Here is a 57,671-nt window from a genome sequence, read left to right as displayed (position 1 = left end):
AATGTACTCTTCATACAGCACATTATGAATAAACCCGGTATAGCCGGTCCAATTGTCTTCCGGCAGTGGATCCGATAACGCAACATGCCATTCGAAGTTATCGTTTTCCTTCGCCAGCATATCGAAATCTTCAACGTAGAACATTTCACGTTTACTACGTGCACCATACCAGAACGTCATCTTACGTTTAGACTTCAGCCGTCGTAACTGGTCAAAAATATGAGACCGCATGGGCGCCATACCGGCTCCACCGCCAACAAAGACCATCTCATTATCGGTATCGCGGGCAAAAAACTCACCATAAGGACCTGATACCACAGCCTTATCACCCGGTTTAAGACTAAAAATATAGGATGACATTTTTCCTGGTGGCACATCATCCGGTGCACCTGGCGGCGGTGTTGCAATACGCACGTTGAGCATAATATCTTTTTCTTCTGGGTAAGAAGCCATTGAATACGCTCTCAATACCGGCTCATCGACTTTGGAAACATAACGCCATAAGTCATATTTATCCCAGTCTTCACGATATTCTTCTTCAATATCAAAGTCTTTGAAACTCACCTCATAAGGTGGACATTCAATTTGAATATAGCCCCCGGCACGATAGTTAATTTCTTCACCTTCAGGCAGTTCAAGCACCAATTCTTTAATAAATGTCGCAACATTATGATTAGACTTGACAGTACATTCCCATTTCTTGACGCCAAAAACGCTTTCTTCAACTTCAATGTCCATATCATGCTTAACAGCAACCTGACATGCCAATCTTTCGCCTTCAGCCGCTTCACGCTTGGTAATATGAGACATTTCTGTGGGTAATATCTCACCACCGCCTTTAAGGACTTTTACACGACATTGACCACATGTCCCCCCACCACCACACGCAGAAGGTATAAAAAGTTGATTTTCAGCTAAGGCTGTCAATAATTTAGAGCCTACCGGCACATGTAATTTTTTCTCATGGTTGACCACAAGCTCAACATCACCTGAAGGCACCAATTTATTTTTGGCTCCGATAATAATAAATACCAGCGCTATCACGATAACCGTGAATAAAACTACGCCTAATGCAATTTCAAGCATTACTTATCCTTCCTACAGTTGAATTCCAGAAAAAGCCATGAAGCCCAAAGACATCAGGCCAGCGCTAATGAAAGTGATCCCTAAGCCTTGTAATCCAGCCGGTATATCACTGTATTTAAGTTTTTCGCGAACCCCAGCCATAACCGTAATCGCTAAAGCCCAACCAAAACCACTACCGACACCATAGATAACACTTTCGGTGAAATCATAATCACGTTCGATCATAAACAAGCTACCACCCAAGATCGCACAGTTTACGGTAATGAGAGGTAAAAACACGCCTAAGGCATGGAATAATGCTGGAAAGTATTTATCCAGAACCATTTCCAGAATTTGTACCAAAGCCGCAATCATACCGATACAACTCAGCAATGATAAAAAGCTCAGGTCAACACCGGTAATGCCCATCCATGACAAGGCATCTTCTTTAAGCAGTGTATGGTAGATGACATTATTAACCGGTACGGTAATTGTCTGTACCACCATCACCGCAATCCCTAACCCTATAGCCGTAGAAATCTTCTTCGATACCGCCAGAAATGTACACATCCCCAGGAAGAAGGCTAATGCCAGGTTTTCAACGAAAACAGCTTTAATAAATAAACTGATATAAGCTTCCATTAGTGATGTCCTCCTTCACCGTGTGCAATATCCAGAATTTTAAAGTCTGGCTCTTCCTGTTGCTCAGGTTTCCATTCTCTAAACACCCAAATAATTATGCCGATAATAAAAAAGGCACTGGGAGGCAACAACATCAGACCATTTGGAACATACCAGCCACCATCTTGCTGTAGCGGTAAAATATCGATACCCAATAATTTACCCGAACCAAATAATTCTCGGAAAAATGCCACAATAATCAAAATCAAACTATAACCCGCCCCATTACCGATACCATCAAGAAAGCTGGCTAAGGGTGGATTTTTCATGGCATAGGCTTCAGCCCGCCCCATGACAATACAGTTGGTAATGATCAATCCAACAAAAACCGAAAGCTGTTTACTGATTTCATAGGCAAACGCTTTCAGAATTTGATCGACCACAATAACCAAAGAAGCAATAATGGTCATCTGTACAATAATCCGGATACTGCCCGGAATATGGTTTCTGATGGAACTGATTGCCGCACTCGAACACGCCGTCACCGAAGTCAATGCCAAGGCCATAATCAATGAGGTAGACATTTGCGAGGTAACCGCCAATGCCGAACAAATCCCCAACACCTGAAGTGTGATCGGGTTATTGTTGACTAACGGGTCAATCAATACTTTTTTAGTTTCTTTATCTATAACAGCACTCATGATTATCCCCTAACCATTACTTCTGATTTTGTCCAGAAAAGGCTTAAATCCATCTTCGCCTAACCAGAACTTGATTAAATTACTGACACCATTACTGGTCAATGTAGCGCCCGCCAATGCATCAACTTTATAGACGGCATCCGGTCTCGATGGATCGACATTACCCTTGACCAGTGTCAAGGCTACATTTCCATTTTCATCATAGACTTTTTTACCTTTCCACAATGCTCGCCATTTAGGGTTAACGACTTCACCGCCCAACCCAGGTGTTTCCGCCTGGTCATAAAAGTTAATACTTTTAACCGTCTGACCATCGGCTTCTAATGCCAAGAAACCATACATGGTTGACCACAAGCCATAACCATGGACCGGTAAAATGATAGAATCAATCTTATCGCCTTTTTTGACCAGATAGATTTTTGCAATTTTTGCCTTGCGCCGGATATGGGCAATATCTTTTTCAGGCGGAATAGCGACACTCAGCTTTGGATCTTTAGCCGCTTTACGCTGATCATATGATGCCGGATCCATATCTTCGACATAGTCACCCGTTTCAAGATTCACCAGCTTTTCCTCAACCAACTCAGCAAAAGCTTGATGGATATCGGTATCATCGGTCAACAACCCCGCTACATCCAAGATATTCCGTTTCATATCCATCGCTTTGTTTTCAATTTGCAATGGTTTTAATGCAACCGCCGAAAATGAAACCAAAATAGCGCATACAAAACTTAATGAAAGAGCAACAGCAATCGTTTTTTCAAGACTGTCATTGCTCATGGCTAATATTTTATCTGCATAAGCCTTGAACTTTTGGAAGTGCTCGCAGCTTTCCAGACGTTGTTTTAAATTTCCGTTAGACATTGCGTTTCATCCTTCTCTTAATATTTGCCTGAACGACAACATAATCAATAACAGGTGCAAACATATTGGCAAACAAAATGGATAACATCATGCCTTCTGGGAATGCAGGATTCACAACTCTGACCAGCACCACCATAACACCGATTAGTGCGCCAAAAACCCAACGTCCAGTATTTGTCATCGCAGCGCTCACAGGATCGGTTGCCATATAGACCATACCAAAAGCAAAACCGCCCACAGTCAGATGCCAATACCAAGGAAAATCAAACATTGGATTTGTATCGCTACCAATGACATTAAACAATACGGTCGTCGCAATCATGCCCAGCAGCACACCCGCCATAATGCGATATGATGCGATGCGCGTGTAAAGCAAAAAGGCTGCGCCAATCATAATAGCCAGCGTAGATGTTTCACCAATTGAACCTGGCATGAACCCAAGAAATGATTGAAACCAGCTATAGCCTGCTTCTGTCACTGCATCCATACCGCCTTGAGCTGCCAATCCTAATGGCGTTGCCATCGTGTAACCATCGACACCAACCCAAACCGAATCGCCTGACATTGAGGCCGGATAAGCAAAAAACAAAAAGGCACGACCTGTCAAAGCAGGATTCAGAAAGTTTTTGCCGGTACCGCCAAAGACTTCTTTACCAATCACGATACCAAACGAAATCCCTAAGGCAACCTGCCATAACGGAATGTCTGGCGGTAAAATCAGGGTATAGAGCATGGATGACACTAAAAAGCCTTCGTTGACCTCATGCCCTCTTACGGTTGCAAACAATACTTCCCAGATACCACCGACAGCCAATGTTACGATATAAATTGGCAGAAAAAATAATGCACCATGAACGAAGTTAGAAACCGGATTCATCGGATTATAACCAAACACCGACATGATAATGCCGCGCCAGCTATCCGCTTTTTCGAGCCCCATAGCCTGCATGGCTAAGTTTGCCTGATAGCCTGAGTTATACATTGCCATCAGAATACAAAAGAATGTAGCAATCACTACAAAAGTCATCGTCCGCTTCAGATCATTACCATCACGAACATGAGTTTTACCGCGCGTTACATCGGCAGGGGTATAAATGAAAGTATCCACCATCTCATAGAGACCGTAATACTTCTCAAACCGCCCACCTTTTGTAAAATGCGGCTCTAACTTATCTAAAAAGTCTCTAGCCGACATTACCCTTCCTTCTCGATTTTAGTTAAATTTACCCGTAAAACTGGACCGAAATCATGCTTTCCTGGATCGACAAACGTCATCAGACTCAAATCCTCCTCAACCAATTCCAGGCAGCCTAATTGCTGCGCCTGGTCGGTATCGGCAACAACGATAGCTTTTAATAAAGGTGTTGCCAGAATATCAAGTGGCATAACTTGCTCATAAACACCCACAGGTACGATCGCACGATTACTGCCATTCTTGTCCGTCGTAAATGGAAATAATTGACTCCGATCACGACTGCTGACATAAACATTCAATGCTGAAAATTTATTCTTGCCCGGCACGATCCATCCAAACAGCTCCCGTTTACGTCCTTCTTCCAATGCAGAAACTTGCAGGCTGTAACAGCCTAAAAATGCCAATACATCAGAGGCTTTGTGACCATACAACACCGAGCCGGAAACAACACGGTTTTCAACGCTGTCATCCAGTTCCCCTTTGACTAAATCATCAAGCGAAGCGCCCACCCGTGTTTTGACTAGCCGTGGTTTTTTAACGGTAGGTCCAGCCAAAGAAACGACTCTTTCAACGTCAATCTGCCCGGTACGAAATAATGCACCAATTGCAATGACAGCTTGATAATCAATGTGCCAAACGCTTTTATCGATATTAACCGGATCGATCAAATGAATATGTGTACTCGGCAAACCGGCTGGATGTGGGCCTGAAAATTCTGCGGTAATACAAGCATCATGATCAGCAATTTCAGCACCTGTCGCCTTACACAAATAGGTTTTTCCTGTGGTCAATTGCGATACGATAGTCAAACCGTTAACGAAATCCTTTTCCCGTTGCTTAATGATAACGACAGGATCTGCTGCCAGCGGACGAGTATCGATAGCTGTAACAAAAATCGAATGTGGCTTTGCATCAACACTCGGAATCTTTCCATAAGGCCGCGTCAGAAACGAAGTCCATAACCCGGACGCTAACAGGTTTTGTTTGATTTTGTCGGCGCCTAACGAGCCTAATTCGGAATCGCTATACTTTGAAAATGTTTCCTTTTCGTCGCCCTCCAATTCAATAACAACCGACTGCAACGCGCGGCGCGCACCTCGATTGATTGCTTTGACAACACCTGAACCCGGCGATGTAAAATTCACCCCCGGATTTTTCTTGTCCGTAAAGAGGATTTGGCCCAATTTGACCTTATCCCCTTCACTTACCATCATTTTCGGCTTAAGACCTTCGTATTCCGTGCCTAAAACAGCCACGGAAGCGACCTTATTGCCGTCTCCAATTTTCTGTTCGGGAACTCCGGTTATCGGAAGATCCAAACCTTTATTAATCGTAAATTGCATAGTGAATAAGCCTGCTCTCCAGACAAGTTGCAGCCAACAATCCTCCCGTTCAAAACCACAAAAACAAGAGGCGCTTCAAGACATAAAACCCAAATATTAGACCATATCTGCTATCTATTCTCAATGGAAAAATCTTTGCTCTTTCCCGCCTTCATTTATTTTGCGCATTACCATTTAAACATCAACACATTGATTTACATCAAAACTTGACACCAGCTTACGACTGTAATAGCCCCGCGGATTGCTGAGTATCTGCGTTCCAGCAATTCGGTAATTACCTGTATTATGAACATGCCCATGAAACCAGACTAAAATCGCATATTCATGAAAAAATGCCTTCAAGTCATTACAGTAAGCCAACTTCTTCAATGCTTGTGGTGATTTGTACCAGCTCCATTCAGTTGGTGCATGATGGGTAACGACAATGGTATCCCCCTCGAATGGTTCCGCCAGTTTCTGCGCCAACCATTGCCTTGATTTGGTATAAAGCCCGGAAAAAGCATGCTGATCAAAATCGCTTTGCCGAAATTTTATTTTGCGAAAATCATTTAAGGTCTTGCCCAAAGCATCTGCCTTATCCTCGCCCTCAACAAACAAATCCGCCCACAAGGTACACCCCAAAAAGCGTATCCCTTGATAAACATACTCTTCATTTTCTAGAAAAGTCACTTGACTACCTACACACGCTTCACGAATCCTGTCCTGAATTTCATGATATTCATTACCATAAAATTCATGATTTCCCGCAACATAAATCACTTTCTTATTCAGAGACTTCAGCCACTCAACCCCCTGCACATTGACCCCAATATCACCGGCAGCAACAATCAAGTCAGCATCATTTTCCGGTTTGCTCTGATCGCCAAACTCCAAATGAATATCCGAAAAATAATTTATTCTCACAATCCGTTTCGGCTTTGTTGCATAAATCATAAGGATCCCCATATTATAGGGCATGGACAAGAAAAAGAAACAACGCTACAAACTAAAGAATTGGTCGAATTACAATCAAGCCTTGATCAATCGAGGTTCATTAACGCTATGGTTCGAAGAATCCATGATCAAGCAATGGCATCAGCCTGAAAAGACAGGCTATAGAGGAAGCCCGATGACGTATTCTGATACTGCTATTCAATGCGCATTGACCCTGAGAGAACTCTTTAAGCTGCCGTTGAGAGCGACACAGGGATGTTTGTTGTCGTTAGTCCAGTTATTAAAGCTGTCTATCCAGATTCCTCATTACAGTACATTAAGTCGCCGCCAGCAAACTCTGGAGGTTCGGCTGCCTCGTTCAAGCAGTCGAACGCCAAGACACTTAGTCGTCGATTCGACCGGCTTAAAAGTCTACGGTGAAGGCGAGTGGAAAGTTCGCAAACATGGTGCCAGCAAGCGCAGAACCTGGCGTAAACTCCATATCATGGTTGATGCACAAACGCAGGAAGTCGTGGCAGTTGAGATGACGGCTAATTTTGTTGGTGATTCCGAAGTCTTGCCGGATTTATTAGAGCAGCTGGATGAACACGACCAAGTTGCCAGTGTGGCGGCGGATGGCGCTTATGATACGATCCAGTGTCATCAGGCGATTCGTAACAAAGGCGCCGATGCATTGATACCGCCGCGGGAAGGGGCGGTGGAATGGCCGAGTGATGAAGATGGGAGAACTCATCCAAGAACAGCGATTGTTCAACGTTGCGCTGAAATCGGGAGAAAGGCATGGAAACAAGAAAGTGGTTATCATCAACGCAGCCTGGCTGAAACGGCTATGTTTCGCATCAAAACGCTCTTTAGTGGCCAATTAAAAAACCGGACCTTTGCGGCTCAGATGGTTGAGGCGTATCTCCGCGTCGGCGCAATGAATAAAATGACAGGCCTGGGTATGCCTGAAAGTTATTCTGTTTCATGAATAAAGACTGGAATTTAAGAAAAGAGTACGCTGTGGATTATTTATGCAACAAAGCCATCCGTTTCTGTCCTTTTTTCTCAATAGGGTATAATTTGCCAATTGATTATAGCCAAGTTCAGTTAATATTTTAGATTTTCGGATAGTTACCCATGACAATAAGTCCACGCAAGAAAACCCAACAAGTTCTAGTCGGCAATATTAAAGTCGGTGGAGGTGCGCCAATCGTCGTCCAATCGATGACAAACACCGACACTGCCGACATCGCCGGCACCGTCCAACAAATAATGGAATTATCCCAGGCCGGCTCTGAACTGGTCAGAATTACCGTTAATACTGAAGAAGCCGCTAAAGCCGTTCCCGATATTAAAAATCAGCTTTTGCAAAAAGGGTTTGATACGCCTATCGTTGGCGATTTTCATTTTAATGGCCACAAATTGCTGGAAAAATATTCCGATTGTGCTCAAGCGCTGGACAAATTTCGCATTAACCCTGGCAACGTAGGCCGTGGCAAAAATCGTGATCCGCAATTTCAGCATATGATTGAATTAGCCTGTCGTTATGACAAACCTGTGCGCATCGGAGTCAACGGCGGCAGTCTGGACCAGTCAGTCTTGACCCGATTATTAGATGAAAATCGTAAAAAAGCCCAGCCGGATGAATTGAATGTTGTCACCCGTGAGGCCATTGTTTTATCCGCCCTTGAAAGTGCAGCAAAAGCGCAGGAATATGGGCTGGGCAAAGATAAAATAATCCTGTCTTGTAAAATCAGCAATGTACAAGAACTCATCAATATTTATGAAGACCTTTCCAAACGCTGCGATTATGCCTTGCATTTAGGCCTGACCGAAGCGGGCATGGGCTCTAAAGGTATAGTCTCTTCATCTGCGGCATTGGCTGTTTTAATGCAACAGGGTATTGGTGATACCATCCGAATCTCATTAACGCCGGAGCCAGGCGCTGCCAGAACCAAAGAAGTCATTGTGGCTCAAGAGTTATTGCAATCTATGGGGTTCCGCTCGTTCACCCCTATGGTTATCGCCTGTCCAGGCTGTGGCCGGACAACCAGTGATTACTTTCAGAAACTGGCCCAAGAAATTCAGGCATTCTTACGCCAACAAATGCCTATCTGGAAAACCAAATACAAAGGCGTTGAAGAAATGGAGGTTGCCGTTATGGGCTGCGTGGTCAATGGCCCTGGCGAAAGTAAAAACGCCAATATTGGTATCAGCCTGCCCGGCACCGGTGAATCCCCCGTTGCTCCGGTTTACGAAGATGGTGTAAAAACCGTGACCTTAAAAGGCGACCATATTGCCGAAGAATTTCACGAATTAGTGAAAAAGTATGTCGACTCACATTACAGCGCACACTAACCACACTGAACTTCAGCAACCTCTAATCTTTTACACCTAATTAGAGCAAGCGGTTTATTTTTAATGTGAAGTTGAACACATAATATTTTATGCTATACCTAATGACAGACATAATAATAAATCTTAGGTGAAAGGAATGCATGGAAATATAGGCATTGTTGGCCTTGGCCGCGTAGGTCGCTCGATCCTACGCACCAATTTTTTACAACGAAAACAAGGCCGTTTCTGCATTAAAGCCTTGTGTGATGTCATGCCAATTTCGCAAGTGGCATACTTACTTGCACATGACAGCAGCTATGGTTCACCACCTTATACAATTAACATCGATGACGACCATTTAATCATTGATGGACACCCTATTCGCTATATTCAAGTCGACAGGCGACAAACCCACAAGGCAGAAGAATATTTAAGTACCCTAAAAAACCTTTCCCTTGATCTTCTGATTAACGCTACTGGAACCGCAGTCGTTGAAGATTTACGCCATCTTATTACCCTAGATATCTGTAAAAAAGTGCTTTGCAGCTGGAATATAAGCGGTGGAGATGCGAGCCTGGTTTATGGCGTCAATCACCAACATTACGACCCTGACAAACACCACATCATCTCTGCCAGCACCTGCACTGGAAATGCCTTCGCCCCCATCGCGATGATCTTACAGCGCCATATTGGTATCGAATTCGCCCGTATCGTTACCATTCACCCCGCACTCTCTGACCAACATATACTGGATGGCTATCACAAACACCCCCATCTTGGCAGAACCACGGCGGCTTCTGTCATTCCAACGGCAACCAATGTGGCCGACTCCACTGCCTTGGTTATCCCCGAACTCAAAGGCAAACTGGATTCTTTTTCCTATCGTGTACCGACAGAAATCGTCTCGCTCATGGATATTACCATCACATTGAGCCAAGACAGTGACCTAGAGCAGATTCAACAATTATTTTTACATTATGCCGAAAATGAACTCAACGGCATTTTACATTGTGATAACGGTTGCTGGGGGCATCATCGGGTCAGTATCGATTTTATCGGCACGCCGTATTCCAGCATTATCATGATGGAACATTTACACCTGACCGATAAACGGCATCTGGGAATTTGTTTAATGCACGATAATGAACACGGTTATTGCTGTCGTGCCCTGGATATCATTGGGACCGTGTTACAGACAATGCACTAAATGACTTTGGAAAATTGCTGCGTTTTTTGTGCCAGATATTTATCAAATACCATACAAATATTGCGAATCAGCAGCCGCCCCGGTGACAATACCTTAATCTGTTGTTGCTCTAGACTTAACAAACCATCATCCGCCATCGGTACGAGTTGTTGCAACTCGCTGGAAAAATACTCCTCAAAATTGATAGCGAAGCGATTTTCTATATCTGAAAAACTCAGTTGAAAATGACAAATCAGCTGGGTAATGACCGCCCGCCGCAGTTTATCATCCTCATCCAATGCAACCCCTTTAAAAATGGGTAACTTATTATGTTGCAATGCCGCATTATAGGCGGCCAAATCTTTCAAATTCTGTACATAAGCATCAGCAATTCGGCCAATAGATGTCATACCCAAACCAATAAGGTCGCAATCTGAATGCGTTGAATAGCCCTGAAAATTTCGATACAACTTCCCTTCCCGCTGCGCAACGGCCAATTCATCATCCGGCAAGGCGAAATGATCCATGCCAATATAAACATAGCCCGCATCGGTCAACTTTTTACCAACATGCTGTAATATTTCTAACTTGACATCAGCCCGCGGTAAATCAACATTTCGAATCTGACGCTGGGTTTTAAATCGACTGGGCAAATGCGCATAATTAAAAATTGAAAAACGCTCTGGCCGATACGCTAGCACCTGCTCCAGGGTTTGATCAAAACTCTCCACCGTCTGTAAAGGTAAGCCATAAATCAAATCGACATTAGTCGATCTGAAACCTTCCTGCCGCGCCGCCTCTAATACCTCGAAGGTTTGCTCAGGACTTTGAATTCGATTGACCGCCTTTTGTACGGCGGGATCGAAATCCTGCACTCCCAGACTGATTCGGTTGAAACCCAACTTTCTTAGACAGGCAATGGTTTCATCATCGGTTTCCCTGGGGTCGACTTCAATCGAATACTCCCCCTGATCGTCATCACGCAGATTAAAATACTGTCTTGTAACAGTCATTAACTGTTCCATTTGGACAGAACTTAAAAATGTGGGCGTTCCCCCACCCCAATGCAGTTGATTGACCACCCGGTTCCGATCGAATAACGCGCCCTGCAATGCGACTTCCCGACAAAGGTTTTCCAGATAAGGGACGGCATGTTTACGATTATTGGTGATAATTTTATTACAGGCGCAATAAAAACAAACGGTATCGCAAAAAGGAATATGGAAATACAGTGATAACGGGCCACCCTGGGTATTAGATTTTTCAATCTGCGCCCGATACTCAGCCGCGCCAAAGCCCTCATGCAATTCTAATGCCGTCGGATAAGAGGTATATCGCGGCCCGGATTTGTCGTAACGGTGGATTAAATCCAGGTCAAACTGAATCGATTGGTCCATCAGTTCACCACTCCGTCAATGATTACACTCAGGGTTTGTTTTGCCTGTACTTTTTTCAAGTCCTGTTTACCGATTAAGTCGCCGGGATGCACCATCGCATTACCGCTTTTAGACACACGCGCCACGACTTCCAGTTGTTTGAATGTCGATAATTTCATCGTCGGCATCATTGCCATACTGTCATTCAAATTCACCGTTATCGGCAAATCCTTAACCTGTTTACGTACAATGGCCAATGGCATTTTAGGCCCATTCAAAGCCCGTGCATAAATAAAAACCGTATCATCAGGATTAACCCGATTTTTAAAGGCTTCAGACAAATCAACCTGCACCTGAATATTGACACCCGTAGCGTTAGCGACAGGAACAGGTTTCGAGGAATCGTTTTCAGCCAGTTTTTGCTGCAAGGCTTGAATCAATGCTGAAAGCTTCGAATAAGACGGTGACTTTTTATCGGTCAACGCGGCTAACTTCTGCCATGTTTCCAACGCCTGTCGCAATTGACCGGCTTCGACGCTGGCCAGGCCTGACATCCACAGTGCGGTTTGATTATCAGGCTGTAATCGCAAAGCCTGTTCAATCAATTGTGCCGGCTTTCCGGATAATTTCCCATCATGCGCGGCCGCTAATGCATCGGCATACTGCAAAACAACCGCAACATTTTCAGGTTGTAGACGATAGGCTTGCGCAAATGCATCGGCAGCGGCCTGATACCGCTTCATATAGAGAAATGAACGCCCTAACATCATCCAGCCTTCCAAATCATCTGGATTTTTTTGTAGGCGCTGTGCCAAACTGCTTACCATACGTTCAATATCCGCCTGTGCCTGCTGCTGTTTTTGCATCATTTGTTGCTGCTCAGCCTGCTTCGCAATGGCATCAGGGTCGCCTAATACAAAATAAAGCAAGACACTCAATACAGGAACAAACAGCAGCAATAAAAAAGCCACCCAGCGACCTTGCGTTGCCGATTGCCGTTTTTCTACGGCTTCCAGATCGTTTTTCAGAGCTAACTCAAGCTCAACAAACTGCTCATTATACTGTTGCTGTGTTAATGCTCCCGCTTCGAGTTGTCGCTTCAACTCGGCCAGTTTCTCCCGCGCAATCTGGATATTGCGCTGCTCAACCTCAACATCGGAATCTGCCCATTCTTTTTTCCTGACCAACGGCAGAATCAAGATCAACAACGCCACTGTAATCAGTGTGGTTACGACCGCCCAAAACATCATATTCACGCATCATCCTCTTGTTCAAGTAATTGGCGGATTCGTTTTTCTTCGTGTTCGGTTAATGCAACCGACTGTGCTCCAGCCGCCTTTTTGCGGCTGATAATCACCAGAACAACCAGCCCAATAACAATAAACACCGCAGGCCCAACCCATAAAATAATCGTTTTCGGCTTCAAAGGTGGTCGATACATGACAAAATCGCCATAACGTTGGGTCATAAAATCAACGATTTCCTGCTGACTCTTACCTTGTTGCAGCATTTCGTATACCTGCCGGCGCAAGTCTTTGGCTAAATCTGCATTAGAATCGGCTATCGTCTGGTTTTGACACACCAGGCAACGGAGTTCGTTCGTCAAATTTTGATACGCCTGCTCCTGCTGTGGGCTATCAAACTTGCGGTATTCCACAGCCGCTATGACTGTGACAGAAACAACACATAAAAAAGTGAATATTAACGTTTTCATGGCGCCTCAGCCTGTAGTTGTTGAAGTAGCGGAATAAAGGTTTCATTCACCGCTTTCATCGAAACCGGGCCGGTAAATTTAAACCGAATCAGGCCTTTTTTGTCGATGACAAAGGTTTCTGGTACCCCATAGACACCATAATCGATCCCCACGCGGCCATCCTGATCCATAACGCTCAAAAAATAAGGATTTCCCAATTCAGCCAGCCATTGCTGTCCTGCCCGTGCATCATCCTTATAATTTAAACCAACAATAATAACATCATGCGTGCGGCTGAATTCGTTCAACACCGGATGCTCTGAACGACAAGATACACACCAAGAAGCCCAGACATTAAGCAACCAGACTTTGCCTTTAAGTTGATCCGGAGAAAACGTTTGTTCAGGTTTACCCAAAACCGGTAACGAAAAAACCGGCGCCGGTTTATTGATGAGTGGCGAAGGAATTTCGCGCGGATTGAGCTTCAGTCCCAACGCCAAAAACACCGCCAGTACCACAAACAGCAACAATGGAATAATATATTTAAGCATGACTTCTCAGCGCTTTTGCATTAATCCGGTAACGCCGGTCAAAACACGCGACAATACCGCCTAATCCCATAAAAACACCCCCCATCCAGATCCAGCGAATAAAGGCCTTGTAATAAATGCGCAAACTCCAGGCACCTTTTGCATCAAGTGGTTCGCCAATCGCGACAAACAAATCCCGAAATACGCCGGCATCGATAGCCGCTTCCGTCATCGGCATAGTGCGCACCCGGTAAATTCGTTTCTGTGGCGCTAACCTTGCGACTTCCTTACCCTCATAACGGACCGTCAAAAACCCCTCCTGTGCGGTATAATTAGGGCCTTCGGTCTGCTTGACGCCGTGAAATTCAAACACATACCCAGCCATATCGAGTGTATCACCCGGTGCCATCCGAACATCTTTTTCGATGCTGTAAACCGATGTGTACGTAATACCGATGACAAAAACAGCAATGCCAAGGTGTGCAATCGACATACCATAAAACCCAGCTGGTATTTGCCTTATGCGAGCCAGACTGAATCCGTGTTGCCCTAAGCGATCTTTAAATGCCAAGACGGTAGTCGCTGCGCTCCATAAAGCTAAGATAGAGCCTAATGCAGCAGCCCAAGAGTAATGTGGCATCAATAAAGGCAACATCAACCCCACAACCAGGCAGCTCATAAAAATGGGTGACAATCGTTTTAATAACTGTCCTAATGCATCCCGCTTCCAGCGTAATAACACACCAAAGCCAACAGCAACTGACAATGGTGCCATCAGCGGAATGAATACCGCATTAAAATATGGCGGACCGACTGAAATCTTACCCAACCCCAAGGCATCAATAAACAATGGATATAAAGTACCCAGTAAAATACTAGCAGCGGTTACTACCAGCAATACATTATTAATCAATAATGCCGATTCTCGTGACACCAGTTCAAAACTGGCACTGCTTTTAACTTGTGGCGCACGAATGGCATACAACAACAATGAGCCTCCCACGACCACAGCTAGAAAAATCAAAATAAACAATCCCCGTGCAGGGTCGCTGGCAAACGCATGAACCGAAGTCAATACACCGGAACGTACCAGGAATGTACCTAACAAACTCAACGAAAAAGCAAAAATCGCCAGCAACACCGTCCAGGTTTTAAACACTCCTCTTTTTTCACTAGCCGCCAAAGAATGAATCAATGCCGTCCCCACTAGCCACGGCATAAACGAGGCATTTTCGACCGGATCCCAAAACCACCAGCCACCCCAGCCTAATTCATAGTAAGCCCACCAACTGCCTAAAACGATACCAAAAGTTAAAAATACCCAGGCCGCATTTGTCCATGGCCGCGACCAACGCGCCCAGGCCGAATCCAACCGCCCTTCAAGCAATGCTGCAATAGAAAAGGCAAAAGCGACGGAAAAGCCGACATAACCCATATAAAGCATGGGTGGGTGAATAGCCAAGCCTGGGTCTTGCAATAAAGGATTCAGGTCACGGCCTTCCTGCGGAAACGGAAATAGTCGCGTAAATGGATTTGAGGTCAATAATAAAAACAGAATAAAACCAATGCTGACAAGCCCCATCACCCCAAGTACACGCGCCATCGTAAGCTGTGGAATAGAACCACTGAGTGATGCAACCAACCCGGTCCAGATCGATAAAGTCAGCGCCCATAATAACAATGAACCTTCATGCGCGCCCCACACACCGGAAATCAAATACAAGGTCGGTAACGCCGTATTCGAATTCTGGGCGACATATGCGACTGAAAAATCATGCACTAAAAAAGCATAGGTTAAACAGGCATAAGCGATACCCATAAACAATAATTGTCCATAGGCGGCAGGCCGTGCCAAATTAACCCAACCGACAATCCGTCTTGATGCCCCAATCAAAGGTAAAAAAGCCTGCACAATGGCCATGCACAGGGCCAAAATCAAGGCAAAATGTCCGATTTCAGGAATCATTTTTCCATCCTTGTCGGCGTAGTTTTCTGTTTTTTCAAACTATCGGCTACTTCAGGCGGCATATAGTTTTCATCGTGTTTAGCCAGAACTTCCTCTGCCACAAAAACCCCGCGTTTATCCAAGCGACCTTTCGCCACGATGCCTTGCCCTTCACGGAATAAATCCGGCAAAATACCGGTATATTCGACACTGACTTCTTTATTAAAATCGGTCAGTTTGAAATGCACGGTCATGCCGTCACCCGGTCTTTTTACACTACCCTTCACAACCATGCCGCCCAACCGGATCAAAGTATTTTCAGGCGCCTTTCCCTCAACCACCTCGGTGGTGGAGAAAAAATACATCAAATTTTCATTGAACGCTTTCAGCGCAAATGTAACTGCCAGCGCAACCCCCGCCAGCATCAGCAGAATCAGCCCTAAGCGTTGTTTTCGGATCGGTTTCATGATTGTATTCTCTTTTGTTTCAAGGCCAATTGTCGCAGCAAACGCTTACGTTGCCGAACGGGATAGGCGATTAACAGGATTAAAACCACAGCACATAATCCATACGAAACCCAAACATAAAAGCCATAGCCACCCATGGCAAAAAATTCTTGCCAGTTCATGAATTTCCCTCTATCAATTTTTTAACCCATTGCGTATTTTGTTCACGTTTTAAAATTTCGACTTTCGCCGCCTGCAACACGGCGATGGCATAATGCAATTTAAACGCTGTCGCCATCAATAACAGCGGAATCAACATACTGATATGAATAGATGGCTTACCCGCTTTTGCAACGGTAGGCCCTTGATGCAACGTATTCCACCATTGTACCGAGTAATGAATAATCGGAATATTGACGACACCGACAATGACTAAAATGGCGACCGCACGCGATGCCGTGCGCCTGTCTTCAATCGCACCATACAAACTAATGGCGCCTAGATACAAAAACAGCAAAATCAATTCCGAGGTCAAACGTGCATCCCAAACCCACCAGGTACCCCACATCGGCTTGCCCCATAACGATCCTGTCACCAGTGCAATAAAGGTAAATCCGGCACCGATCGGTGCACTGCTCACCATCATCACCTCGGCCAACTTCATCCGCCAAATCAGGGCAATGCCGCCACATATCGCCATCAATACATAAATAAACAACGACATCCAGGCGGCCGGCACATGAATATAAATGATCCGGTAGCTGTCGCCTTGTTGATAATCAGCAGGCGCGACAAACAACCCTAGATATAAACCTGCGCCGGTCAAACCGATAAAAATCAGGCTTAACCACGGGATTAATTTGTCAGCAAACGCATAAAAAATGGGCGGAGACGCCATACGATGAAAAAAACGACTGACAGGTGCGGGAATAATTGACATAAATAATTCGTAATTTCTTGATGAACACTTAATTTACGGTGTGTGGATTAACACAATAGGAAGGAATCCAGCTTCGTGCCACCATTTCAGCCGGCAGTTCATTAAAATCAAAATTTCTGCCATCTTCGATCATTTTTGGCACATCGAATAGCAACGCGACTTCAGGAATATCGGCAAAAAACATCGTATAAAACGGCTTGACCAAAGCTTTGGAGACCTTCATGCCAATGGGGCCGATAAAATTACGCCGCTGCCCCACATGCGCTACCTCATCGATGGTAATTTCATCTAACAAGGCCTTCAACCTAGCCTTGACCTCCGGCTCATCGGCTAAAACCTCATCAAAAACATCATACAGGTGACAATAAAACGTTACCCCCATCAATTCGGTGACGAATGCCGGCACATCCATAAAAAACCCGGGAAATTTGGGAAACTGCTCGTAAACCTTCTCTTTAAAAGGCGTCAATGGCACCCATTCCACCTTATCCAGGCCACAGGTTTTCAACATTTCATCAAACAAGCGGACATGACAAAATTCTTCAGCTAAATGTACCCGGCTGATTTTATCTTCAATGGTATGCGCATTTGCCATATCGGGCACAGCATCCCAGGCCCCTTTAATCCCCACCCATTCATGGCGGGCAAATTTATAAATAGCAGTCAGCATCAGGGTCATTTTATCCAGCGTTTCTGGCGCATCCTGCATTTCAACATAATTGCGATAAAACGCATCGGGATCGGCTAACGGTTGACGCAATTTAACCGGGTTATCCTGAAAATTTTTCAACTTAGCCCGTTTTTTTGCCAAGTCCTTATCCTCTTCAAACAATTCACCACCATGCTGTTGGGTGAATTCCCAGTAATCTTTAAAATTTTCCTCTCTTTCTTGCCGGGTAGCCGAACTAAAAATAGACCGGTAGTTTTTTTGTTGATTCATTATTTTCCTTAAATTTCAAGGGTGATCATTGTATGTATGAATAGTGATAAACCTTAGTTCATAGTATGTATGAATAGAGATAAACCCTAGTTTACACTCATTTTTAATGCCGCCGCTGCCGGCAAAGGCGCCAACACCAACGCCAGGAACAATATTGCCATTAAAATATTAATCTGCGCTGAAACAGGTAAACCCATCGCTGCCATATCGACCGCATTACTGGCAAAAATCAGTACCGGAATATACAAAGGCAACACCAATAACGATAAAATCATGCCGCCTCGACGCAAGCCCACGGTCAAAGCCACACCAATCGCACCAATCAAACTCAGCACAGGCGTACCTAAGACCAGAGTTTTAACTAAAGTTCCCATTGCCGCATCCGGCAAGCCCAAAAAAACGGCTAACAAAGGCGCAATCAAAATCAAGGGTAAGCCGGTCACCAGCCAATGGGCCACGATTTTACCCAACACTAAAACCGCAACAGGATAAGGACTCAGCAGCATTTGTTCTAACGAACCATCATCGAAATCGGACCTAAACAAACTGTCCAGAGACAACATCGCGGCCAGCAAGGCGGACACCCAAATGACTCCAGGCGCCATCGCCTGCAACAATTTGGCCTGAGCACCAATGCCTAAAGGAAACAATGTCACGACAATAATAAAAAAGAATAACGGGTTGACAATTTCCGCACGACGGCGAACCGCCAAAATCAAGTCGCGCCGAATAATGGCGACAAATGCTTTAATTAATGACATGACGATAAGTTGATCCGTTGTACATCGACTGCAGGCAGGCTTAAATCATGATGTGAGGTTAAAACAATCATACCCTGATGACTGACAACATGTTCAACCATAATTGATTCAACCAAATCCATCCCTTCCTTATCTAATGAAGTCAAGGGTTCATCCAGAATCCATAATACGGCATCAGTAATCAATAACCGAGCCAATGACAAGCGCCGCTTTTGACCTGCAGACAGTGCCTGAACGAGTGTGTCATCATAACCTTGCAAATGGACCTTAGTGAGCGCCTGATCAATGGTCATTTTGCCCGGAAAGCCTAAGGCCTGCCCCATTTTAAGGTTCTCGACCACGGTCAGTTCTTTTTTCAGGCCTTCCAAATGACCGACATAAGCCATATGGCGATAAAATTCACTGCGATTGATCGCGACACTATCCCATAGAACCTCGCCTTCATCAGGCTCCCTAAAACCACATAAAATGCGTAATAATGATGTTTTTCCGCTACCGTTTTTACCTTCTAGCAGCAAAATTTGTTTTGGGTGCAACGAAAACGTCACCCCCTCAAACAACACCCGATCATCCCGGACACACGCCAGATTATTGACCTGCAAACAATATTGTTGACTTTCCATGCCAGCCTAACACTCAAAAAATTCGTTTATCATATCAACAACCGGCCTTTTCCCCAATATTTATACACATTACTTGCACTATAACAAACATAAAATAGTTGAAATCTTCCTGTCATAACTTTTTTTTGTACTAGGGGCTGTTGCCATTTCACATAGGTAACCATAAAAAGGCGCAAGCCAGAGCGATAGAGCCTTCAAAATTTCGTTTGAGTTTGTCATATCGCGTGGCGATCGCTCTGAAATGCTTAAGTCTTGCAAACACATTTTCAACGAGATGGCGATATTTGTAGAGACACCAATCCATTTCATCATTTCCCCGAGTTGAATTCTTTTTCTTGGGTCACCTTTTGGGAGCTCTGCAACTAATTTCGGTGCTTCTTTACAGTCATGAACTTCGCCGCCTGTCACTGAGAAATGAATAGGAAGACCACAGGCATCAACGGCCATATGAATTTTACTGGTGTTCCCGGCGACAGATTTCCCTATCGCTGTTTCTTGTTCACAGGCCGCACCACTACTATGCTGATGTGCTTTCACAATACTCCCATCAATAAATTCCCATTCCAGGTCTGGATCAACAACCAAGGCGTTAAAAATACCCATCAGTTTTTCTTTACGAGACCAGTCATTGAATCGTTTATATACCGCATTCCAATTACCAAAAGCCGTGGGTAAATCTCTCCAGGGACAACCTACTCGCAAGCGATAAAAAATACCTTCGACTGTTTTTCGAAGACAAGGTTTGTCATAAATTCCCATTTTCAACATAATTATCTTCAGTTTCTCCCAAAGTTCATCCGTAAGCATTTGTCGGGGCATAGTTTGCTTGTTTTTGAGTCAAAATAAACAATCTATGTGGCGGAGTTATTGAATTTCAAGGGGGATTTTCAAAACGGCAACAGCCCCTAAACTTGTTTTTATCGAATCATGACTTGAATTTACTCTGCGGAGACCAAAATGCGCTTGATGAATATCCATTCTGTTGGCACAAAAGTTGTTGCCATTACTATGGGAGTGTTAACACTACTCGGTATCGGTGTCGTTGTTTTATACGCCAATATGCAAAAACAGCAAATGCTTGATCACAAATTTGACTCGGCCAAACAATTGCTTATGGTTTCCGAGTCAATTCGGGATAAAGTGGTCGACAATTGGGATAAAGGCATTTTTTCTGTTGAACTACTTAAACAACTAACTCATAACAAAAGTCATAAAGAAGCCGCGCAAATTGTTTTCGCTTCGGTCCCCGTCGCAAACGCATGGTCTGTTGTTCAACAAAAGGCTAAAGAAGGCGGATTTCGTTTTAAAGCACCTCGAGTAAACGCCCGCAATCCAAAAACGAAGCCGATGAATTAGAAAAAAAAGTACTAGCTTATTTCAAACAAAACCCTGCGGCCTCGGAATATCGTTATATCGATAAAGAAAAACAGGAAATACGCTATTTCAGACCAGTCACTCTGCAAAAACAATGTGAGATTTGTCATGGTGACCCGTCCACATCGCAAGCCATCTGGGGTAATAACCGGGGCCTGGATTTATTAGGTTATAAAATGGAAAATAACCGAGCCGGCCAACTGCATGGCGCATTTGAAATCATTACGCCTTATACTGTCGATGCTGAAGTTCTCAATCACAAAATATTGAGTGCCGTTGGCTTTTTAGCGCTGGCTCTGTTCATTATCGGCGGCACCGGTTATTTTGTGATGAATAAAATCATCATTGCTCCTTTGACCGATCTAGCCATAAACCTACAAAATATTGCCGGTAGCGAAGGCAATCTCCGCGCCCGCCTTAAAGTAGAAGGAAAATCCGAATTTGCCTGGGTTGCTGCCAGCTTTAATTCATTCGTCAAAAAGATTGCCAAAACGGTTGATGAAATCATGTTTACCAGCGAAAAAGTTGCCCAAGCCTCACATGAATTGGCCGATATTTCGCAAAATACAGGACAAGGCGTTACCCGTCAGCAAGAAGAAACCACACAGGTCGCCACCGCAATGGAAGAAATGACGGCAACGGTACAGGAAGTCGCCAGAAATGCAGTTCAGGCCTCTGAAACAGCCTCAATTGCCGACCAGGAAGCCTCCACGGGTAAGGAAATCGTCAACAAGGCAGTACAAGGGATTAACAACCTTGCCAACGAAGTTGAAAATGCGGCCAATGTCATTCATGAACTGGAAAACGACAGTAATAGCATTGGCGAAGTGTTGGAGGTCATTCAGGGGATTGCCGAGCAAACCAACTTGCTAGCACTTAATGCGGCGATCGAGGCGGCACGGGCCGGTGAACAAGGCCGTGGTTTTGCCGTCGTTGCCGATGAAGTCAGGACATTGGCCCCGCACACAAAACTCCACCCAAGAAATTCAACAAACCATCGACCGCTTGCAACAACGCGCCAAACAGGCCGTATCGGTGATGGAAAATGGCCAGAAGCAGGCTAAAATCAGTGTCGAAGAAGCCGACTCAGCCGGCGAATCCATCAGCCGTATCAGCGAACGAATTGATACCATCAGCGACATGAATAACCAAATTGCCGAAGCGGCAGAAGAACAAACTGCCGTGGCTGAGGAAATCAACCATAATATCAATAATATCAATCAGGTTTCCAACCAAACGGCTGAAGGTGCCAAGCATATGACGGAGGCCTGCCAAAACCTGCAAGCCCTTGCCGACCAGCTTCGTGACGCCGTCAGCAATTTTAAAACCTGATTTTTTCTTTAACCTCTATAAAAAGCCCGGTAGATCCGGGCTTTTTATATCTGATTTTTTTGGCCTCTTCGATCGCTAACTCAAGCTCTAGACGTTGTTTCTCCAACACCGCAAGTTTAGCTTCTGTTTTCAATGCCTCGGTTCGTTGTTTAGATAAATCTTCCCCGATAAATTTATCGAGTTTCTGAAATGGCATCACTAAATGCTTTTCTTGCTCTTCCTTTTGCAATCGTTTAAATTCAGCTTCGACTTCCGCTTCTATTTCCTTTTCTTTCTGCTTTAATAAAAGCTGCTTCTGATGCACTCTAAGCTTGGCTTCACGCCAGATTTCCTGTTGTTTTTCATAGCGTGCAATCTCGGCCTGGACTTTTTATCATGCAATAAATTCTGAAAATTTTGCTGGCGGTCTTGTCGATCTAATTCTGCTTGTTGTCGTTTTTCCATCAACTCGGTCTGATGCGACAAGACTTCGCTTAGGTCCTGACTCTCAGCCTGACGTTTTTCGGTCTTTTGTTTTTGCTTAAGCCGGACCTCATATTCTATCTCAAGCTCTTTCAGCGCCTGTTTATGACGTACTTTTTCAGCATGTATTTTTTCTTCAACGCCAGTTTTTCGGCCAATTTTTTCTTTTTCCTTTAACAACAAAATTTCTGTTTCAGCTTCTATAGCACGCTTTTGTCGTTCGATTTCAGCATATTGGCGTACGGTTTCAAGCTGTTTTTGCTTGTGCTCAAGTTTTTGTTGCCGCAAGGCACTCTTTTGTCGAAAATAAGCCTTGTTTTTTGCTTCCTGCTGTTGATAATTACGCCGGATAACGTGGAGAAAAACATTATCCTTGCCAGGCTTAATATTTGGGAACTCACTGAAGCGCGCCTTTATAGAACAAATCGCGCGTGGCAAAATATTCTGCATCATCAAACGCTCATTGATATCCTGAGCTATTTTTTGCTCGACCGCCAATAAGCCTTGATCCACCCATTGTCCATCGCCAAGCTGCTGGATATGGTGATGAACAATATCTTTCAGAACAGTTTGAATCTGTCCTTTGATATGCTGATTGACCGATTCTATCGCTTCGAGATTACGTTGCACATAAGCTAATGTCGCCTGAAAGCGCAATTCAATATCAACTGAAAAATGACAAAAGCCTTCGTATAAATCCAGTTCTTCTTGATAATGCCAATCTTCGATAGGAAGCGGATAAATTTCGTGATAAAAGCGTTTTACAAAATTATCTGGCCGCAAAAAAATCTTTTGATACAGTTTTCCAACCTGCATCACAACGACCTGTCGATCAATTTCAAACCCAGGGTCCCACTCTTGCTTCTGTAACTCTGTGTCTGATGATAACCATTCCCCCTCAGTCAGCCATTGTTGTACTTCTTTTTTGGAATCAGCCATCGGTTTTCTCCCGCTGTTGCTTGCCCCGTTCCGCCTTAGCCTGAATTACAGCAAACTTATCGGCCATCTTCTCGGCCAATAAAGGATAAAGGTTAGGCGCAAATTCCACCGTTCGCTCATCCACTTTTCTTAAAAATCCGCGACTTAACAACAAGCCAACAGCAAACATCCGCGACCAGTCGGAATAATTGCGTGCCTTTTCCAGTGGTGTTTTTTCGATGATCATTTCCAGTTCATCATTTTCATTGATGCGAAACTGGCTGAACTGGCGCAAGCATTCAAAAACCAATTCTTCTTCTTGCGCTGTCAAAGGCCCCGGCGCGGTAAATTCCAGACGATACGATAAAAGCACGGTAAAAAAATCAACCATTGCCGCACACACGAAGGCGAACAGGGAAAAGCCCTGCCACATGGAAAATGACGGCGTAACATCGGCTACAAATTGTTGATAAGTCATCAACAGTGGTGCCTCGGGTAAGTTCTTGCCGGTATCGCTGAAAAACTGACTGACCAAAGATTGCACCTTTTGATAAGCCGACAATAATTGATAAAAAGTTTTTTCGATATCGGTACTGATGTCTAAGGCTGCCAGCGCTGTTTGCAGTTCTGAAATTGCCGTATCCAGTTTGGCAAAGTCATTTTCTTTTTGCGCCAATGCTTTTTTCTTGTCCTGATAAATTTGATTGAAATGTTTCCAGAAAGGCCCTTCCCCAACCTGGTGGCGTAATGCCGTTGGAATTTCATCATGGGTTCCAAAATAGGCCTTGGAGACATCCTGACTGGCCTTATCGAGTTCCTGCTTGTAATGTTGCAAGGTCTCGGCCTTCAACTTTAGAATCTGTTGCAGATAGCCTTTGATATCCTGCCGCACTTGATTCAGGCGGTTGGTATGCAAATGGCTTTGTTCGGAGATTTCATAAAACTTGAAATACGAAAAGGAAATTGATGCCGCCAATGCAATCAACAAGGATGCCACCACGCTGAAATAGCGCATACGATTGGCTTTCCAGTGAATCCCCGCCAGTTCCAGTGAACAAATCACAATAATGGACTGAATCGCAATGGTAATAACTAATGCAATCCAGGGTAAAATGAAATGTGATAAACCATAATAGGTGGTAAAACCGGAGCACACACTGAGCATCAATACGATAGGAATGGTCCAGACGCGTAACAAGCCAACAAACAAAGTTTGAATCTGGTTGATAAAATAACCTAATCCCGAGGACTCAAGTGGTTTAGAATGCATGGTCTTAACCTGAATTATTTCGACAATTGTTGTCGAAATGCGACAATCGTTTCGTCGGTTAATGGCTGGCGCTGGTGATCCAAAATCACGCCATCCAGATCAGCCGACAAAAAGCGCATGGTCTGGATAAAATTTTCAAATACAGGCACAGGATCATCCAACAATCGAGGCTGCATAAAAAATACAATCCCCGGACAGCTGAACGTTTCTAAATTATAAGCTGGAAAAGTACCGGGGTTGACCATGCTGGCAACCGTAAAATCAACCAGATTGTTGTCATCGAGTCGCTCGAAAACCTGCACGCTTTCACCATAAACCAACCCGACCCTGTCAAATGCCGCTTTCAACTCGGCACCATTAAAGCCGTCATCCTTACGCGCTACGATACTGAATTGAATCAATTGCGGTAGTTCCGGATGCGTCATTTCGGCAGATTCAGGCTCGCTCAATTCTGACTCAGTTTGGGCCGTTTCATCATACCAGTATCAGACTCAAACTCTGCCCTATCATCGTCTTCAGGCTTAGCTGAACCAATAGGCACAATATCGAAATCATCATATTCGTTACTGATGATCAAGGATTCATCAATATTATCCAGCGGATCACCCTCGTCATAAAAATTGATACCCCGGTTTTTATGCCGGCTTTTATACACATTCCACAGTATCATGCCCAACACAACGATACTGCCCACAACAATAATTGCAATTCTCAATATATCTTTATCCATCAGCTTTCTGCCATCGTCACTGCTTCTTCCAAATCAACTGCTACCATCCGGGAAACACCCGGTTCTTTCATGGTAACACCTGTTAATTGTTTTGCAATTTCCATTGTTACCTTGTTATGTGAAATATATAAAAATTGCACGGATTCTGACATTTCCTCTACCATCTTGGAAAATCTTGAGACATTTGCATCATCTAATGGCGCATCAACTTCATCTAACAAACAAAACGGTGCTGGGTTCAGTTCAAAGATGGAAAACACCAACGCTACGGCAGTCAAGGCTTTCTCGCCACCCGATAATAAATGAATCGAACTGTTTCGTTTACCCGGCGGCCTGGCGATGATATTGACGCCCGCTTCCAATAAATCATCATCGGTCAGTTCCAGATAAGCCTGGCCGCCACCGAATAGTTTTGGGAATTTCTCCTGCAAGCCCTGGTTGATTTTATCGAAGGTTTCCTTGAAACGCTGCCGGCTTTCCCGGTCAATTTTACTGATAGCCTGATCCAAAGTATTTAACGCATCGACCAGGTCGGCATGCTGTTCATTTAAAAAGTCCATCCGTTCTGATTGCGACTTATACTCTTCGATTGCCGTCAGATTGATCGTACCTAAACATTGAATCTGCTGACTCACCTCATCCAGTTTTCGTTTCCAGCGCGCTTCGTCCGCATCATCGGGCAGACCGGCCAAAACACGTTCAATATCGGCGGCAATTTCTTCCAGTTGTTCGGTCAGGGTTTGTTGCCGCACCAGACTGTCTTGCTGTTGAAAACGGATTTCATCCAGCTTTTCTTTTTGCTGTTCTTTTTGACGCTGAATCTGGTTATGTTCTTCGGTCAACTCAAGCAAGCGTTGTTCGATGCCCTGTAATGTTTCACGCAGGCCATTCAATTGCTGTTCCAATTCAAGCTTGCGTGCTTTCAATTGCTCAAGACGAATCTTTTCATCATCCATTGGCGCCAAGGTCGATTGCAATTTTTGCTCTAATTCATCCAGCCGCACAGCGGCCTGCTGCTTGTTCGTAGCCAATCTCTCAAGCTGCCTTGCCAGCAGATTTTCTTCTGATTTCAGGCTACTGATATGGGCTTCAAGTGTATGCAGCTTGCGACGCGCCTCATTGACAGATTGCTCACTGCTTTGTTGCAGGGCTTGTAGTTGCTCGCTTTGCAACTCCAGCTGATGACGCTTTTCCTGCAACCCTTGCAAGACTCGCTCTGCCTCCTGCTGTAGAACCTCGGCTTGAGTACGCTGTTCGGTACTTTCGACCTGTTGTTGCTGAATATCCTGCAATTCGGCTTCAATTTGCTGTAAACGTCGTTGTTGTTGCTCAAAATGGGCTGATTGTGCGCTATATTCGGACTGTTTCCGTGCCAATTCCGCCGCCAGTTGCTTATCTTGCTGCTGTAACTGATCACGCAGCGCCTCGCTGTCTTTCAAGCGCTGTTCGGTTTGCTCTAGTGTCGATTCGGTTTGTTCTAATACCGTATCTAATTCCTGCTGCCTGGAAATTAACGCTTTTAATTCCTTACTCCGCTGTAAAATGCCGGTCTTACCATCGACAACCCGATCAATCCGCAACCAATTTTTGCCAAGGCGCGTACCATCTTTCAGCACCACCATTTCCCAATCCTTTAAGTCAGCCAATAATGTTTGCGCCTCAGCCAAATCATCGGCCACATAAACGCCACTCAATAAAGCCGATAAATCCCAATCACATTGAATTTTGTCGCTGAGCTGATTTTTAGCGTGTATTGTCATTTGATTTTTCCGGGTTGCAAAAAATGTGACCGTTTCATTCCCTAAAGATGACAACGTGGCGAAAATATCGCTTAAATCATCGACACAAACGGCTTCCAGATAATCGTGCAGTACCTGCTCGACAGCCGTTTCCCAACCATCCTGTACCGTCAAAAATTCAGCCAGCCTAGGCTTTTGTCCCAGTTCATGCTGTTCTAGCCAGGCTTGTAATCCCTTTTTATCTTTCCCCATAGCATGCTGTTGCAACATTTCCAGCGAGGTAATTTTTCCCTGCACATGATGCATTTCTTCGCGCTGTCGATGTTGCAGTATCTGCAACTGTTTCAATTGCTGGCGTAACTGGCCAATATCCTGATTTTTCTGTTCCAGTTGTTGATGGCCATTTTCTCGCTGTTCTTCGAGTATTTCGATTGACTCAGCCAAGCTCTCGATAACGGCTTCTAATGACACATCCTGCAACTCGGCCTGCTCTATCTGTAATTTTTCCGCCCGTGCTTGTAATTGCTGCAATTGGCTTTCCAATTGCGTCAGTTTGACGCGCTGAATTTCATTTTGCTCGCGAAAACGCCCCTGCTCGGCTAAATAAGCTTCCCATTCCTGCTGCCATTGCTGTTTTTGTTGCTGTGATTCATACTGAAACTGTTCGGTTTCTTCGGCTTGTTCTTGTGCAACCTGTAGGTCTTCTTCCGCCGCCATCAACGATTGACGAATCTGCTCCAATTGTTCCACATCGTGTTGATATTCCGCACTCATCTGCTCTAACTGCTGTCTGAGGCGGTTGATTTCGGCAACCGTTTCCTGATGACTCTGTTGCTGATGGGCCAGGGTTTGCTCCAACGCACTAACATCAGATACGACCTGATAATACTGGCTCTGTACCGCATCGACTTGTTGTTGAGATTGTTTTTGTAAGCTGCGCTGTGCCTCAATTTGATGATCAATTTCACGTAACCGCATAAACAAACGGTTATGTTGCTCGGCGACATCCTGTAATTTTTCTTCTAGTTGCTCGGCCAACTGCTGGTAATGACGCCAGCGCATTGCTAAATGCTGTTCTTTGATTTGCCGCTCTTGTTTTTTCAAAGCGGTATATTGCTCGGCCTTTTCCGCCTGTTTTTTAAATGCGCCAACTGTTTACTGACTTCTTCGCGCAAATCATCCAGCCGCTCCAGATTTTCCCGAGTATGACGCATGCGCGTTTCGGTTTCATGCCGCCGTTCTTTATATTTGGAGACGCCAGCCGCCTCCTCGATATGAACGCGTAATTCATCCGGCTTCGCTTCAACCATACGCGAAATCGTACCCTGTTCGATAATGGCATAACTTCTAGAGCCTAAACCGGTTCCTAGAAACAAATCAGTAATATCTTTACGCCTGCAACGGCTGCCATTAAGCATATAGAGTGACTGCCCGTCACGACTGACCTGGCGTTTAATAGACAAGGTATTGTATTTGGCAAATTCACCGCCTGCCCGGCCTTCGCTGTTATCGAAAATCAATTCCACCGATGCGGTGCTGACAGGTTTTCGGCCGGATGAGCCATTAAATATGACATCCGCCATGCTGCCACCGCGTAAATGTTTAGCAGAACTCTCCCCCATCACCCAGCGTACGGCATCAATAATATTCGACTTACCGCAACCATTTGGCCCGACGATAGCCGTCAGGTTGCTCGTAATCGGCACCGTAGTCGGATCAACAAATGATTTAAAACCTGAAAGTTTGATTTTTTCCAGCTTCATTACTGGTAGAATAGTGGTTTAGAAGGCGAGTATTATGCCCGATTATGGTAAAAAAATCCGCGCTAAATCCTATGCCTTTTTTAACTTAAGCTTTGCCGATGGTTAATAAAAAGCCACATTCAAGGTAAAGCCAGATTAACATTTTGTGGCAAGCATAGCAGACTAGGCTTTCAAATAACTTAAACTTTGCCGTCAATAACATAGGCTACGGGTAAAATATAAATAGTTTATGGCACAACAATGGCAAAGCAGAGTTAACGCTGGCTTTGCATTACATCTAACTTCTAAGCATTCGATTTAATTTGAAAAATATGACAACACAACCGAGTAAAACACTGGAAATTTTTGATAATCCCAATCCCGGCCGCGACTACACGATTCATATCGACGTTCCTGAATTCACCTGCCTGTGTCCTAAAACAGGTCAGCCCGATTTTGCCACCATTCAAATCGAATATGTTCCGGACCAGCACTGTGTAGAACTCAAATCGTTAAAACTTTATATGTGGTCATTTCGTGAAGCCGGCGCGTTCCATGAAGCTGTCACCAATGAAATTCTCGACGATCTGGTAAACGCCACCCAGCCCAATTTTATGCGTATTCGGGCCGAATTCAATGTCCGCGGCGGTATTTACACGACTGTCGTCGCCGAACACCGTAATCCAGATTGGCATCCACCACAAATGGTCGTACTGCCTTAATTCATGCCTGGAAAAACCTGGTACACCAGCGATCTTGCCATTGCTTGAAATACGATGGCAAGAATGTGCCTAAAGTTACCGCTAAAGGCGATGGCTTAACCGCCCAACAAATTCTGGAATTGGCTGAAAAACACGGCATCCCTTTGCAAAACCAACCTGAACTGGCGCGTATTCTGGCACAAGTCCCTGTCGGAGAAACCATCCCCGAAGAACTCTATGTCGCCGTAGCCGAAGTCATCGCTTTTGCCTGGTTTCTCAGCGACAAATCTCCTGATAATCAATCTGAAACATGAAAATTAAACACGTTCTGACTACATTACCGCAATATATTCTGCCCCATCACTGGCTTTCAGGCCTGATGTCAAAACTGACTCACTGCCGTGTTCGCTGGTTTAAAAACGCCTTTATCAAACTGATTATCAAGCTCTATGGTGTCAATCTGAGCGAAGCAAAAAGCCAAAACCTTGATGATTACGCCAGCTTTAACGATTTTTTACCCGCGAATTAAAAGCCGGCGTCCGCCCCATTGCGCTTGAAAAAGACGCCGTTGTCAGCCCTGCCGATGGCGCGGTCAGCCAAGCAGGAACGATTACCGACGACAAAATATTCCAGGCCAAAAGCATGACATTTTCCACCGTTGATCTACTCGGCGGCGATGCCGAACGTGCCGCAGCATTTAAAGATGGCGTATTCAGTACCATTTATCTGTCGCCTAAAGACTATCACCGTTTGCACATGCCATTAGATGGCAAATTGACCGAAATGGTACATATTCCTGGCCGCTTGTTCAGTGTCAATGCGGCAACGGCCGAAAGTGTGCCCGGCTTATTCGCGCGCAATGAACGTGTCGCCTGTCTGTTCGATACTGAAGCCGGGCCTATGGCATTGGTTTTAGTCGGCGCCATTTTTGTCTCGAGTGTAGAAACTGTCTGGCAGGGCGTCGTCACACCACCGACCGCATCTTCCGTTCGAAGTTGGCACTATGACGATCAAAATATCCTATTAAAGAAAGGCGAAGAAATGGGCCGCTTTAATATGGGATCGACCATCATCATCCTGTTCGGTAAAAACAAAGTCGCCTGGGAAAAAGATTTTTTTGCCGGAAAACCCATTAAACTCGGTGAAAAAATAGGCTATTTATTGAATGCTCATGGGTAACATTTAACCCATAATGAGTTAACTCAGCTTTGCCTTTGTAGACCACAAAACAAGTTATTCTTTATTTATCAATACCTTACTAGTTATCAACAGCAAGGCTGGGTTAAAGTTATGACCCTGCACCCTCATCGTTTCAACCTCTACCTTTCAAAAACTTACCTCATAAATTCATCGCCCCTTTTTAACCTGATTTTAAGATTAATTTTATACAGTGCAGATACAACACTTTGCCAAAGGGGATTTGACCATGAATATAAAGCCCATACGATATCTGCACACACTATTGTTTCTATTTTTAGCGCTATCCTTATCATCTATCGCCTTAGCCGGTGATGATAAGGAGGAACACCACAAAAATATGCCAGCAAACTCACCATAAAAATATAGCTAGAGCATTATAAATTAGCATAATTTAAGTATTTGTAAAATAACGTATCGACATCACAGCGATGCTGCCGTCAGCGCTTTAGCTTGTGCCCATTTACGTTCAATAGGATTAAGGTCTGGACTATAGGGCGGAAGAAACTCAAGAGTGCATGTTGTTTGCTTGATGGCATCTAAAATATCCGCACGTTTATGGAAAGCAGCATTGTCCATAACAATGACAGTCTGCTCCGGCAGTTTGGGTAACAAATCCTGGGTTAACCAAGCATAAAAAGTGTCAGCATTAATGCTGCCTTCAAATAAGCTGACTGTTACCAAAGCGGACCCCATCATAGCGCCAATCGCATTAATTCGCCCTTTCGCATGCCAATCATGGACATCGTAGCACCGCTCGCCTACCGGTGAATAAGCATGCGTTCTCGGCATACTTTGCTCAAAACCACTTTCATCCACATAGACAATAGGTCGCTCTTTGGACGCGTAGTCCGCAATTTTCGCTTGGAAATCAGACCGTGCCTGTTCGTCCGCTTTTGGATGTTTGAGTGTTTTTTTTATTGCTGAAACCCAAACGCTTTAAGGCATAACCAATCGCCCGTTGACTCACGTTAAAGCGTTTCGCTCTTTCCCATTGATAGTCATCAGGGTAACGCTCAACATCTTTCTTCAACGCTTCCATATCAATTTTTGTGGCCGGTTTATTTCGAGTCAAACAGGGTTCAAGCTTTTTTGCCAACGAAATAAGGTGCGTATCGGCACATCAAAACGTTCACTGGTCTGTTCAAAGGTCAGGCCATATTTTTCTTTGACCGCAAAGACTTTTTGTCGAAATTTAAGAGGGTATGTCATGGGAATATATTATGCCACATAATCTTGCTTTAGCAATGATTTAGGCATGCATTGTGCTGACCTAGGCTCTTATCCGTTCAATATTTTGCCGCCATTCAATACCATTAACGCCTATGCCATAAAAAAAGGCAGCATAGGTGCTAATAAGCCTTTGATCTTAGACGCAAGCTCTGTCGCAATGCGTTATTCGGCCGCATCCAACCCCAATGATCCCGTTGGCCCTGGCTCCATCAATTCGACCAGTCAGAATTATCCACTTGGCAGCTCGTTGGCTGATGCTACAATTCGTAAAACAGACTTTTGGGATGATTTTCAGAATACGGGCAGCACTATAGCTTCGTTATTATTTCCAGGATTGGATCCACTGCCGGATGAAGGGTTGTTGACACTGGACAACATTGACCAAGGCCACGGCCGTTTTATGCCGGGAATTCGAGATCCTTATGTTGCCAATGATCCACAAGCATTCAGTAAATTTATTCCTGCAACTGGCTGGCATACTGCGCAAGGCATTCCCTTGACCAATGTCGATGATAGCGGTCGTTTAAATTCCTATCCCTTGCTCCGTATTCAAGCGATTGACAATCAAACTGGCCAGGTTCTGGCCACGACCGACGCCGTTGCACCGGTCTCTGCCGAAGTCGATTGCCGCGACTGTCACACAGCCGGAAAAGTCGGCGCAAATTCGACCGCTCGAAACAATGGTCCGCAATTTATTGCGCCTGCCTCAACTGATCGACTCGATGTTGAACTAGCAGCCAAGAAAAATATTTTGATGCTGCACGATTTCAAACATAACACCGACTTTATACAGCAAGATAAACCGGTATTATGCGCCGGCTGTCATCGCTCCAACGCATTGGCCTCTGTCGGTGGGCCGGCAGGCGACCCTACGATCAAAAACATGTCCAATGTTATGCACGGCTTCCATGGCCGCTTACAAACCAATGCCAATGGCGAATTATTACGCGATTTTCAGGGCGAACCTATTCTGATTGATCCCCCTCAACAAGATCAGGCCATCGCCCTGATCCTTTCGGCGACAATGTCCCCATGGAAGAAAATTGTTTCCTCTGCCATCCTGGTAAAGTGACCCAATGTTTCCGTGGCGCTATGTACACAGCCGGACGGGAATGTGATGACTGTCATGGTAATTTACTAGCCATGGGCGGTGAATTCAGTTACCAGGATGGACACACGCGCGAACCTTGGGCAGAAGAACCCAAATGCGGATCCTGCCATAGTGGCATCGGCCAGGAGCCTGTTGCGACCATAGCCTATAACCCCGCCGACCCTGCGGCCGAACCATTACCGCCAAAGACCCATCGTTTTGCGGAAAATCCCAATACCTTGTATCGCAACAGCCTTGATAATCATGCGCAACTAGGCTGTGAATCTTGTCACGGCAGTCCGCATGCAATTTGGCCAAACCGTAACCCGGATGCTAATGACAATGTTACCGCCATGCAGCTGCAAGGCCATAAGGGCACCATTACCGAATGCAACACTTGTCATGAGCCCGGCAGTTTCCCAAAAGGCACTTTAAACGGCCCACATGGCATGCATCCGGTTAATGATCCAGACTGGAATGATGAAGATGGCCATGGCCATTTTGCCGAAAAAGATAACAGCCAATGTAATAATTGTCATGGTGACGACCATTTAGGTACCCGATTGTCAAAAACACCGGTTGATCGCGTGCTAAAAGACAAACAGGGGAAAATACTGGCTACACTGAAAGCAGGTGATCAAGTCGCCTGTAATTTGTGCCATAGCTTACAAAAAAGCTTTTCCGACTAACCTCCCTTCATCATCAAACCTGATCAGGCTATTTGTCTGATCAGGTTTTTTGTGTTGTCAATGGCTAAAATTATTGCCCCCAGGGCAATCGGGTTTAAAAAAGGGTTGAAATTATAATTTAGATAAGGTATTGGTTTTATCATTTTGATTATAAATGACAGTTACCCCAACGGCCTCAATTATCCACCATTTTTCAACGATTGCTGATCCAAGAGTAGATCGGCGAAAGAAGCATCAACTCACTGATATATTTTTCATCACCTTGTGTGCGACTATTTGTGGAGCCGATAACTGGGTGGCCATTGAAAAATTTGGAAAGGCTAAAGAAAGCTGGTTCACTGAACAGCTTGGTTTAGAAAATGGAATCCCTTCACATGATACGTTGGGTGCTGTTTTTGCCGCCATAGATACGGAACAATTTAGTCAATGCTTCTCAAACTGGGTGGCCGATCTAGCGGACTTGGTTGAAGAAGATATTATTGCAATGGATGGCAAATGCTTAAGGCGCAGTATTGATAAAGCCTCAAATAAGTCAGCCATCTATATGGTGAGCGCCTGGTCGCGGAAAAACAGTTTGGTTTTAGGTCAGGCGAAAGTGGATGATAAATCCAATGAAATTACGGCCATACCCAAACTTCTGTCGCGTTTGGATATTGCAGGCGCTTTGATTACAATTGATGCAATGGGGTGCCAAAAGAAAATAGCCAAACAGATTATCGACCAAGGCGGTGACTATGTTTTGAGTTTAAAAGGAAATCATGGCACCTTACATGAGGATGTAAAGGCCTATTTTACATCCGCTTTATCGCCAGAAATTGCCACAAAAACCGTCAATGGTGAGCATGGGCGAATTGAAACGCGTTCTGTTCGTGTCACGGATGAGATTGAATGGTTAAAAAGGAGCATTCCTGGTCAGGATTAAAAAGTATTATTGCCGTCACAGCCACAAGAGAAGTGGATGAAAAAATAACCGAGGAAACACGCTATTTTATAAGCAGTTTAAGCGCAAACGATCCAAACAAGTTAGAGCATGCTGTTCGCGCTCATTGGGCGATTGAAAATAACTTGCATTGGGTTCTTGATCTTGCTTTTGATGAGGATAGCAACCGAACCCGCAAAGGATATAGTGCTTCAAACTTAGCTGTCATTCGACACATGGCCTTAAATTTAATAAAAGCCGAGGAAACGGCCAAAGTCGGTGTAAAAACCAAGCGAATGATGGCAGGGTGGGATAATGATTATTTACTCAAGATTCTTGGTGTAATTTAAACCCGATTGCCCTGTTATTGCCCCCCTTTCGGACAATAATTTTGTCTCTCCTCTGATAGCGAAGAGTCTGACCCTCTTCCCTGCAATAATTTTATTTTCGGTCTATTCTTGTATCGGGACATAAAAATGCCAAGAATAAAATGACGACACAAACCGTAGAAAGCGCCTACAATCGCAGACGCTCATTCAGAATTTATGATGATGTTGATATTTTTTATCAGCGACTGGAACAATCTCAGACTAAAGAACCCAAGGAATATTCTGACATCACGCTTATTCCTGAGTCTTCCGGTTCAGAAAATCCAACCTTAAACGTGAATATCAGCACCAGCGGCCTGTCGTTTACCTGTCAAGAAAACTTACAACCGGGCGAGTTAATTCAGGTTCGTATTTTATTGCTGTCCACAATGACACTAGTGATGTGCTGTTGTCGCGTAGTGTATTGCAAACCGAGTAATCCTTACGAAGACAATAGCTATCCTTACACATTAGGTGCCGAATTTGTCAAGCTTCGACCAGAAGACAAGGCGCTGCTGAACCGACATATTCAAAAAAAACATAAATGGCAATGGTTTAAGTGGGGAGTGTTTTTAACCGCCCTACTCACATTGATTTATATTCCAGATGTCATCATGGATCTGTTTTTAGAACAGATAGAGCTGCTATTTGATATAGGTACTGAAATTGTCTATATGCTTGATGAAGTCATCAATTACTGGATCAGTTATGGAATGTCATTTATTTTTCCGCAGTCCCCCCATACCGTTCAAACCATTGGTTTTTATCTACAATTAGCATTGTATCTTATTCTTCTAGGGTGGCTTGGAACTAAATGGCTACCTCGTGTAGTCGAAAGTACCCTATTCCGCTTACGACGCTATTTTTCACGCAAACGAGCTAGTTTAAGATATTATTGGCAACATTTAAGCTGGCTGAAAAAAGCCGGGCTGGTGACGGCTTTTTTCAGTGGCATAAGCTTGTATTTTCTATTTTTTATATAAACTTAGAGCAGTTTCAACCCGGCCGGTAAAGCTTCACCGAAAACCTGCTTTTCTTGCTTGGCATCTAATTTCTGATAGCCTTCAAGCATGGCAATCCACGACACAGGTGCTTTACTGTGTTTGAGTTTTTCAATCACGTGTTGCCGCACCGCCGGCTCAACGTCACGACTCCTGTCTCCGCTCACCCGCGCCAGTAATGTGGCACAAAAACCCGCCTCCGGTATTTTCTTCCAATCAACCGTCATCGCTTGCTCAATCCAAGGAATAACACTGGCCGCGGGAATCACATGATGCGCACTGCCATAAAAAGGCACACGGGCACCAATACGCCCAACGGCCCACCAAGTTTGCCGGGGTTCACTGGCTTTTTGCAAGCGTTTTAACAACCATTGCCCTAATTCGATTTTTTGTTCGACCGTTAACCGCTCCAAAACGCCAGCCAACCGAACCATGTCTTCATAGCCTCGGGTTTTGAGTTGTTTGGCAATAGTGGCCTGACGCGCGGAGGCAGGATTGAGATATTTAGCGATGGCTTTTAATAAAGCCTGTTGCGCATCGTTATCTAACCCACCTGCAATACGTCGCCATAAGGTCCACCATTCGCTCCAGTTCTGAGCATAATTCACAAATTGCAAACCTTGCGGATAAATCGCCCACAGCTGCTCCACCCGCCAATCGTCCAGCGCATAACCAAACCCCGGACGTAAACAAAATCCAGACAGATTTAACCAGATTCGTTCATGATTTTCCGACCGCCGTCGGTATTTGCCCCCCTCTAGCAACACGTCAAACAAGGCCCGATTCAGCGCGGTATCCCATTCCAGGCGATTCTGGGCCAGCGTTTTTTCCAGCTCAGCACGTAAGTTTTTAACCGCTTTCGGATTGATTTGTTTGGAGCGTGCACCAAAAATCATACGGATTTTTTCAGCCGCCGCATCAAATGTGGCAGGTAATTGTTCTGTTGCCGAGAATTGCGCTGTCTGCCTGCGAATCTGAAATTCCACATCCCAGCGTGTATCGGGGTTCTCAACCGATACAGCTTGGATCTTCAAGGTACCGACTTCAGTTTGAGTCACCGCCAGTTGCACCGTCACTTCGCTGTTTTCTGCGCCGGACAAGACCACCGCCAAGGGTGGTAGGCTTTGAAACTTATCATCAATTTCAACGACCTGCCCGGGCTTAAATTCGCCTTCCGCACTGTTGGAAACCAGGTTAAAACGGACAGGCTGGCCGACTCTGAGGGCAAATTTTCGATCCTGCAAGACAATCTCACGCCCTTCTTCGCTGCCTTTAGGCAACAGACATACAGCTTGTTTGCGTGTGCCCTGACCAGTTTCGACCAACAGAAAATAACTGCGCGCCGAACCGCCACCAATCTGTAATTTTTTCTGCTGCCGGGCCATTGCATAGCTGACAGCACCACTGGCGACAGCCAGCTCCGGATGTGGATTATCCAGCAACCGAGGCGCTTGTCCACTCCAGTGCGTTAAGACTTGTATCAATCGCTCGGTGATCGGCTGGCTTCTGAAGACACCACCGTTGAGCAACAACGCATCGGGCACGATACTGTCCCGCCCCAGCGCTTTTTTGGCTTCGCCGGCATGATTGTGCAAAAATGCGGCAATATGTTTGCTGATGGCAGGATCTGCCGCGTACGGTAAGCCGAATTCAACCACGCCGCTGCGTTTCTGATCGGGCAATTCGTCGAGTTCCGATAACGGGAAAAAACCATCCAGCGCAATTGCCCTCACTTCCTCACGACTTAGCTGTGTTGTACGGCTGCCACCAATCAGGCTGGAGCCACCGCCTAATAATGTCACATTGACAGATTCCGGGGCATCGTCGGCTAATAATCGTTCTTTGGCCCGGCGGCATTGTTCAATCAATTGCGACAATTCGGCTGCAGACAGTGTTTTATCGCCCGTGACAAGCCGTGATTCTGCAAGCCGCGCTAATGCCAGGTCAATATTATCCCCACCCAGCATCAGATGATCGCCGACACCAATCCGAGTCAACCGCGGCTCTTTACCCTCATGTTCGACTTTAATCAGTGTGAAATCGGTTGTCCCCCCGCCGACATCACACACCAGCAATAAATGGACATCACGCAACACTTCTGCCACATTACCGGCATGACGTCTGAGCCAGTCATAACAAACGGCCTGCGGTTCCTCTAGTAACCGAATATGATTAAGACCTGCCAGGCGTGCTGCTTCCAACGTCAAGGCACGAGCGGATTCATCAAACGAGGCCGGCACGGTAATGACGATCTGCTGGCGTTCCAGCAGGGATTCTGCATGCTGCTGATTCCAGACTGTCTTGACATGCTTGAGATAGCTTGCGCTGGCTTCAATCGGCGAAACTTTAAGCACCTCATCAGGACTGCCCCAAGGCAAAATAGCGGCTTGATGATCAATCCCCGGATGCGACAGCCAGCTTTTGGCACTGGTCACCAATCGACCTTGCGATTTTGCACCTAAAACACGTGCCGCTTCACCGATAACGGCTTGATTATCTGTGGGCACAAAACTGAAATCATCGGCATTCAGCTCACCGTCTGCCGGATGATAGCGTACCGACGGTAATAATTTACGAGCAGCTACTTCGCCAGGCGTCACCAGTTGGCTAATCTCAAAAATCCGTATTTCCGAATCAGCAGACGCTATAGCCTGATAGGCGACTGCAGTATGCGTCGTGCCAAGGTCTATGCCAATATAATAGCTTGCATCAGGCTTTGACATAATAATAGATTCCTATCGCTAAAATCATCAAACCAACCACTGTCCAACCGAGCCGGTCCATATAATGCCTTAGGCCTTGCGCCAACTTTTCACCGCCAGCCTTGATCAACAATGCCAATAGAAAAAAACGCGCACCACGGCCAATGACCGATGCCAAAACAAACGGCAAAAATGGCATCTGCAACACACCCGCGGCAATGGTAAACACCTTGTAGGGAATGGGCGAAAACCCTGCAACAAACACGGCCCAAACACCCCATTGTTTAAACCAGCTTTCGGCCAGTAAATAACTTTCCCAGTAACGGCTTTGCTGCAGCCACCCCGAGAGACTGTCGAACAGAAAATAGCCTATCGAATAGCCCAGCATGCCCCCCAGAACCGACATCAGCGTCGTCAATAAAGCCAGGCGCACGGCTTTTTCGGGCTGCGCCAAAGCCATAGGGGCCAACATAACATCAGGTGGAACCGGGAAAAATGACGATTCGGCAAAACTCAAACCGGCCAGATATTTTTCTGCATGAGGATGTTTTGACCAACGTAAAACGGTGTCGTACATTTTTTGAAACATTATTGTTTACCGGTTAAAAAAGGAACAAAGACAACCGGCTCGATCACATCATCTTCAAAGCCGGATTCGGTGCGTATCACACGATGCAATTGTTGACCATTTTCATCGCCAATCGGAATAATCATAACCGCGCCGACTGCCATTTGTGCCAGCAAGGCTTCCGGTATTTCGGTGGGTGCTGCTGCGACCAGCACCCCATCGTAAGGCGCAAACTCGGGCCAACCCCAACCGCCATCGCTGTGTAAATAGCGAATATTTTTTAGACCAAGCTCCCAAAGCCTGTCTTTAGCCTTTTTTAACAACGGCCCGATGCGTTCTACGGTGTACACCTGGTCAACCAGTTGTGCCAGAACAGCGGTTTGGTAGCCGCAGCCGGTACCAATTTCCAAAACTTTTTGACGCGGGCCATTTTCCAGTAATAGCTCGGTCATACGTGCCACAATATAGGGCTGGGAAATAGTCTGGTTATGGCCGATCGGTAATGCGGTATCTTCATAAGAACGACTGGCCAAGGCTTCATCCACAAAAATATGCCGTGGCGTCGTGGCCATCACAGATAATAGCTGAGGATTTCGGATGCCTTGCATTTGTAAGCGCTTGACCATACGGTCTCGAGTGCGTTGCGATGTCATGCCGATACCTTGCAATCGAAAATTCATCCGACATCCTCCTGCTCCAGCCATAATCCAACGGTTTCAATATGCTCATATCGCGTCAGATCCAGCTGCAACGGCGTAACGGAAACATAGTTATGTCTGATAGCAAAAAAATCGGTTCCAGGCCCTGCATCCTGTTCTTCGCCCGGCGGACCTACCCAATAAATTCTCTGTCCGCGCGGATCCTGGGCTTTTATCACAGGTTCAGCCTTATGCCGCTGACCTAGACGAGTTGACTGAAAACCTTTAATTTCGCCAACCGGCACATCAGGCACATTGACATTTAATAGCGTATCGTTGGGTAATGGATGTTTTTGTATTCGCTGCACGAGCTCCTTTGCGACAAACGCCGCGGTTTCAAAATGAACCGGAGTGGATGAAGCTAAAGAAATCGCTACTGCCGGCAAGCCTAAAAAACGCCCTTCAGTCGCCGCCGCGACAGTGCCGGAATACAGCACATCATCCCCCAAATTGGCACCATGGTTGATGCCCGCAAAAACCATATCCGGCTCCTTTGCCAGCAGTCCGGTAATCGCCAAATGCACGCAATCTGTCGGTGTGCCATCGACATAAATAAACCCATTGGCGGCTTCTTTTGCCCGTAACGGCATTTCCAGGGTTAGGGAATTGCTGGCTGCACTCCGGTTTTTATCCGGCGCGACAACAGAAATTTCAGCATATCCTTTAAGACAATTCGCTAAAGTCTGCAAACCTTCCGCCTGATAACCATCATCATTACTCAATAGAATGTGCATACTGCTTTAAAACACTATAAAATCAACCATATTAGCAAAAAACCACGCCTTAAATCAGCTCCGTGTCAAAAAAAACACTCTCAGACGAAGACCTTTCCTTGTTTCGGCAAACAGTCGGTAAAGTTTCTCGCATCAAAAATGACAAAATTGAACCCCCTCGCCCCAAAAAAACACGAATAAAATGCCGTAATAATTTAATTGACGAGCCCTCACCGTTTGTCGATTTATCAGAACCCGTAGACAGACTCAGCAATGAGGACAAGCTCAGTTTCTTAGCGCCGGGCATGCAAAAAAATATCCTGCGCAAATTGCGCAAAGGCTATTATGGCTTAGACGCCGATATCGACCTGCATGGATTGACTAGCCAGCAAGCGCGTGTGCAGTTAGTGCGCTTTTTACAAGAATGTGTGGAATACGGTTGCCGCTGTGTACATATTATTCATGGAAAAGGCTACCGCTCAGCCGATTATCATCCTGTTTTAAAAAATGATGTCAATGTCTGGCTCAGACAACATAAAGACGTGTTAGCCTTCTGCTCGACGCCGCCGCGTGACGGCGGAACAGGCGCTGTTTATGTGTTATTACGTCTATCGGAAAAATATCAAGCAGACGACGACTTAGCTTGAACACCACGAGGCTTTAACTCGCGGTAATAAAACAGCAAAAACCAAAAAACCGAGGAAAACCAGCAAATGACCAGTGCAAACACATCATGACTCAGAAAATGGGCGCCCCGCATTTGCTGCGCGACTCCATAGACCAAACCTAATATCAATCCAAAGGCCAAACCATAAAAACGATAACGTGGCTTAACCACCAAAAAAAAGAAATAAAGGCTGATGAAGGCAAATCCGCCACTCGCGTGTCCGGATGGGAAACAATGCCCGACTTTCAGACCATTATCGACCGCATCAAACAAACGAATATAAGGCTTATCCCCCGAAAAAACCTTCAAACTCCAGGGGCAATAGATATGCGTCTGACTTTTTAGTACCGCAACCAACGCGGGGCCTGTCACACTAGCCAAAAACAAAAACCATAACGCCTTGCGGTAACGATACAACTTTGAGCCTTTAAAGCTCGAATACAATGCCGTCAGCAGTAAAATAACACCAACCAGTTTGGAAAATTTTTGTCCGCCTTTATGAAGAAACTGCTGTATCCACCAATCATCTTTCAACGGCCATTGCCGAGTCACACTATCAAAAAAATGTTCACTAAGCCACATTTCAAGCGGGGTAAATTCCAAAATAGGAATCATTAAAAAAAATACCGTCAATGGCATCAAAATATGCCGTTTGATAAAAACGGCACGGTCGTAAATAAGCGGCTGCAAACCTTTACTCCCCCTGATTGAAAAAAATTAGTGGCAATAGTACAACAGTCTGGGTCGCTAATACAGTATTCAAAAGCCTTTATATTCTCTTCACGACCATAAAAATTGCACGCTATCTTTTTAAAAATCGCATAAAGTTTTGACACGACACATTGGACATGATAAAAATATGGTGTCGCTTCAAAACTAACATGTTCTACATGTCGTTTAGCCGACAACCTTTTAAAAGGTTTTTATATAAAAATAATTAATACACACAAAGAGGATGTAAAAAATGGCTGAAGAAAAAAAAGATAACTTCTTATTGATCGTTGGCGTTATGGCTGCAATTTCTATCACAGGCGTTGTATTGTTAAAAAGCCGTGAAACCGAGCACTTAAAACAAGCTGGTCCTACTTCTGTAGAAAAAGAAGCTCAACTTCTGGAAAAACGTACCGATTTCAATAACGTTTTGGAATAAGCCTATACTCCCCGTTTCTCTGCAAAAAAGTAGAGAAACGGGGTTTCAAAAAATCCTTCCCTTTTTCCTCAGCAAAATTCCCACACCGCACCGCTTTCTCGGTATTGTATCGAATAAAAGTCCGTTCCTAAGCTTAAAGTCCTCCTGTTCGGAACCTTCTTTTTTATTTGCGGTCATTCTGATATGCTTCACGTTTTATCCACTTACAGTCGAGAAAAAATATGACTACCAAAAACAAATCTACGCTCTTAGCAACAATCAGCACATCCCTGCTTTCCGGTCTATCCTTTTCCAACGCACAAGCTACCGAAAATACAGCAAAAATGGATAATCCTTTTTCATTAACTGAATTATCATCAGGCTATATGCAGGTTGCTGAATCGGATGAAAAAAGCACATCGATGAAAATGAAAGATGGTGCTTGCGGCGAAGGCAAATGTGGCGCGGCCATGATGAAAACGAACGAAGATAAAACAGTTGAAGGTAAATGTGCCGGTAATAAAGCTATGCCGAAAGCCGATAAAAAATCAATGGAAGGCAAATGTGGTGAAGGAAAATGCGGCGCTTCTATGAAAATGTGAAAAACAAAATAAAAAGGCTGGATTAACCAGCCTTATGTTTTTTTCTACAGAATTAGGTCGTTTTTAGGTGGCTGTCGAAATAGCATCATCTATAGTCCAGCAGCCACCCTTCTAGGAACGCCGCCCCAATAATGAACCTAAAATTCCTCGCATAATTTGCCTACCAATTTGACTCCCAATACTTCTAGCTGCACTTTTTAGCATAGCTTCACCGACGGATTGACGTGAACGGCTTGAACTACGCCGATATGATTTGACTGTTTTTTCATTCTGTCTGCTTAATTGACTGCGCTGTTCAGCTTTTTGCTTTAACAGTTCATAAGCTGATTCACGGTCAATTATTCGTTCATATCGGCCTTTTACCGGCGAACGTTGCATAATCGTTTTTCTTTCTTCATCCGTAAGTGGGCCTATTTGTGATTCCGGTGGCCGCATTAAAACCCGCTCAACTTGGCTCGGACTACCATCGGCATTCAATGTCGAAATCAGCGCTTCGCCCGTTTTGAGTGCCTGAATGGCTTGTTCTGTATCCAATGCAGGGTTTTCTCTAAATGTTTGGGCAACGGCTTTAATCACCTTTCTATCCTTTGGCGTGTAAGCCCTTAAGGCATGTTGGATTTTAAGTCCCAGCTGTCCCAGAATATCTTCGGGGACATCCAGCGGACTTTGACTGACAAAATAAACCCCAACTCCTTTTGAACGAATTAAGCGAACAATCTGCTCAATTTTGTCAATCAAAACCCGAGGCGCCCGGTCAAACAGCAAATGTGCCTCATCAAAAAACAAGACCATTTTAGGTTTGTCTAAATCACCGACTTCCGGCAGCGTTTCAAATAATTCGGATAATAACCACAATAAAAAAGCGGCATACAAACGTGGAGATTTTGCCATTAGCCGAGTGGCATCAAGAATGTTGATAACACCATTGCCGGAAAAATCAACGCGCTGCAAATCATCCAGTTCGATTGCAGGTTCAGCAAAAAAATGCTCTGCACCCTGCTCTTCTAGAACCAGCAAGCGGCGCTGTATTGCGCCAATGCTAGCCGAAGAAATAGTGCCGTACTCTGCTTTCAACGCCCTGCTATTTTCAGCCATCCAGGCTAATATGGCACGCAGGTCTTTCAAATCTAGCAATAACAAGCCTTCATCATCGGCAATTTTAAAGCCACTATACAAAATACCGGTCTGAGTATCATTCAAATTCAACAGATGGCTCAACAACAAAGGCCCCATATCTGAAATTGTCGCTCTGACCGGATGTCCATTTTCGCCAAAAATATCCCAAAAAACTGCCGGGTTACCCCGAAATTGGAAATCTTCAATTTTAATGGCCTGAAGACGCTGTTCAATTTTTGGATGCGCCTTTCCAGACTTAGCAATGCCGGATAAATCACCTTTCATATCCGCCAGAAAAACAGGAACGCCTAATCGGGAAAAGCCTTCCGCGAGTATTTGCAAGGTTATCGTTTTTCCGGTGCCTGTCGCGCCTGAAATCATGCCGTGCCGATTACCCATCGCGGCATCCATTAAAATCTGTTGCTGGCCGTTGCCCCCTAACAATATTTGCTGCATATTAGTACTCTTTTAGGTGATTATCATGCAAAAACTTAAAACCAATCAGCCCGCGCCTTATTTTAAACTTACAGGCAGTGACACTAAAGTGCATACACCTGACCATTACAAAGGTCACTGGCTGATTTTATTTTTTTATCCGAAAGACAATACCCCGGGTTGCACGGCAGAGGCCTGCCACTTAAGGGATAGCTATGATGAAATCAGGAAGCTGAATGGTATTGTTTTAGGCATTAATACCGATTCTGTCAGCAGTCACCAGTCCTTTATTCAAAAACGACAGTTACCCTTCCCTTTATTGAGCGACCCGGATGGCGCAGTCAGCCGTCAATATGGATGCTTATTTAAATTAGGCCCAATCCGCTTCTGCAAACGACATTCCTTTATTATTGCTCCCGACGGTAAACTGGCAAAAATCTATCGGCACGTCAACCCATCGCACCATGCTGAAGAGATTATTCAATTCTTGCAAACACAAACGATCAAGCAATAATATTCTGTCTGGTTTGCCCCCCACAAAGTTACCCACATTTTCTGTGGATAACTTTGTGGAAAAGATAATGATAATCGGCCTAAGTCTTCGAAATTTAACGGAATCCGTTAAATTGACTATTTTCTAAACACATCTTAAAACATTTATTTATCAAAAACTTACAAAAACAGTTAATTAAATAACTGATGTTACGCAGCGGCACTTCAATCTCATTCCCATAATCTTCCATTCACCATTACCGTGAAAGAAAAAGTCATCTCTGGCCTCTATTTTTTATCGACACAGAGACCACAGAGCGCACAGAGTTATAGTTTGTATCGTTTAATTCCATTGACTGATCTAGATTCATTCAGTTATTAACGACCCTGTAGGAACATTTGTTGTTCATCCTTACTACACGGTTTCATTCTCTGTGTTCTCAGTGATCTCTGTGTCTACATGGGTTCCTACGCAGGAGCGTGGGAATGAGGGAAGAGTTACTGCGTAACATCAGTTAAATAAAAGACTTAATTCTTGTTTTTTATATCTTTGTTTTGATGTGAATAACAACCTCATTTTCGCGCAATACAACTCCAGGCCAACAGCCAAACCTGTGATTGATAACTATCGGCATCTTTATCCAAAGCGCCAGTTAACACCATTTCCAGCGTTTGATTGACGATACCAAAAAAACAGGCATAGGCCATTAAAGGGTCTAATGAACGGATTTCACCGTCTTTAATGCCTTTTTGTAATATGCGTATAATTTTATTGAACGGCGCCGTTTCGAGCAGGGGTTTATATTCCGGCAAAAATTCATCAACCTTGATACGCAATAAAAAAGTCATCACTTCAGGCGCGTCATCAGTTAATTTAAACAATAAATCGACGATTTCCCGTAGCTGCTCTGAGGACTTGCGATTACGTCGCCGAATATCATCGATGGATATACTCAAACTGTCGAGTATATTGCCAAACAGCGCCTCGGCAATCATTTGCTTGGTTTTGAAATGCTGATAAATGCCACTTGTTGTTTTTAAACCGCAGGCCGTTTTAATATCAGCCAGAGAGGTATTGAAATAGCCCTTTTCTGCAAAAAGTTTTAAGGCGGCCAGTAAAATATCATCCCGTGTAACGACCTTTTTGGTTTGTTCTTGATCTTGTTGTTCTTGTTTTTGTTCCATTTTGATACGCTTGATTCATCGTTTTGAATAACAAAACGATGTTATCTTATGATTGTGATTGTCTTGAGTGCCGCTTATTCCCTTAGTGTAGAGGCAGCGGCCATTAAATAATTAGCCATCGACCATAAGGTTAGAATGGCGGCGATATAAAGTAACACATAGCCAATCATACTCACTGGCAAATTAAAAATATCATCCCGATATAACAGAAAAGCAATAGCGACCATTTGAGCTGTTGTTTTCCATTTTCCAAGTTGTGAAACCTTAACCTTTGCGCGCTGACCAATTTCAGCCATCCACTCTCTTAACGAAGCAATCGTGATTTCCCGACCAATGATAATAGCGGCAGGAATAGCAAGATAGGGGGATGCTTCCGCCTGTACCAACAAAACGAGCACAAAAGCAACCATCAATTTATCAGCAACCGGATCGAGGAAAGCACCAAAAGCTGTTTCCAGTTGCATTTTTCTGGCCAGATAGCCATCCAGCCAGTCCGTAAAACCCGCGAAGATAAAAATCAATGTACATGCCACATTGGAATATTCCCAGGGTAAATAAAAAACGACAGCTAACAACGGAATCAAAGCGATCCGTAAAAAAGTTAAGCATGTGGGTAAATTAAACTCGTGTAGCATAATTATTGATGAAAACTATCGTAAATTTTTTGCGCCAACTGTCGACTGATGCCATCGACACTATTCAGGGCATCGACACCGGCCTTGGCCACACCTTGCAGGCCACCAAATTGTTTTAACAAGATTTGCCGTCGTTTAGGGCCAAGTCCTGGTATATCTTCGAGTATAGAGCGTTTTTTGGCCTTGGCCCGTCTACCTCGGTGTCCTGTAATCGCAAACCGGTGCGCTTCATCCCGAATATGCTGAATCAACAACAAGCAACTGGCACCTGGCGTTATATCCAAAGGCTCTGACAATTCCGGCAAGATGATTTTTTCCATCCCCGCCTTGCGATCAGGCCCTTTAGAAACGCCCACTATCATAACACTATTTACTGATAATTCGGATAATGCCTTTTGCGCCTCATTAACCTGTCCCTTACCGCCATCGATCAGTAAAATATCCGGTGCTTGATGCTCACCTTTTTTCATGCGTTTAAAGCGCCGGTAAACTGCTTGGTAAATCGCTGCATAATCATCGCCGGGTGTAATGCCTTCAATGTTAAATCGCCGATAAGCCGCCGTTAGCGGCCCTTCCAGCGTGTAAACAACGCATGAAGCAACCGTTTGCTCACCCTGAGTATGGCTGATATCGAAACATTCCAAACGTTTAGGCATTTCATCAAGCCCTAGCTGTTCTTGTAAACTCAAAAAACGCTCATGAATACCCTGTTTATCTGCCATACGTGTGGATAAGAAATTTTCAGCATTACTTGCCGCCATTTCCAACCATTTAGCCCGTTGTCCCCGAACATGAGTGCTGATCGTAACCGTTTGCTGTGCTTGTTTCGATAACACTTCAGCCAGTAAGTGGGTATCTGGCAATGCATGGCTCACAATCAATTCATTTGGTAATTGACGTTCCAGATAATACTGAGCGATAAAGGCCTGTAAAATATCTCCCGCCGCATGAGACTCGGCCATTTTAGGGAAAAATGTTTTACTGCCCAGATTCTGGCCCTTGCGGATAAAAAAGACTTGAACACAGGCCATGCCAGCATTGTTAGCACAGGCAATAATATCGACATCACCTTTTTCACCTAACACAAAATGGCGCTCTAAAACCGACCGTAAACGGCTGATCTGATCGCGATAAACAGCAGCTTGTTCGAAGGCAAGCTGTTCCGATGCCGTTTCCATGCGCTGCACCAGACTATCGATGACTAACTCCCCTTTGCCTTGCAAGAATAATTTTGTATTTTCAACATCGGCCTGGTAATCGTCTTTTGAGATCAACCCAGTACAGGGCGCAGTACAACGCTGTATTTGATATTGCAGACAGGGACGGGTCCGGTGCTGATAAAAAGAATCATCGCACTGCCTGACAGGGAAAATTTTTTGTAACAATTTAAGCGTTTCCCGCACGGCACCGGCACTGGGATAAGGGCCAAAATAAATGCCCTTACGTTTCTTAGCACCGCGATGGAAAGTCAATTGCGGAAAATCATGATCGCTCAAAAAAACATACGGATAGGATTTATCATCGCGCAAACAAATATTGTACCGTGGCTTGAAACGCTTGATTTGCTGACTTTCCAACAATAACGCCTCACCTTCGGTATGAGTTACCATGACCTCAATCGACGCCACTTTAGCAACCATTGCTTGTTGCTTAGGCGAAGCGCTGTGCGTTCTGAAATAACTGGAAACGCGATTTTTCAGATTTTTAGCCTTTCCGATATAAATAATCTCGCCACGCTCATCTAGCATTTTATAAATACCAGGACGTTGCGTCAGTGTTTTCAGAAAGGCTTTGACATCAAATGTCTTGTTTAGCGTATTTTCGTTCACACGTCCTAAATATAGTTCTTAATCGTGTTAAACACATCATGAAACATTTCCCTAGTCAAACGCTTGGTTTGTATATTATAGCGACTACAGTGGTAAGAACTGACCAATAGTTTACCATCCGGTAATGCCGTCGCCTGATTATGCTTAAATGCAATCTGACTCAAACGTAAACCATAGGCTTTCAATACCGCCTGATGTGCAATATTTCCCAAAACCATAATCACAGCCTGTTCCGGTAAAGCCTTAATTTCCTGCTGTAAAAAATGATTACATTGGTTGATTTCCGCACCAACCGGCTTGTTCTGTGGAGGCAGGCATTTTACGGCATTGGTAATGCGGCAATTTTTCAGCACCAACCCATCATCGAGTGCACTGGAATCGGGCTGATTGCTGAAGCCAAATTCATATAGCGTTTCATACAATAACAAACCGGCATAATCACCGGTGAAAGGCCGGCCACTAGCATTAGCGCCATGCATTCCAGGTGCCAGACCTACAATTAATAAGGCGGGTGACACATCCCCAAACGGCGCGACAGGGGCCGCATGATACGCCGGATATTTTTGCTTCACCTCATCAAGAAATGTCGCCAGCCGGGGGCAGGCACGGCAATTTTTATCAAAAATAGAATTATCCATCATTTTCCTGAGCAAAAAAAAGGGCCTTACGGCCCTTTTTTATTGTTAATTGGTAACTGCTCACCCGGTTGTGTTTTAGCCGGAGTAGGTCATTGATTTATCAGGACACGTGAATACATCCATGTAGTTCTGCATAACATCCCTGTTATGCAAGCCTGATAAATCAACAACCTACACCTGCTTTTTAGAGGGGGTGAGTAGATACGTTAATTGGATGATTATTCATCATCCTTAACTTCTTTCATGCTCAACCGAACCCGTCCTTGACGATCGATTTCCAGCACTTTAACCTTAACGATGTCACCTTCGCTGAGTTTATCACTCACTTTCTCAACGCGCTCATCGGAAATTTGCGAAATATGAACCAGCCCATCTTTACCCGGTAAAATGGTAACAAATGCGCCAAAGTCCATCAGTCTTGCGACCTTGCCTTCATAGACTTTTCCAACTTCAACTTCAGCCGTGATTTCTTCGATGATTTTACGGGCTTCTTCACCCGCCGCCTTGTCAACCGAGGCGATATTCACGACACCGTCATCCGTTAAATCAATACTGGCTCCAGTTTGTTCGGTAATACCACGAATAGTCGCACCACCTTTACCGATAACCTCACGAATCTTGCTCGGATCAATTTTGAAGGAAATAATCCGAGGTGCAAAATCAGACATTTCCTCACGCGTTTCGGACAATGCTTTGCTCATTTCATTCAGAATGTGCAAACGCCCTTCTTTCGCTTGCGCCAATGCCGTTTTCATGATCTCAGCCGTAATACCATCAATCTTGATATCCATCTGCAAGGCGGTGATGCCGTCTTTAGAGCCTGCAACCTTGAAATCCATATCCCCTAAGTGATCTTCATCACCCATGATGTCGGACAATACGGCAAACTTGTCGCCTTCTTTAATCAAGCCCATTGCGATACCGGCAACCGGTGCTTTAATTGGAACACCGGCATCCATCAGCGCCAAACTAGTGCCACATACTGAAGCCATGGAACTGGAACCATTAGACTCGGTGATTTCTGAAACTACGCGAAGTACATATGGAAATTCTTCCATGTCAGGCAAAACTGCCGCAACACCACGTTTAGCCAATCGGCCGTGACCAATTTCTCGACGTTTAGGAGAGCCGACAAACCCCGTCTCACCGACACAAAACGGTGGAAAATTGTAATGCAACATGAACGGTTCTTTATATTCACCCGACAACGCATCAATAATCTGGGCATCACGATCAGTACCTAATGTTGCGACTACCAGAGCCTGCGTTTCACCGCGTGTGAACAAGGCCGACCCATGCGTCCTAGGCAAAACACCAGTTCTGACAGAAATCGGTCTGACCTTGTCTAATTCACGACCATCAATCCGTTTTGCTTCATTCAGGATAGATCCCCGAACGATTTTCTTTTCTAAGTGTTCGATAGCCTCACTGACATCTCTTTCTTCGTATTGTTCGTCAGCCGTCAGTTTTTCAACCACAGCGGAACGAATCTCACTCAAACGCTCTTGTCTGACCAACTTCTCTGCGATTTGATAGGCCGCCCGAATATCGGCTTCGGCCAATTCTGCAGCTTGCGCTTCCAAATTCTGATCGGCTTCGGTCGCTTGCCATTCAAACACAGGGATATCGACTTGCGCACTGAAATCATTAATTGCATTGATCGCGGTCTGCATTTGTTCATGTCCAAACAAAACCGCATCCAGCATAACATCTTCATCCAATAAATCAGCTTCAGATTTAACCATCAAGACAGCATCCTGAGTACCTGCGACCACTAATTCTAGACGCGAATCTTTCAAAGCTGTTTTAGATGGATTCAATACATATTCGCCATCGATATAGCCCACACAAGCCGCGCCTATCGGACCATTGAAAGGTAAGCCGGAAACCGCTAAAGCGGCCGAGGCGCCCAATAATGCCGGAACTTCCGTATCCACATCGGGATTTAACGACATTACGGTGGCAATAATTTGAACTTCATTGGTAAAACCGTGTGGAAATAAAGGCCGTATCGGTCGGTCGATCAGACGGGAAATCAGAGTTTCATTTTCGCTCGGCCGTCCTTCCCGCTTAAAAAAACCGCCTGGAATTTTTCCGGCTGCATAAGCCTTTTCCTGATAGTTGACGGTTAAAGGGAAAAAATCACCACCTTGCGCTTCTTTTTTACCCACAACGGTAACCAGTAAAGAAGTGCCTTCTACATCGATTAACACAGCGCCATTGGCTTGACGAGCGATTTCGCCGGTTTCCAAAATGACTTGGCGATCGCCATATTGAAATTGTTTCCTGATCGGATTCACTATAGAGTTCCTTTATTGAAAGGTTGTTGCATAGGATCTATTCATCCATTCACAATGGATGTTTTTACGGTATAAACAAAAACGGCACATTAAGGTGCCGTTTTGCATAAGTTACTTACGTAAGCCTAAACGCTCAATCAATGAACGATAACGGGCGACGTCTTTCTTTTTCAGATAATCCAATAATTTACGACGCTGATTTACCATACGTAATAAACCTCGGCGTGAATGATTATCTTTTTTATGTTCAGCAAAATGCGGTGCTAAATGAGCAATATGTGCAGTCAATAATGCAATTTGCACTTCAGGTGAGCCGGTATCGGTTTCGGATAAACGATATTCTTCAACAACGGCTTTTTTTTGTTCTGCAGTAAATGGCATAGTAATCCCTATCGATTAGTTGGTGGTATCTTTTTCGATACACAGTAAAAAAACAGAGCCCCGCAATAGGGTGCAGGGCTCCACGTTAAAAAGTTGTTTCCAGATGGAACAGTTTTCTGGGCGCTAGTTTACCATCCATTCGCATTTCGCCCAAGCCCAAAAACAACGCGCCACAATACATTCTGACGGTGCCGGCATCGCTTGAATTCAAATCAAGCTGTTGTCCTTGCCGGATGCAATCGGCCTGTTTGGTTGAAACATTGACCGCTGGCAGATTTTGTAGCGGCGCATCGACGGCAATTAATTGCTGAATGACAGCTTCGGGCGTCATGGCTTTCAAAGCATCCAGAGTAAATGCCTGATCTATTTTAAATATTCCAGCCCGGGTGCGACGCAAGGCCTTAACGGTTGCACATGTACCTAAATAATGGCCAATATCTTCGGCCAGAGAGCGAATATAAGTTCCTTTCGAACAATCTACAGCCAAGGTCAGACAATCGCTCTCCCAGCTCAATTGCTCCAGGCGATAAATACTCACACGCCGGGCCTTGCGTTCTATTTGAATACCTTCCCGCGCCAACTCATACAACTTCTTCCCCTCATGCTTGAGAGCAGAATACATGGGCGGAACCTGGTCAATATCACCTAAAAAATGCTGCCAACAAGCATCCAGCTGGGCTTGCGTCAGCTCCGGAACGGGCTGTTCGGCAATAATCTGCCCTTCCAGATCCCCTGTATCGGTCATGACACCGAGCTGAATGACGACCTGATAACTTTTATCATCATCCAGCATCATTCCCGAAACCTTGGTTGCCTCCCCAAAACACAAAGGCAGCAAACCGGTAGCCAAAGGATCAAGGCTCCCGGTGTGTCCGGCTTTCCGCGCATTCAAAAAATGCCGCATATCTTGTAAGGCCCGGTTGGAAGAAATACCACTCGGTTTATCCAATAACAAAATACCATGAATATCACGGCCTTTTTTACGTCTTGCCACAGATCAATCCCGATCTTTTGCAGCGTCTTCTGCCAGAAGTTCTGCCACGCGCATTCCGGTGTCAATAGAACGATCGTAATAAAATCTCAATTCTGACATATGCCGCAAGCGCATTTTTTTGGCCAAATGATGGCGAATGACAGGTGCTAGTTCATTCAATGTATCGACATTTAAAACTTTCGCTTCTTCATCGGCATTCAAAACCGTGATATAGATTTTGGCCACCGCCAAATCTTTCGATAACACGACTTCGTTGATGGTAATAAAACCTAAGCGTTGATCTTCTACCTCGCGCTGCAAGATCAAGGCGAGCTCTTTTTGCATTTCAGATGCGACCCGCTCACTGCGGGAAAAATCTCTGCCCATCGCTTAAATCTCCCGCTTGACTTCAACACGTTCGAATACTTCTATTTGATCACCGACTTTAACATCGTTATAGTTTTTCACGCCGATACCACACTCCATACCGGTCTTGACTTCATTCACATCCTCTTTAAATCGGCGTAAAGATTCCAGCTGGCCTTCAAAGATAACCACGTTGTCGCGCAAAACACGAATCGGTAGATTCCGTTTGACATAACCATCGATAACCATGCAGCCTGCGATAGCACCAAATTTTGGTGAGCGGAATACATCCCGAACTTCAGCCAAACCGACGATTTTCTCCTGGATTTCCGGTGCCAGCATACCATTGATAGCACGTTTGACTTCATCGATTGCATCATAAATAACGCTGTAATAATGCAAATCAACTTCTTTTTCTTCAATCAGTTTTCGAGCTGTCGCATCGGCGCGCACGTTGAAACCAATCAAGATCGCATTCGATGCAATGGCAAGATTAACATCACCTTCGTTAATACCCCCAACACCGCCGTAAACACATTTAACCGAGACTTCATCATTGGATAATTTAATCAATGATTCACGTAACGCTTCCAAGCTACCTTGTACATCTGTTTTGATAACCAGATTGACTGTTGCTGTTTCGCCCTCGGCCATTTTGGAAAATACTTCATCCAGTTTTGAGGCGGCTTGATTGGCATGTTGCTTGCTTTTCATGCGTTCTTCGCGATGCTCGGCCAATTCTCTTGCCGCCCGCTCGCTTTGTAGCACCAGAAAATCATCGCCTGCGGTTGGAGTTCCAGATAACCCCAGAATTTCAACCGGTGTACTCGGGCCTGCACTCTTGACGGGCTGTCCATTTTCATCAAACATCGCCCGCACACGACCAAACTCTTTACCACATAAAACGATTTCGCCTTTGTTCAAAGTGCCTTTTTGAACCAATACCGTTGCCACGACACCCCGGCCTCGATCAAGCCTCGCTTCGATACAGATACCCGCAGCAGGTCCTGTTACCGGTGCTTTCAATTCCAGAATTTCGGCCTGCAAAATCAACGCCTCAATCAGTTCATCAATACCTGCTCCGGTTTTAGCCGACACCTTCAGAAACTGTGTATCACCACCCCATTCTTCAGGCACAACCTCTAAGGTTGCCAGTTCTTGCATTACTTTATCTGGATTCGCTTCCGGCTTATCGATTTTATTGATGGCAATAATCATAGGCACATTAGCGGCCCGCGCATGCTCTATTGCCTCTTTAGTCTGTGGCATAACACCATCATCCGCGGCAACGACCACAATAACGATATCGGTCAATTCAGCGCCGCGTGCACGCATCGCGGTAAACGCGGCATGTCCTGGCGTATCCAGAAACGTGACATTACCATGATCGGTTTTTACCTGATAGGCCCCAATGTGTTGGGTAATACCCCCAGCTTCTCCTGCCGCAACCCGCGTTTTCCGAATATAGTCGAGTAATGAAGTTTTACCATGATCAACATGCCCCATGATGGTGACAATCGGCGCACGCGGTTTGACTTCAAGCTCATCCGTTTCGCCCTGAACTTCAGCCAACATTTCTTTTTCTAGATCATCATCACTTTGCATGATCGGGTTATGGCCCATTTCTTCTACCAAAATAACAGCCGTTTCCTGGTCGATAGTCTGGTTAATGGTCGCCATAATACCTAATTTCATGAGATGTTTTATGACTTCGGCCGCCTTAACGCTCATTTTTTGAGCTAAATCTGAAACAATTATATGATCAGGAATCAAAACATCTCTCACCACCGGCGCAACAGGCTTCTCGAACTGATGTTTTGTACTGACCTCTAATTTGATCTCCTCTCTATTCCGACGACTTTTCCCTTTTTTACCTTTGGCTTTACGACCACCTGCGGTGTCTGCAGCCGGTGCAGCGGGCTTACTGAAACCACCGGCCTTACCTGCTTTTGCGGGTGTTTTTTTCTTATGCAGCGTCTGTTTCTGCTTGGCTTCTGCCTGCTTTCTAACTTTTTCCGCCATTCTTTGTACAGAAGCCTCATGGCGCTGTTTCTTTTCCAACTCCAGGCGTTTGGCTTCAAGCTCTTCTGGTGTCAACTCCGGTTCTTTTTCAGCGACTTCTTCCGTTTTAACCTTTGCTTCAGTTTCAGCATCAGCTTCAGTGCTCGATTTTTTGCTCTCTTCCGTTTTTTCAGTCTCCTGCTCCGGTTTTGACACGGCCTCAGATTCTTTTGTCATCGGCTGCTCCTTTGCTTCAGTCACTTTTTGTTCGCCGACCTCTTTCTCTTTATCTTCGCTTGCCGCTTGCTGCGCTTTAGCCTGCTGTTTGGCTTTTTCCTCAGCCTCTTTTGCTCGCGCTTCTTCCTGGCGTTTTTTCTCTTCAGCTTCCTGCTTCAGTTTTTCTTCACGTTTGCGTGCAGCTTCACGCTCAGCCTCAATCTGCTTTTGTTGTTCTTCCAACAACTTTTTAGCCCGCAAAGCCTCTTCCTCTTCTGGCGTCAAAGCTGGCGCCTCGCTGCGCTTGATGTAGGTTTTCTTCTTACGGACTTCCACATTGACTGTTTTACTACCGGTTCCTGGCGCAGAAGACTGCTTGAGCGCTGAAACCTTTCGTCGTTTTAAGGTAATTTTACGTGGCGCAACATCTTCAACCTCGCCCTCTTTACCATGTCGTTTGCGCAAAAATGCCAGTAATTTAAGTTTTTCTTCTTCTGTGATGAGATCATCCGGCGATCGAGCGGACAGGTTTGCTTCTTTTATTTGTTCTAAAAAGCGCTCCAGAGGAATTCCAATTGCTTGCGCCATTTCTTGTACTGTTTTTTCACTCATTCTTCTCCTCCTCCTGCCTGTGTGTCCTGACTTTCTGCAAACCATGGTTCGCGCGCCTTCATAATCAATTTTGCTGCCTTTTCTTCATCCATTCCGGTAAATTCCAGCAAATCGTCTACCGCTTGTTCCGCCAAATCTTCCATCGTCACAATACCTTTTGCCGCCAATTCTTTCGCCAGCTCTTCATCCATACCTTCCATTTCCAGCAGCTCCTGAGACGGCTCAGCGATTTCAACTTTTTCTTCCGAGGCAATCGCTTTTATCAACAAGGCGTCTTTAGCCCGGTTACGCAATTCATTGACCAGCTCTTCGTCAAAGCCTTCGATCTCCAGCATTTCATCAACCGGCACATAGGCAATTTCTTCAATATTGGTCAAGCCAACATCAACCAGTACCTCGGCAATTTCTTCATCCACATCTAACTGGTCAATAAAATCCTGTTTGATTTTTGAAACGACAGCACCCTGTTCCTGTTCCAGTTGTTGCGCATCCAGCACATTCAACTCCCAGCCCGTCAATTCACTGGCCAGGCGCACATTTTGCCCGCCGCGCCCAATGGCTTGCGACAAACTATCGGTTGCCACCGCAACATCCATGCTGTGTTTGTCTTCATCCACAATAATGGATTCGATTTCTGCAGGCGCCATCGCATTAATGACAAACTGCGCTTCATTTTCATCCCATAAAATGATATCGACCCGTTCACCGGCCAGCTCATTAGAAACCGCCTGCACACGCGACCCCCGCATACCCACGCAGGCACCCACCGGATCTAGCCTCGGATCATGGCCTTTAACCGCAATTTTGGCACGCGAGCCCGGATCGCGAGCCGCTCCCTTGATTTCAATCAAGCCTTCGTTAACTTCCGGCACCTCCAGCTTAAACAAGGCAATCAATAATTCCGGCGCCGTACGACTAACAAATAATTGCGGCCCCCGTGCTTCCGATCGAACTTCTTTTAAATAACCTCGAATACGATCTCCAATGCGCACAGATTCTCTAGGAATCATTTCATCCCGAGGAATGAAAGCTTCGACATTGCCACCCAAATCCAGATATACATTACCTTTTTCGATTCGTTTAACGACACCGGTAATCAACTCACCAACACGGCTCTGATAGGCATCGACAATTTTTTTCCGTTCTGCTTCACGCACTTTCTGGATG

At 45.0% G+C, this 57,671-nt stretch carries 52 protein-coding genes and 6 pseudogenes (2 of these 58 only partly in view); 15 read left to right on the top strand and 43 right to left on the bottom strand.

Annotation, left to right across the window (positions count from 1 at the left end):
• The 7 genes from nqrF to JEU20_RS12265 all read right to left on the bottom strand — a co-directional run.
• Nucleotides 1–1,086 carry the 5' portion of an NADH:ubiquinone reductase (Na(+)-transporting) subunit F gene (nqrF, locus tag JEU20_RS12295; protein WP_198246453.1) on the bottom strand. The gene continues 135 nt to the left of window position 1, outside the view, so the window shows 1,086 of its 1,221 coding nt (coding positions 1–1,086); it begins with the start codon at nt 1,084–1,086; the stop codon falls past the left edge of the window.
• Nucleotides 1,087–1,098: 12 nt separating this feature from the next.
• Nucleotides 1,099–1,707 (bottom strand): NADH:ubiquinone reductase (Na(+)-transporting) subunit E, encoded by a 609-nt coding sequence (nqrE, locus tag JEU20_RS12290; RefSeq protein ID WP_198246452.1) that lies wholly within the window; start codon nt 1,705–1,707, stop codon nt 1,099–1,101.
• Nucleotides 1,707–2,387, bottom strand: a complete 681-nt coding sequence (locus JEU20_RS12285) for an NADH:ubiquinone reductase (Na(+)-transporting) subunit D (RefSeq protein ID WP_198246451.1) — start codon at nt 2,385–2,387, stop codon at nt 1,707–1,709. Before JEU20_RS12285 ends, nqrE begins: the two co-directional genes overlap by 1 nt.
• A 9-nt stretch (nt 2,388–2,396) precedes the next feature.
• The gene (locus JEU20_RS12280) at nt 2,397–3,251 is read right to left on the bottom strand and encodes a Na(+)-translocating NADH-quinone reductase subunit C (protein WP_198246450.1); all 855 of its coding nucleotides are present in this window, start codon (nt 3,249–3,251) and stop codon (nt 2,397–2,399) included.
• Entirely contained in the window at nt 3,244–4,446 is a 1,203-nt protein-coding gene (locus JEU20_RS12275; protein WP_198246449.1) for an NADH:ubiquinone reductase (Na(+)-transporting) subunit B, read from the bottom strand. Before JEU20_RS12275 ends, JEU20_RS12280 begins: the two co-directional genes overlap by 8 nt.
• Nucleotides 4,446–5,789, bottom strand: a complete 1,344-nt coding sequence (locus tag JEU20_RS12270) for a Na(+)-translocating NADH-quinone reductase subunit A (protein WP_198246448.1) — start codon at nt 5,787–5,789, stop codon at nt 4,446–4,448. The genes JEU20_RS12275 and JEU20_RS12270 overlap by 1 nt, the downstream gene beginning before the upstream one ends.
• A 174-nt stretch (nt 5,790–5,963) precedes the next feature.
• Nucleotides 5,964–6,746: a metallophosphoesterase gene (locus JEU20_RS12265; protein WP_342590515.1), complete on the bottom strand. Its 783-nt coding sequence runs from the start codon at nt 6,744–6,746 to the stop codon at nt 5,964–5,966.
• On the opposite strand from JEU20_RS12265, the gene JEU20_RS12260 reads away from it, so the two are divergent.
• The 3 genes from JEU20_RS12260 to JEU20_RS12250 all read left to right on the top strand — a co-directional run bounded on the left by JEU20_RS12260 (nt 6,745) and on the right by JEU20_RS12250 (nt 10,248).
• Nucleotides 6,745–7,692, top strand: coding sequence for an IS5 family transposase (locus tag JEU20_RS12260; protein WP_198242941.1), 948 nt, complete (start codon nt 6,745–6,747; stop codon nt 7,690–7,692). The two genes, JEU20_RS12265 and JEU20_RS12260, sit on opposite strands and share 2 nt — an antisense overlap.
• 149 nt (nt 7,693–7,841) lie before the next feature.
• Nucleotides 7,842–9,062 carry a flavodoxin-dependent (E)-4-hydroxy-3-methylbut-2-enyl-diphosphate synthase gene (gene ispG / locus JEU20_RS12255; RefSeq protein ID WP_198246447.1) on the top strand — a complete coding sequence of 407 codons (1,221 nt, stop codon included), beginning with the start codon at nt 7,842–7,844 and terminating at the stop codon, nt 9,060–9,062.
• Nucleotides 9,063–9,198: 136 nt separating this feature from the next.
• Complete coding sequence (locus JEU20_RS12250) at nt 9,199–10,248, top strand: glyceraldehyde 3-phosphate dehydrogenase NAD-binding domain-containing protein (protein ID WP_198246446.1); 1,050 nt, start codon at nt 9,199–9,201, stop codon at nt 10,246–10,248.
• Here JEU20_RS12250 and hemN read toward each other — a convergent pair.
• From hemN to JEU20_RS12190, 12 genes and pseudogenes are all read right to left on the bottom strand, one after another.
• Nucleotides 10,245–11,624 carry an oxygen-independent coproporphyrinogen III oxidase gene (hemN, locus tag JEU20_RS12245; protein ID WP_198246445.1) on the bottom strand — a complete coding sequence of 460 codons (1,380 nt, stop codon included), beginning with the start codon at nt 11,622–11,624 and terminating at the stop codon, nt 10,245–10,247. The two genes, JEU20_RS12250 and hemN, sit on opposite strands and share 4 nt — an antisense overlap.
• Nucleotides 11,624–12,853 carry a c-type cytochrome biogenesis protein CcmI gene (gene ccmI / locus JEU20_RS12240; protein WP_245395272.1) on the bottom strand — a complete coding sequence of 410 codons (1,230 nt, stop codon included), beginning with the start codon at nt 12,851–12,853 and terminating at the stop codon, nt 11,624–11,626. The genes hemN and ccmI overlap by 1 nt, the downstream gene beginning before the upstream one ends.
• A 2-nt stretch (nt 12,854–12,855) precedes the next feature.
• Nucleotides 12,856–13,317: a cytochrome c-type biogenesis protein gene (locus JEU20_RS12235; RefSeq protein ID WP_198246443.1), complete on the bottom strand. Its 462-nt coding sequence runs from the start codon at nt 13,315–13,317 to the stop codon at nt 12,856–12,858.
• Nucleotides 13,314–13,847 (bottom strand): DsbE family thiol:disulfide interchange protein, encoded by a 534-nt coding sequence (locus JEU20_RS12230; protein WP_198246442.1) that lies wholly within the window; start codon nt 13,845–13,847, stop codon nt 13,314–13,316. The genes JEU20_RS12235 and JEU20_RS12230 overlap by 4 nt, the downstream gene beginning before the upstream one ends.
• Nucleotides 13,840–15,792 (bottom strand): heme lyase CcmF/NrfE family subunit, encoded by a 1,953-nt coding sequence (locus JEU20_RS12225; protein ID WP_198246441.1) that lies wholly within the window; start codon nt 15,790–15,792, stop codon nt 13,840–13,842. The genes JEU20_RS12230 and JEU20_RS12225 overlap by 8 nt, the downstream gene beginning before the upstream one ends.
• Nucleotides 15,789–16,238 carry a cytochrome c maturation protein CcmE gene (gene ccmE / locus JEU20_RS12220; RefSeq protein ID WP_198246440.1) on the bottom strand — a complete coding sequence of 150 codons (450 nt, stop codon included), beginning with the start codon at nt 16,236–16,238 and terminating at the stop codon, nt 15,789–15,791. Before ccmE ends, JEU20_RS12225 begins: the two co-directional genes overlap by 4 nt.
• Nucleotides 16,235–16,399 carry a heme exporter protein CcmD gene (ccmD, locus tag JEU20_RS12215; RefSeq protein ID WP_198246439.1) on the bottom strand — a complete coding sequence of 55 codons (165 nt, stop codon included), beginning with the start codon at nt 16,397–16,399 and terminating at the stop codon, nt 16,235–16,237. The genes ccmE and ccmD overlap by 4 nt, the downstream gene beginning before the upstream one ends.
• Nucleotides 16,396–17,157 carry a heme ABC transporter permease gene (locus JEU20_RS12210; RefSeq protein WP_198246438.1) on the bottom strand — a complete coding sequence of 254 codons (762 nt, stop codon included), beginning with the start codon at nt 17,155–17,157 and terminating at the stop codon, nt 16,396–16,398. The genes ccmD and JEU20_RS12210 overlap by 4 nt, the downstream gene beginning before the upstream one ends.
• A gap of 28 nt (nt 17,158–17,185) precedes the next feature.
• On the bottom strand, nt 17,186–18,097 hold the full coding sequence (locus JEU20_RS12205) for a hypothetical protein (RefSeq protein ID WP_198246437.1): 912 nt from the start codon (nt 18,095–18,097) through the stop codon (nt 17,186–17,188).
• Between the two features lie 86 nt (nt 18,098–18,183).
• Nucleotides 18,184–18,858 carry a heme exporter protein CcmB gene (ccmB, locus tag JEU20_RS12200; RefSeq protein WP_198246435.1) on the bottom strand — a complete coding sequence of 225 codons (675 nt, stop codon included), beginning with the start codon at nt 18,856–18,858 and terminating at the stop codon, nt 18,184–18,186.
• Nucleotides 18,849–19,481: a cytochrome c biogenesis heme-transporting ATPase CcmA gene (gene ccmA / locus JEU20_RS12195; RefSeq protein WP_198246433.1), complete on the bottom strand. Its 633-nt coding sequence runs from the start codon at nt 19,479–19,481 to the stop codon at nt 18,849–18,851. The genes ccmB and ccmA overlap by 10 nt, the downstream gene beginning before the upstream one ends.
• A 148-nt stretch (nt 19,482–19,629) precedes the next feature.
• Nucleotides 19,630–20,300: pseudogene (locus JEU20_RS12190) on the bottom strand (IS5 family transposase).
• Between the two features lie 138 nt (nt 20,301–20,438).
• Here JEU20_RS12190 and JEU20_RS15965 point away from each other — a divergent pair.
• Nucleotides 20,439–22,187 (top strand): annotated as a pseudogene (locus tag JEU20_RS15965) (methyl-accepting chemotaxis protein).
• On the opposite strand, the gene JEU20_RS12180 reads toward JEU20_RS15965, so the two are convergent.
• The 6 genes and pseudogenes from JEU20_RS12180 to smc all read right to left on the bottom strand — a co-directional run bounded on the left by JEU20_RS12180 (nt 22,177) and on the right by smc (nt 29,069).
• On the bottom strand, nt 22,177–22,491 hold the full coding sequence (locus JEU20_RS12180; protein WP_198246431.1) for a hypothetical protein: 315 nt from the start codon (nt 22,489–22,491) through the stop codon (nt 22,177–22,179). The pseudogene JEU20_RS15965 and the gene JEU20_RS12180 overlap by 11 nt on opposite strands.
• The gene (locus JEU20_RS12175; protein WP_198246429.1) at nt 22,467–23,588 is read right to left on the bottom strand and encodes a hypothetical protein; all 1,122 of its coding nucleotides are present in this window, start codon (nt 23,586–23,588) and stop codon (nt 22,467–22,469) included. The genes JEU20_RS12180 and JEU20_RS12175 overlap by 25 nt, the downstream gene beginning before the upstream one ends.
• Nucleotides 23,581–24,837, bottom strand: coding sequence for a hypothetical protein (locus tag JEU20_RS12170; protein ID WP_198246427.1), 1,257 nt, complete (start codon nt 24,835–24,837; stop codon nt 23,581–23,583). The genes JEU20_RS12175 and JEU20_RS12170 overlap by 8 nt, the downstream gene beginning before the upstream one ends.
• Before the next feature lie 14 nt (nt 24,838–24,851).
• Nucleotides 24,852–25,286 (bottom strand): cell division protein ZipA C-terminal FtsZ-binding domain-containing protein, encoded by a 435-nt coding sequence (locus JEU20_RS12165; RefSeq protein WP_198246425.1) that lies wholly within the window; start codon nt 25,284–25,286, stop codon nt 24,852–24,854.
• Nucleotides 25,283–25,567 (bottom strand): hypothetical protein, encoded by a 285-nt coding sequence (locus JEU20_RS12160; RefSeq protein WP_198246424.1) that lies wholly within the window; start codon nt 25,565–25,567, stop codon nt 25,283–25,285. The genes JEU20_RS12165 and JEU20_RS12160 overlap by 4 nt, the downstream gene beginning before the upstream one ends.
• Nucleotides 25,567–29,069, bottom strand: a pseudogene (gene smc / locus JEU20_RS12155) (chromosome segregation protein SMC). Before smc ends, JEU20_RS12160 begins: the two are co-directional and overlap by 1 nt.
• A gap of 311 nt (nt 29,070–29,380) precedes the next feature.
• On the opposite strand from smc, the gene queF reads away from it, so the two are divergent.
• The 3 genes and pseudogenes from queF to asd all read left to right on the top strand — a co-directional run bounded on the left by queF (nt 29,381) and on the right by asd (nt 30,928).
• The gene (queF, locus tag JEU20_RS12150) at nt 29,381–29,770 is read left to right on the top strand and encodes a preQ(1) synthase (protein WP_198246422.1); all 390 of its coding nucleotides are present in this window, start codon (nt 29,381–29,383) and stop codon (nt 29,768–29,770) included.
• On the top strand, nt 29,737–30,063 hold the full coding sequence (locus tag JEU20_RS12145) for an EscU/YscU/HrcU family type III secretion system export apparatus switch protein (RefSeq protein ID WP_245395247.1): 327 nt from the start codon (nt 29,737–29,739) through the stop codon (nt 30,061–30,063). Before queF ends, JEU20_RS12145 begins: the two co-directional genes overlap by 34 nt.
• Nucleotides 30,060–30,928: pseudogene (asd, locus tag JEU20_RS12140) on the top strand (archaetidylserine decarboxylase). Before JEU20_RS12145 ends, asd begins: the two are co-directional and overlap by 4 nt.
• Nucleotides 30,929–31,369: 441 nt before the next feature.
• On the opposite strand, the gene JEU20_RS12135 reads toward asd, so the two are convergent.
• A complete protein-coding gene (locus tag JEU20_RS12135) occupies nt 31,370–31,867 on the bottom strand; it encodes an IS630 family transposase (protein WP_245395271.1) in 498 nt (165 codons plus the stop codon).
• A pseudogene (locus JEU20_RS12130) lies at nt 31,818–32,158 on the bottom strand (IS630 transposase-related protein). Before JEU20_RS12130 ends, JEU20_RS12135 begins: the two are co-directional and overlap by 50 nt.
• 46 nt (nt 32,159–32,204) lie before the next feature.
• On the opposite strand from JEU20_RS12130, the gene JEU20_RS12125 reads away from it, so the two are divergent.
• The 4 genes and pseudogenes from JEU20_RS12125 (at nt 32,205) to JEU20_RS12110 (ending at nt 36,228) form a co-directional block, all read left to right on the top strand.
• Nucleotides 32,205–33,251 (top strand): hypothetical protein, encoded by a 1,047-nt coding sequence (locus JEU20_RS12125; RefSeq protein ID WP_198246420.1) that lies wholly within the window; start codon nt 32,205–32,207, stop codon nt 33,249–33,251.
• On the top strand, nt 33,212–33,958 hold the full coding sequence (locus JEU20_RS12120; RefSeq protein ID WP_214657309.1) for a hypothetical protein: 747 nt from the start codon (nt 33,212–33,214) through the stop codon (nt 33,956–33,958). Before JEU20_RS12125 ends, JEU20_RS12120 begins: the two co-directional genes overlap by 40 nt.
• Before the next feature lie 154 nt (nt 33,959–34,112).
• Nucleotides 34,113–35,227 (top strand): annotated as a pseudogene (locus JEU20_RS12115) (ISAs1 family transposase).
• A 140-nt stretch (nt 35,228–35,367) separates the two neighbouring features.
• Nucleotides 35,368–36,228, top strand: coding sequence for a PilZ domain-containing protein (locus JEU20_RS12110; RefSeq protein ID WP_198246415.1), 861 nt, complete (start codon nt 35,368–35,370; stop codon nt 36,226–36,228).
• Between the two features lie 2 nt (nt 36,229–36,230).
• Here the strand turns inward: JEU20_RS12110 and JEU20_RS12105 are convergent, their stop codons facing one another.
• The 4 genes from JEU20_RS12105 to surE are packed head-to-tail and all read right to left on the bottom strand — an operon-like array spanning nt 36,231 to nt 40,948.
• On the bottom strand, nt 36,231–38,969 hold the full coding sequence (locus JEU20_RS12105; RefSeq protein WP_198246413.1) for an Hsp70 family protein: 2,739 nt from the start codon (nt 38,967–38,969) through the stop codon (nt 36,231–36,233).
• Nucleotides 38,956–39,537, bottom strand: coding sequence for a YqaA family protein (locus tag JEU20_RS12100; protein WP_198246411.1), 582 nt, complete (start codon nt 39,535–39,537; stop codon nt 38,956–38,958). Before JEU20_RS12100 ends, JEU20_RS12105 begins: the two co-directional genes overlap by 14 nt.
• On the bottom strand, nt 39,537–40,196 hold the full coding sequence (locus JEU20_RS12095) for a protein-L-isoaspartate(D-aspartate) O-methyltransferase (protein WP_198246409.1): 660 nt from the start codon (nt 40,194–40,196) through the stop codon (nt 39,537–39,539). The genes JEU20_RS12100 and JEU20_RS12095 overlap by 1 nt, the downstream gene beginning before the upstream one ends.
• Nucleotides 40,193–40,948 carry a 5'/3'-nucleotidase SurE gene (gene surE, locus JEU20_RS12090; RefSeq protein ID WP_198246407.1) on the bottom strand — a complete coding sequence of 252 codons (756 nt, stop codon included), beginning with the start codon at nt 40,946–40,948 and terminating at the stop codon, nt 40,193–40,195. Before surE ends, JEU20_RS12095 begins: the two co-directional genes overlap by 4 nt.
• 62 nt (nt 40,949–41,010) lie before the next feature.
• On the opposite strand from surE, the gene JEU20_RS12085 reads away from it, so the two are divergent.
• Nucleotides 41,011–41,574 (top strand): Smr/MutS family protein, encoded by a 564-nt coding sequence (locus tag JEU20_RS12085; protein ID WP_198246405.1) that lies wholly within the window; start codon nt 41,011–41,013, stop codon nt 41,572–41,574.
• Here JEU20_RS12085 and JEU20_RS12080 read toward each other — a convergent pair.
• A complete protein-coding gene (locus JEU20_RS12080) occupies nt 41,550–42,284 on the bottom strand; it encodes a phosphatase PAP2 family protein (protein WP_198246403.1) in 735 nt (244 codons plus the stop codon). The genes JEU20_RS12085 and JEU20_RS12080 overlap by 25 nt on opposite strands.
• A gap of 274 nt (nt 42,285–42,558) precedes the next feature.
• Between JEU20_RS12080 and JEU20_RS12075 the strand changes: the two genes are divergently transcribed.
• Both JEU20_RS12075 and JEU20_RS12070 read left to right on the top strand, forming a co-directional pair.
• Complete coding sequence (locus JEU20_RS12075) at nt 42,559–42,744, top strand: hypothetical protein (protein WP_198246401.1); 186 nt, start codon at nt 42,559–42,561, stop codon at nt 42,742–42,744.
• Nucleotides 42,745–42,965: 221 nt separating this feature from the next.
• Entirely contained in the window at nt 42,966–43,325 is a 360-nt protein-coding gene (locus tag JEU20_RS12070) for an HvfA family oxazolone/thioamide-modified RiPP metallophore (protein WP_198246399.1), read from the top strand.
• A 111-nt stretch (nt 43,326–43,436) separates the two neighbouring features.
• Here JEU20_RS12070 and JEU20_RS12065 read toward each other — a convergent pair whose 3' ends face one another.
• Nucleotides 43,437–44,897: a helicase HerA-like domain-containing protein gene (locus tag JEU20_RS12065; RefSeq protein ID WP_198246397.1), complete on the bottom strand. Its 1,461-nt coding sequence runs from the start codon at nt 44,895–44,897 to the stop codon at nt 43,437–43,439.
• Nucleotides 44,898–44,922: 25 nt separating this feature from the next.
• On the opposite strand from JEU20_RS12065, the gene JEU20_RS12060 reads away from it, so the two are divergent.
• Nucleotides 44,923–45,390, top strand: coding sequence for a peroxiredoxin (locus tag JEU20_RS12060; RefSeq protein ID WP_198246396.1), 468 nt, complete (start codon nt 44,923–44,925; stop codon nt 45,388–45,390).
• A 551-nt stretch (nt 45,391–45,941) separates the two neighbouring features.
• Here the strand turns inward: JEU20_RS12060 and JEU20_RS12055 are convergent.
• From JEU20_RS12055 to nusA, 10 genes are all read right to left on the bottom strand, one after another.
• Nucleotides 45,942–46,553 (bottom strand): TetR/AcrR family transcriptional regulator, encoded by a 612-nt coding sequence (locus tag JEU20_RS12055; protein ID WP_198246394.1) that lies wholly within the window; start codon nt 46,551–46,553, stop codon nt 45,942–45,944.
• Between the two features lie 74 nt (nt 46,554–46,627).
• Complete coding sequence (gene pgsA, locus JEU20_RS12050) at nt 46,628–47,188, bottom strand: CDP-diacylglycerol--glycerol-3-phosphate 3-phosphatidyltransferase (protein WP_198246392.1); 561 nt, start codon at nt 47,186–47,188, stop codon at nt 46,628–46,630.
• A 2-nt stretch (nt 47,189–47,190) separates the two neighbouring features.
• On the bottom strand, nt 47,191–49,017 hold the full coding sequence (gene uvrC, locus JEU20_RS12045) for an excinuclease ABC subunit UvrC (RefSeq protein WP_198246390.1): 1,827 nt from the start codon (nt 49,015–49,017) through the stop codon (nt 47,191–47,193).
• A 5-nt stretch (nt 49,018–49,022) separates the two neighbouring features.
• Nucleotides 49,023–49,658 (bottom strand): uracil-DNA glycosylase, encoded by a 636-nt coding sequence (locus JEU20_RS12040; protein WP_198246388.1) that lies wholly within the window; start codon nt 49,656–49,658, stop codon nt 49,023–49,025.
• Between the two features lie 215 nt (nt 49,659–49,873).
• Complete coding sequence (gene pnp / locus JEU20_RS12035; protein WP_198246386.1) at nt 49,874–51,955, bottom strand: polyribonucleotide nucleotidyltransferase; 2,082 nt, start codon at nt 51,953–51,955, stop codon at nt 49,874–49,876.
• 111 nt (nt 51,956–52,066) lie between these two features.
• On the bottom strand, nt 52,067–52,336 hold the full coding sequence (rpsO, locus tag JEU20_RS12030; protein WP_198246384.1) for a 30S ribosomal protein S15: 270 nt from the start codon (nt 52,334–52,336) through the stop codon (nt 52,067–52,069).
• Nucleotides 52,337–52,421: 85 nt separating this feature from the next.
• The gene (gene truB, locus JEU20_RS12025; RefSeq protein ID WP_198246382.1) at nt 52,422–53,330 is read right to left on the bottom strand and encodes a tRNA pseudouridine(55) synthase TruB; all 909 of its coding nucleotides are present in this window, start codon (nt 53,328–53,330) and stop codon (nt 52,422–52,424) included.
• 3 nt (nt 53,331–53,333) lie between these two features.
• Entirely contained in the window at nt 53,334–53,696 is a 363-nt protein-coding gene (gene rbfA, locus JEU20_RS12020; RefSeq protein WP_198246380.1) for a 30S ribosome-binding factor RbfA, read from the bottom strand.
• Nucleotides 53,697–53,699: 3 nt separating this feature from the next.
• The gene (gene infB, locus JEU20_RS12015) at nt 53,700–56,504 is read right to left on the bottom strand and encodes a translation initiation factor IF-2 (protein WP_198246378.1); all 2,805 of its coding nucleotides are present in this window, start codon (nt 56,502–56,504) and stop codon (nt 53,700–53,702) included.
• Nucleotides 56,501–57,671 carry the 3' portion of a transcription termination factor NusA gene (gene nusA / locus JEU20_RS12010; RefSeq protein WP_198246376.1) on the bottom strand. It continues 365 nt past the right edge of the window, so 1,171 of the gene's 1,536 nt are visible here — the last part of the coding sequence; the start codon falls outside the window, past its right edge; the stop codon is at nt 56,501–56,503. Before nusA ends, infB begins: the two co-directional genes overlap by 4 nt.

The organism is methane-oxidizing endosymbiont of Gigantopelta aegis, from assembly GCF_016097405.1.
Lineage (GTDB): Bacteria > Pseudomonadota > Gammaproteobacteria > Methylococcales > Methylomonadaceae > Methylomarinum.
Note: the sequence above shows the minus strand (reverse complement) of the source record. Positions and strands in the feature narration are given on the sequence as shown.

Bases quoted from the DNA above. Each gene is read 5' to 3' on its own strand.
- JEU20_RS12060 (WP_198246396.1), top strand. From the start codon at position 44,923: ATGCAAAAACTTAAAACCAATCAGCCCGCGCCTTATTTTAAACTTACA.
- JEU20_RS12205 (WP_198246437.1), bottom strand. From the start codon at position 18,097: ATGAATCAACAAAAAAACTACCGGTCTATTTTTAGTTCGGCTACCCGG.
- JEU20_RS12230 (WP_198246442.1), bottom strand. From the start codon at position 13,847: ATGCTTAAATATATTATTCCATTGTTGCTGTTTGTGGTACTGGCGGTG.
- JEU20_RS12125 (WP_198246420.1), top strand. From the start codon at position 32,205: ATGCATTGTGCTGACCTAGGCTCTTATCCGTTCAATATTTTGCCGCCA.
- ccmB (WP_198246435.1), bottom strand. From the start codon at position 18,858: ATGTCATTAATTAAAGCATTTGTCGCCATTATTCGGCGCGACTTGATT.
- JEU20_RS12170 (WP_198246427.1), bottom strand. From the start codon at position 24,837: ATGCATTCTAAACCACTTGAGTCCTCGGGATTAGGTTATTTTATCAAC.
- JEU20_RS12110 (WP_198246415.1), top strand. From the start codon at position 35,368: ATGACGACACAAACCGTAGAAAGCGCCTACAATCGCAGACGCTCATTC.
- nqrE (WP_198246452.1), bottom strand. From the start codon at position 1,707: ATGGAAGCTTATATCAGTTTATTTATTAAAGCTGTTTTCGTTGAAAAC.
- JEU20_RS12270 (WP_198246448.1), bottom strand. From the start codon at position 5,789: ATGCAATTTACGATTAATAAAGGTTTGGATCTTCCGATAACCGGAGTT.
- ccmE (WP_198246440.1), bottom strand. From the start codon at position 16,238: ATGAAACCGATCCGAAAACAACGCTTAGGGCTGATTCTGCTGATGCTG.
- JEU20_RS12225 (WP_198246441.1), bottom strand. From the start codon at position 15,792: ATGATTCCTGAAATCGGACATTTTGCCTTGATTTTGGCCCTGTGCATG.
- ispG (WP_198246447.1), top strand. From the start codon at position 7,842: ATGACAATAAGTCCACGCAAGAAAACCCAACAAGTTCTAGTCGGCAAT.
- surE (WP_198246407.1), bottom strand. From the start codon at position 40,948: ATGCACATTCTATTGAGTAATGATGATGGTTATCAGGCGGAAGGTTTG.
- JEU20_RS12235 (WP_198246443.1), bottom strand. From the start codon at position 13,317: ATGAAAACGTTAATATTCACTTTTTTATGTGTTGTTTCTGTCACAGTC.
- JEU20_RS12065 (WP_198246397.1), bottom strand. From the start codon at position 44,897: ATGCAGCAAATATTGTTAGGGGGCAACGGCCAGCAACAGATTTTAATG.
- JEU20_RS12260 (WP_198242941.1), top strand. From the start codon at position 6,745: ATGGACAAGAAAAAGAAACAACGCTACAAACTAAAGAATTGGTCGAAT.
- JEU20_RS12120 (WP_214657309.1), top strand. From the start codon at position 33,212: ATGGAAGAAAATTGTTTCCTCTGCCATCCTGGTAAAGTGACCCAATGT.
- JEU20_RS12265 (WP_342590515.1), bottom strand. From the start codon at position 6,746: ATGCCCTATAATATGGGGATCCTTATGATTTATGCAACAAAGCCGAAA.
- JEU20_RS12055 (WP_198246394.1), bottom strand. From the start codon at position 46,553: ATGGAACAAAAACAAGAACAACAAGATCAAGAACAAACCAAAAAGGTC.
- JEU20_RS12275 (WP_198246449.1), bottom strand. From the start codon at position 4,446: ATGTCGGCTAGAGACTTTTTAGATAAGTTAGAGCCGCATTTTACAAAA.
- infB (WP_198246378.1), bottom strand. From the start codon at position 56,504: ATGAGTGAAAAAACAGTACAAGAAATGGCGCAAGCAATTGGAATTCCT.
- JEU20_RS12095 (WP_198246409.1), bottom strand. From the start codon at position 40,196: ATGAATTTTCGATTGCAAGGTATCGGCATGACATCGCAACGCACTCGA.
- rbfA (WP_198246380.1), bottom strand. From the start codon at position 53,696: ATGGGCAGAGATTTTTCCCGCAGTGAGCGGGTCGCATCTGAAATGCAA.
- JEU20_RS12250 (WP_198246446.1), top strand. From the start codon at position 9,199: ATGCATGGAAATATAGGCATTGTTGGCCTTGGCCGCGTAGGTCGCTCG.
- ccmA (WP_198246433.1), bottom strand. From the start codon at position 19,481: ATGGAAAGTCAACAATATTGTTTGCAGGTCAATAATCTGGCGTGTGTC.
- JEU20_RS12100 (WP_198246411.1), bottom strand. From the start codon at position 39,537: ATGTTTCAAAAAATGTACGACACCGTTTTACGTTGGTCAAAACATCCT.
- pgsA (WP_198246392.1), bottom strand. From the start codon at position 47,188: ATGCTACACGAGTTTAATTTACCCACATGCTTAACTTTTTTACGGATC.
- rpsO (WP_198246384.1), bottom strand. From the start codon at position 52,336: ATGCCATTTACTGCAGAACAAAAAAAAGCCGTTGTTGAAGAATATCGT.
- JEU20_RS12285 (WP_198246451.1), bottom strand. From the start codon at position 2,387: ATGAGTGCTGTTATAGATAAAGAAACTAAAAAAGTATTGATTGACCCG.
- hemN (WP_198246445.1), bottom strand. From the start codon at position 11,624: ATGGACCAATCGATTCAGTTTGACCTGGATTTAATCCACCGTTACGAC.
- JEU20_RS12280 (WP_198246450.1), bottom strand. From the start codon at position 3,251: ATGTCTAACGGAAATTTAAAACAACGTCTGGAAAGCTGCGAGCACTTC.
- queF (WP_198246422.1), top strand. From the start codon at position 29,381: ATGACAACACAACCGAGTAAAACACTGGAAATTTTTGATAATCCCAAT.
- JEU20_RS12210 (WP_198246438.1), bottom strand. From the start codon at position 17,157: ATGTCAATTATTCCCGCACCTGTCAGTCGTTTTTTTCATCGTATGGCG.
- JEU20_RS12040 (WP_198246388.1), bottom strand. From the start codon at position 49,658: ATGATGGATAATTCTATTTTTGATAAAAATTGCCGTGCCTGCCCCCGG.
- JEU20_RS12070 (WP_198246399.1), top strand. From the start codon at position 42,966: ATGACTACCAAAAACAAATCTACGCTCTTAGCAACAATCAGCACATCC.
- JEU20_RS12105 (WP_198246413.1), bottom strand. From the start codon at position 38,969: ATGTCAAAGCCTGATGCAAGCTATTATATTGGCATAGACCTTGGCACG.
- JEU20_RS12075 (WP_198246401.1), top strand. From the start codon at position 42,559: ATGGCTGAAGAAAAAAAAGATAACTTCTTATTGATCGTTGGCGTTATG.
- JEU20_RS12175 (WP_198246429.1), bottom strand. From the start codon at position 23,588: ATGGCTGATTCCAAAAAAGAAGTACAACAATGGCTGACTGAGGGGGAA.
- ccmI (WP_245395272.1), bottom strand. From the start codon at position 12,853: ATGATGTTTTGGGCGGTCGTAACCACACTGATTACAGTGGCGTTGTTG.
- JEU20_RS12160 (WP_198246424.1), bottom strand. From the start codon at position 25,567: ATGGATAAAGATATATTGAGAATTGCAATTATTGTTGTGGGCAGTATC.
- ccmD (WP_198246439.1), bottom strand. From the start codon at position 16,399: ATGAACTGGCAAGAATTTTTTGCCATGGGTGGCTATGGCTTTTATGTT.